We start from the raw sequence: 57,179 nt of genomic DNA on the forward strand, positions 1-57,179 counted from the left end.
CTGGATGGCCGGCCGGATCCGCATGGTGGACCGGACCGACGGGGACATCGACGCGCTTTCGAAGCGGCTCGCGTTCATCCGCACCTGGACCTATGTGGCGCAGCGGCGCGACTGGGTGGAGGCGCCGGAGGAATGGCGGGCCAACGCGCGCGAAGTCGAGGACCGGCTGTCCGATGCGCTGCACGCGGCGCTGACCAAACGATTCGTCGACCGCCGCACATCCGTGCTGATGCGGCGGTTGAAGCAGAAGGAGAGGCTGGTGGCCGAGGTGAACGAACAGGGTGAGGTGACGGCGGAGGGCCATGTGCTGGGCCGTCTCGACGGCTTCCGGTTCACGCCCGACCCCTCGGCGGAGGGGGATGAGCTCAAGACCCTGCGCGCCGCCTCGACCCAGGCGCTGCAGACCGAGTTCTCGCGCCGGGCGGACCGCTTCTACAACGCGCCCGACACCGAGATCGACGTGACCGAGCAGGGCGGCCTGATGTGGGGCGAGCTTGCGGTGGGCCGCCTGAGCAAGGGCGCCGACCACCTGAGCCCCTCGGTCGTGCCCTTCGTGGACGAGATCGCGGGCGAGGACGCGCGCCAGAAGGTCGAGCGTCGGCTGACCCACTGGATCAACCGCCGCACCGCCGCGCTGTTCGAGCCGCTGGTGAAGATGCGCGACGACGAGACCATGCAGGGGCTGGCGCGCGGCGTCGCCTACCAGCTGGTCGAGTCGCTGGGGGTGATTCCGCGCTCGCAGATCGCCAAGGACGTGAAGGAGCTGGACCAGGACGGCCGCTCCCTGCTGCGCAAGCACGGGGTGCGCTTCGGCCAGCACACGATCTTCATGCCCGCGCTGCTCAAGCCCGCGCCGACGCGGCTGCGGCTGGTTCTGTGGGGGCTGTGGGACGAGCTCGAGGACATTCCCTCGCCGCCGCCTCCGGGGCTGGTGACGATCCCGGTGCAGAACGCGCCCGCCGGCTTCTGGCCGCGGGCGGGCTATCGCCTGGCCGGCGAGCGGGCGATCCGCATCGACATGCTCGAGCGGCTGGCGGACATGATCCGCAACCAGGACCAGCGCGGCGGCTTCGAGGCGACGGCGGACATGCTGTCGATCACCGGCTGCACGCTGGAGCAGTTCGCCGACCTGATGCAGGGCCTGGGCTACAAGGCCGACAAGGGCGAGCGTCCCAAGCCCGCCGCGGTCCCCGACGCCAAGCCCGCGACCGCTTCGGAGGCGGCCGCGACGACGGACGCGCCGGTCGCCGACGCGGCGCCCGCGGCCGAATCCGGCGATGCGCCGGTGGCGGACGCCGCCTCGCCCGAGGCCGCGCCCGAAGCGACGGCCGAGGCGCCGGAGACGCCCGTGGAGGCGCCCGCGACCGAGACGCCGTCCGAGGACGCGCCGGCCGCAGAGGCGCCCTCGGTCGAGGCGCAGGACGAGGAGGCCCCGGCCGCCGAAGCGCCCTCGGCGGAGACGCCTGCCGCGGAAGCGCCGGCCGAGGAGGCCCCCGCGGCCGAGACGGCGCCCGAGACGGCGGAGGCCCCCGCGGACGCCGCAGAGGCGCCTGCCGAGACCGCGGAAGCTGCGGCCGACACGCCCGAGACGGACGCCGAGCCCGCGGAGGCCTCGGCCGATGCGCCGGCCGACGGCGAGGCCGAGCTGCAGACCTACTACGTCTTCACCTGGGCGCCGCGTCCGCGCGGCGGCGGCGGTCCGCGTGGGCCGCGACGCCAGGGCGGCGGCGACCGGCAGGGGCAAGGCCAGGGTCCGGGCCAGAGCCAGGGCGGCGGTCCCCGCCAGGCCCGCGGCGACGGCGAGGCCAAGGGCGGCGGCCGCGGCAAGGGCGGCGGCGGCAAAGGCGGCGGCGGACGTGGCCGCGACGGCGACGACAAGCCCCGCGGCAAGGGTCCCAAGGGCAAGGGCGCCCCGCGCGAGGAACGCCCGCGGGAGTTCCAGGCCGGCCCGCCGCGCGATCGCCGCCGCAACGAGGTCGATCCCGACAACCCGTTTGCGGCGCTGATGGCGCTGAAGAACCGGGACGGATGACGGCGGCGCCGGCGGATCTCTCCGACAGCGACGGGGGCGGCGCGCCGCCCCCGCAGTCGGCGGGCTCGGCCGGACTGCGGCTCGACAAATGGCTGTGGCACGCGCGATTCGCGAAGTCGCGCGGGCTGGCCGCCAAGCTGATCACCGAGAAGGGCGTGCGGGTGAACGGAACCCGCGCCGCCAAACCCTCGGCGGCCGTGCGGCCCGGCGATGTGCTGACCTTCGTGCTGGGCGTGCACGTGCGCGTGATCCGGGTGCAGGCGCTGGGAACCCGCCGCGGCCCCGCCCCCGAGGCGCAGACGCTCTATGACGATCTCGATCCGCCGGCGGCCCGCGCCGCCGCGCCGGACCCCGAAACGCCCGCCCCCGCCGCCGCGCGCGAACGTGGCGCCGGGCGACCGACCAAGGCGCAGCGACGCGCCCTCGATCGCCTGCGCGATCCCGAGGGCTGAGCGCCGCGCGCGCCGCCGAGCTTTCCCAGCGCTGCCTGCTGCAATGCGGCGCCCGGCTATTTGGCGCCCGCGAAATGTTCAATCCGGCATTTCACCGGGGCGCCTTGCACCTTCGGGAATCGCGGTCTAACAGGGTCGCGAACCGGACCGGAGAGAGACCGCCGATGACCTACGTCGTGACCGACAACTGCATCCGCTGCAAATACACGGATTGCGTGGAGGTCTGCCCCGTGGATTGCTTCTACGAGGGCGAGAACATGCTCGTCATCCATCCGGACGAGTGCATCGACTGCGGCGTCTGCGAACCCGAGTGTCCGGCCGAGGCCATCAAGCCGGACACCGAGCCGGAGATGGAGACCTGGGTCGAGTTCAACCGGAAGTTCTCGGAAGCCTGGCCGAACATCACCACCCGGCGCGACCCGCCCGAAGACGCCGAGAAGTTCGACGGCGAGGGCGACAAGCTGGAGAAGTACTTCTCCGAGGCCCCCGGCGAGGGCGACTGATCCGGCTCCCCGAGCCGCCGCCAAGGCCCTCGGGGCAGGCATGACTGCGCGATTTCCAGGCGCCCATGACGCGAGCATGGGCGGCGCCTCTGGGAATCGGGCCGTTTCCATGCTATATAACGTTCACAAACGACACGGGATCGCCCGCGCGTGCCGGCCCGACGACGGGCCGCGAGCACTCTAGGCTTCAGCGTGACGACAGGCCCGAAGCGCCGCTCCATCCGGGACGGCGCCCCGGGTCGTCGTTTCCGCGGGAGCTCTGCGCGTCGCCCAAGAACAAGGATGGCCAAGGCTGATGACCAAGACCGGCGCGAAGAAATCGGAGTTCCGGCCCAACGATTACGTGGTCTACCCTGCGCACGGCGTCGGGCGGATCCTGCGGATCGAGGAGCAGGAGGTCGCCGGCATGAGGCTCGAGCTGTTCGTGATCTCGTTCGACAAGGACAAGATGACGCTGCGGGTGCCCACCGCCAAGGCGACCTCGGTCGGCATGCGCTCGCTGTCCTCGCCCGACATCATCGAGCAGGCGCTCAAGACCCTCAAGGGCCGCGCCCGCGTGAAGCGCGCCATGTGGTCCCGTCGCGCCCAGGAGTACGAGCAGAAGATCAACTCCGGCGATCTGATCTCGATCGCCGAGGTGGTCCGCGACCTGCACCGCGCCGACGACCAGCCCGAGCAGTCCTACTCCGAGCGTCAGCTCTACGAGGCCGCGCTCGAGCGTCTGACCCGTGAGCTCGCCGCCGTGGAGCGGATCGACGAGGATGCCGCCGCGGTGCGCATCGACCAGATGCTGGTGGCCCGCGCCGCCTGACCCGCCGGGGCCCCGGCCCCGCGACCGCGCGCCCAGACCCCACGCCCCGCCCTTCCCGGCGGGGCGTGTCGCGTTCCGGGCTGTGCGGATGGCCAGGTTCCGACACCTGGCAGCGCCTGAAACGAGAGGACAAGGATGAAACGCGACAAGGATTTCCGGCAGGACCGCGGCGCCTGGTTCGCCCGCGTGGACGGGTTCGAGGCCAAGCTCGGCGTGCACACCACCGACCGCTTCGACCCCAGGCGCAAGGCGGTGCGCCTGTTCTCGGACGACCCCGAGGACGACGCCGCGCTGCGCGAGCGCCAGATCGAGAGCGCCCGCGCCGAGGGCGCCATCGCCCTGCGCGACTACGACGCCCGCGCCAACTCAGTCGGCCGCAAGGTCGGCGTCTTCACGGGCGAGGTGCGCGAGGTCGAGGGCCACCCCTGGTTCTTCCTCCAGCGCCGGCTGACGGCCTGAGCGCCCCCGCGCCGGCTCAGCGGTCGTGCATTCCCTTGCCGGCGAGGATCCGCGGGGCGGCCTCTTCGATCCGCTTCAGCCGGGTCTCGGGGCGCTTCGCCCGCCCGACCTGAAGGATCCAGCCGCGCCGTCGTCCGGGCGTCAGGGCGGCGAAGGCCTCCGACAGGGCCGGGTCGATGTCGAGCCGGGCCTGCAGTTCCTCCGGGAGGTCAAGGTCGTCGGGCGGCAGGTCGACCTTCCGGCCGGCGCGCTCGTTCGCGGCCGCGGCCGCCACATGGTCGGCCAGCGCGGAGGCATGCGACTCGATCTCGGCGAGACTGCGGAACCGGGCCACGCGGCCCGAGCGTGTGGCCGGCCCCGGCGGCGCCAGCAGCCCCTGCGGGTCGCTCAGCAGCGCGCCCTTGAAGAACGAGAGGACGCAGGCGTCCTTCAGGCCCCAGACCGTCGCGACGTTGCCGCCATCGGCGACATAGACCGGGGCGCTCCACTTGAAGGTTTCCTCCAGCGGACCGGCGCGCAGGATCGCGCGAAGCGCCCGCAGCTCCGGCCGCCAGGGGCCGTCCGAGGCGAAGAAGGCTTCGATCCTGGGGTCAGGGTCCGGCATCGCGTCGATCCTTCGGCCCGCGCGGAAGCTCAGCCTTCCAGCGCCTTTCGTTTCACCTCTCGGCGCATGATCTTGCCGGTGGCCGTCATCGGCAGTTCGTCCACCACGTGCACCGCGCGGGGGGCGACATGGGGGCTGATCCGGGCGCGCACCCGGGCGGTGAGCTCGGCCGCGAGGTCCTCGCCAGCAGGTTCGCCGGGTTTCAGAACCACATAGGCGGTCACCGCCTCGGTGCGAACCGGGTCGGGCAGGCCGACCACTGCGGCCATGGCGACCTGCGGGTGACCGGTCAGGCAGTCCTCGATCTCGGAGGGGCCGATGCGGTAGCCCGAGGATGTGATCACATCGTCGGTGCGCGAGGCGAAAAAGAAGAAGCCGTCGGGCTCGCGCCGACCCTCGTCGCCGGTGCGCAGCCAGCGGGTCCCGTCAGGGCCGGTGACGAATTTCTCGGCCGTCTTCTCGGGGCGGTTCCAGTAGCCTAGGAACATCACCGGGTTGGGCGCGCGCACGGCGATCTCGCCGACCTCGCCGTCGGGCAGGACCGCGCCCTGCGCGTCGATCACCGCCACCTCGTAGCCCGGGGTCGCCTGGCCGGTGGAGCCGGGGCGCGGAGCGAAGACGGAAGCGCAGTTGCCCAGCACCAGGTTGCACTCGGTCTGGCCGTAGAACTCGTTGATCGTCAGCCCGAGGTTCTCGCGCCCCCATTCCAGCAGGCTCTCGCCGAGCGCCTCGCCGCCCGAGCCGACGGAGCGCAGCGAGAAGTCCCAACGCGCGCGAGGGCGGTCCACCTGGCGCATCAGCTTCAGGGCGGTGGGCGGGAAGAAGGCGTTGCGGACCTTGTGGCGGGCCAGCAGGTCGAAGGCGCGCTCGGGGTCGAACTTGGGCATGCGGTGGGCCAGCACCGGGATGCCGTGGAACAGCGAGGGCAGCATCGCGTCGCACAGCCCCCCCATCCACGCCCAGTCGGCGGGCGTCCAGAAGGCGTCGCCGGCCTGGGGGAGGAAGTCGTGATGCGTCTCGAACCCCGGCAGGTGGCCCAGCAGCACCCGATGGGCGTGCAGCGCGCCCTTTGGCGGGCCGGTGGTGCCGGAGGTGTAGCTGAGGAAGGCCGGATCCTCGGTGGTGGTCTCGGCATCGGCGAAGCTGTCGCGGCCCTTGGCGAGCTCCTGCCAAAAGCCCCAGGCGCCATGGGCGGGGCGGTCGACGCTCCACACCGTCTGCAACTCGCCCAGATCGTCGCGAATGGCGAGGATCTTGGGCAGGTTGGCCGCGTCCGTCACCACATGGGTGGCGCCCGAGTCGGCGAGTCTGAAGCGCAGGCCGTCCTCGCCGAACAGGGTGAACAGCGGCACCACCACCGCGCCGATCCGGTAGCAGGCGAGGTGGGTGAGCATCGCCTCCTGCGTCTGCGGCAGCAGCAGGCCGCAGCGATCGCCGCGCCTCAGCCCGCGGGCCGTGAAGGCGTTGGCGAGGCGGGCCGAGGCGCGGTCGAGCTCGGCATAGGTCCACTCCCGCCAGTCGCCGTCGTCGCGCAGGATCCGCAGGCCCACGCGGTCGGGGGCCCGCTTCGCCCACTTGCCGACGGTGGCGGCGTGGATGTTGAAGCGGGCCTCCGGGCGGACCGCCGCGTCGGGCCATTGGAAGGCCGCGCGGATCGCGCGCCAGTCGGCGCCGCGGGCCACGAGGCCGACGCCGGGCTCCGGCAGGGCGGTCACCGCGCGCGCCCTCAGGCGGCCGGCGCGGTGGCCGTGAAGGCCTCCACGTCCGCCGCCATGGCCGACATCGCCGCGAGCCGGGGGAACTTCCCTTCGACCAGGTAGGCGTTGGTCGCCTTGATGAAGTCATGGGCGATGACGAAGGCCACATCGGCCGCGTTGGGGCGGTCGCCGCCCAGCCAGCCCTCGGTCGGGGCCTTCGATTCCAGCACGCCGAGGGCGGCGGTGATCTGGCCCTCGAGCCGCTCGATCCACTCGGACCAGTGCAGTTCGGGCGGGCGGCGGTTCTTGTCGTAGACGAGGCTCACGCCCTTCTCGACGGTCGAGTTGGCGTAGGCCACGCCTTGGAGCACCTCGCGCCGGGCGGCGCCGGTGGCGGGGACGAGGCGCAGCGCCTCGGGAGCGGTGTCGTCGAGCCAGTCGGTGATCGCCGCGGTCTCGATCAGGGTGTCGCCGTCCTCGGTCACCAGGATGGGGACGCGGCCCAGCGGATTGATCTTCTTCAGTTCCTCGAAGTCCGGGCCGTTCACCATCAGGGGGCGGCTCTCATACGCGCGGTTCTGAAGCTGGCACCAGATCGCCACCCGGCGCGCGAAGGGCGAGAGCATCCGCCCGTAGAGAATCAGCGACATTGAAGCCTCCCATTTTCGGTCGCCGGACCATTGCGCCGCATCCGTGCGGCTGCAAGGGCCGGATTCCGCTGGCGCGAACAGGCGGCGCATCCGCGCGGCTGCACGCCTGTTCCGATACGGCGCGCTCGCCTTGAGGGGCGACGCGGGGACTCGCGCCGCGCGGGCTGCCATGCTTCCCTGCCGGGAAACCGGGAGGAGGACCAGATGAGCATTGCCCCGCGCACCCATCTCGCCACCCACGAGGTCTTCAACCAGCCGCTCCCGCGCGAGCGGCTCGACCTCTGGACCGCCGACGCCCCGCTGCAGGCCGCGATCGCGGCGGCGGCGCCAGGGGATGCGGCGCGGCTGGCCGCGTTCGCGGGCGACATCGGCTCTGCGCAGGCGCTGGAGGACGCCGAGCGCGCCCAGCGCTCGAAGCCCGAGCTGGTGGTCTTCGACCGCGGCGGCCGGCGGCTGGACGAGGTGCGCTTCCACCCCGGCTATCACGCGATGATGACGCGCGGGGCCGAGGCGGGATACTTCGCCCGCCCCTGGGCCGAGGGCGCCGCGCCGGGGGGCCACGCCGCCCACGCCGCCATGGTCTACCTGCTGAGCCAGGTCGAGCCCGGCGTCTGCTGCCCTCTGACCATGACCTACGCCGCCGTGCCCGCGCTGGCCGCGGGCTCGCCCGAACTGGCGGCGAGCTGGGGCGCCCGCGCCCGGGTTGCGGCCTATGACGGCGACTCGCGGCCGGGGCTGGAGAAGCCCGCGGTCACCATCGGCATGGCGATGACCGAGAAGCAGGGCGGCTCGGACGTGCGGGCCAACACCACGCGGGCCGAGCCGGACGGCGGCGACTTCCGCCTGTGGGGGCACAAGTGGTTCTGCTCGGCCCCGATGTCGGACGCCTTCCTGACGCTGGCCTGCCTGCCCGAGGCGCAGGGCGGCGGGCTGACCTGCTTCCTGGTCCCGCGCTGGACCAACGACGGCCAGCGCAACCCGATCCAGCTTCAGCGCCTGAAGGACAAGCTCGGCAACCACGCCAACGCCTCCTCGGAGATCGAGTACCACGGCGCCTGGGCGCAGATCGTGGGAGAGCCCGGCCGCGGCGTGAACGCCATCATCGAGATGGTCCACCACACCCGCCTGGACGCGGCCACCGCCCCGGTGGGCTTCATGCGCCGCGCGCTGGACGAGGCCGCCTGGTGGACCCGCAACCGCACCGCCTTCCAGCGCCGCCTCGCCGATCAGCCGCTGATGGAGGCGGTGCTGGGCGACCTGGCGCTGGACTGGATCGGCTCGCTGGCCCTCGTGATGCGGGTCTCGCGCGCCTTCGACGGGACCGGCCCGCAGGACCGCGCCTTCGCCCGGCTGGCCGTCGCCATCGCCAAGTACTGGACCAACAAGCGCTGCGTGGGCGTGGTCTACGAGGCGATGGAGTGCCTGGGCGGCGTCGGCTACGTCGAGGAGGCGCCCCTGGCGATGCTGTATCGCGAGGCGCCGCTGAACTCGATCTGGGAGGGGTCGGGCAACGTCATCTGCCTCGACGTCCTGCGCACCCTGGGCCGGGCCCCGGAGGCGGCCGAGGCGCTGAAGGCCGAGCTGACCGCCCGCCGGGGCGAGGACTCCCGCTACGACGCCGCGCTGACGGAGGTGGCGGCGGCGCTGGAGCGCCCCTCGGAGGCGAAGGCCCGCTGGCTGGTCGAGCGGCTGGCCCTGCTGATCCAGGCCTCCGAGCTGATGGCCATGGGCGACCCTGCGGCCGAGGCGTTCCTGGCCACCCGGCTCGCCGGCAACTGGGGGCGGACCGCCGGAACCTTGCCCGAGGGGATCGACGCCGGCGCCCTGGCCGCCCGGATCTGAGCGGCCCCCGCCGTCGCGGGCGGCGCCTTGTTTCGGACCGTCTTCGCCGCGGATCCCGGTCGAGCCTCGCCCGGCCGACCGGACGCCGCCCTTTGGCGCTGGTTTGAGGCCCCTGCAGGCCGCCTGTCGCCATGAAACCGAATATGTAGTTTAAAATCAGTCAATTGGCGCCTTCCGCAGGGCGCCGACGGTTTCCATCCGGCGAAACGATCAAGGCAGGCCCTGCGCGGTTTCCGCGCAGGCTCCGCCGCGGAAGGCCACGATCTGTAAGGCTGAATCCGCTCTCGGCGCCCTCGCCCGCAAATTGCCTTACACGCGGCGAAAGCGGAGTCATTTCAGGGACTCCATGGACGGCGGCCCGGGTCGCTCCAACCTCTCCCTCACGATACGACGACGGCCGCCGCGCTGCCCTGCGAGAGGGCGCGGACCGGAGATGAGCCGTCGGTTGGCAACGGAGGAGAAGCGATATGATGCGGCTCGTCACCACCACCGCCCTGGCCCTGGCTCTGGCCGCCCCCGGCTATGCCGTGCTGGCCCAGGAGACCAAGACCGACGCGACCCCTGACGCGACCGCCGGCTCCGCCGCCGCGGGCGGGGTCTACATGGCCAAGGCCGAGAAGACCGACGTGTTCGGCTCGGACTTCATCGGCAAGGAAGTCTACGTGAAGCAGTCCGCCGGCGCCGAGGCGCAGGGCGAGGCCGCCGAGGAGATGTCCGAGGCCCGCACCGAGGCGAACGCCGAGATGGCCGACGCCAAGGAAGAGGCCACCGACGAGATGGCCGACGCCAAGGACGAGGGCGCGGAAGAGCAGGCCGAAGCCCGGCAGGAAGCCTCCCAGGAGATGGCCGACGCGAAGGCTGACGCCCAGGAGGATCTCGCCGAGGGCAAGGAAGAGGCCTCCGACGAGATGGCCGACGCTGACGACGGCCCCGAGTGGGACTCGATCGGCGAGGTGTCCGACGTCGTGATGACCCGCGACGGCGACGTCAAGGCCGTGCTGGTCGATGTGGGCGGCTTCCTCGGGATGGGCGCCAAGACCGTGGCGATCACCATGGAGGAGCTGGCCTGGGAGACCGAGGAGGGCGACGACGAGCCGTTCCTCGTGCTGAAGTCCGACCGCGCCGCGCTGGAGAACGCGCCCGAGTTCGAGCGCAATCCTGACGCCGGCATGGACCGGGCCGCCGCGACCTCGACGCAGGCCGCCTCCGGGACGATGGCCACGGGCGCCGCGACCGGCGCCGGCGCCACGGGGGCTCTGCCCTCCGCCGAGCAGGCGACTCCGTCGACCGATCGGGCGATGACCGAGGCCGACGACGCGGCCGACGAGACCGAGCAGGCGATCGACGAGGCCGCGAGCGACACCGCCGAGGTGGCCGAGAACGCCGCCGAGGAGGTCGAGGAGACGACCGAGCAGGCCGGCGAGGCGATCGACGAGGCCGCCACCGACACGGCCCAGGCGACCGACCAAGCGACCGACAAGATGGCCGCCGGGACCGACGCGCAGACCAACCAGGCTGCGGCCCCCGAGGGCGCTGCCGGGAAGCTGACCAAGATGGACGCGGCCGGTTACCGCGAGGTTGAGGCCGCCGGCCTGACCGCCGAGACCGTCTCCGGCGCCACGGTCTACGACATGGGCAACGAGGACATCGGCGAGGTTGTCGACCTGGTGCTCAGCGACGATGGCGCGATGGACGAGGCGATCATCGACGTGGGCGGCTTCCTGGGGCTCGGCGAGCACCGCGTGGCGGTCCGGATGAGCGACCTGAAGATCATGCAGGCCGACGACGATCCCGACGACGTCCGTGTCTACGTCGCCAGCACCAAGGAAGAGCTGGAAGAGATGCCCGAGGTCGAGATCGACGGGTAACTGTCCCTCCAGACCCGCAGAACTCGAGGAAGGGGCCGCCGAAAGGCGGCCCCTTCTGCGTGTGCGGGGCGCCTGGCTGGCTCGAGGCTGGCCGCCACGTCCGGCCGCAAGGACAAAGCGCCCCTGTCCCGCTCCCGCGCGGCGCCTGACCCCCAGCGACCGCTGTCGCGGCCTCGTCCGCCGCGGCGAAGCGGACCGGCGCCGGGCCCGCCGGCGAGATGGGCGCCGTCTCCTGGGCCCCTGCGCCCGGCGCTTCTGACCGACTTCTCTGACAGGCTTCGGTCGGGTTTGCGTCGACGGCGGCGCGGGCCGGCCCTATCGTGGGGGCGGGCGAGGCGTGGGGAGACACCGGAGGACGGCGCATGCGCCAGGCTCTCCCGCTTGTCGCGGCCGCCGCTGCGGTCCTGACCGCGCTCGCCGGCTGCGCGGCGAATTTCGGCGAGGATGCGCTGGAGGCGGGCAGCGTCGAGCATCGCGTCTCGCGCCTGCCGCCCGGCCTCGCGCTGGCCTGCCTGCGCGAGGATCTCGACCGCGGCCCGGTCCCGCCCTCCCGCGAAAGCCGAGGCGAGGGCGAGCGGGTTCTGGTCGGCGTGCTGGCGATGGATCCCCGGGTCTGGCTCTATCGCGTGACCGTCTCTCCGGCGCCCGGCGGCGGCGCCCGCATCGAGGCCGAGGCCGCCGACCCCGGCTACCCCATGAGCGACTGGTGGCAGGGCGAACTGCACCTGTTCACCCAGGAGCGCATCGCCGCTCGCCTCGCCCGGGCCGCCGCCGCCTGCGCCGGCTGAAAGCAGGAGGCGCCCGCCGACGTCCTGGCGGCGGACAGCCGCCGCAAACGCGCCCGCAGCGGGGGCGGATGCCGCAACGCGGGCCCGGGCGCGCCCCGTCCGCAGACCAGCGCCGCCGGGGAGGCAGCGCCCCCGACACCCCCGAAACGCGCGTCGCCTAGGTCCCGCATGACCGCGTGTCCGGGCGATCCCTGCACCGCCGGGATCCGTGCGCGGCAAGCATCCCGGGCGCTCTGCGCCTGCCACCGGGCGCGACCGGTAGGCGGCGCGCCGTGGCCGGCAAGGGCGCGGGCCGGGCGCAGGCCCTGGCAATGCGCCGCGGGCCGGACGGTCGGGCCGGGCGCTTCAGTCGACGCGGCGCTTCCGGTCGCGATGCGGCGGGCCCTGCGGAGGGGGCGCGCGCATGACAAAGGGGCCGCGGCTTGCGCCGCGGCCCCCGGTCTGTCCCTCGCGATCTGTGTCGCGTGCCCGGGGAGGCGAACCTCCCCGGAAGGGGATCACATCATGCCGCCCATGCCGCCCATGTCGGGCATGCCGCCGCCCTGGCCCTTCGGCTCGGGCTTGTCGGCGACCATCGCCTCGGTGGTGATCAGCAGGGCCGCGACCGACGCCGCATCCTCGAGCGCGGTGCGGACGACCTTCGCAGGGTCGATCACGCCGAACTTGAACATGTCGCCGTACTCTTCGGTCTGGGCGTTGAAGCCGAAGTTCCGGTCCTCGGACTCCAGCACCTTGCCCGCGACCACGGCGCCGTCGATGCCGGCGTTGGTGGCGATCTGACGGATCGGGGCCTGCAGCGCGCGACGCACGATGGCGATGCCCGCGGTCTGGTCGGCGTTGTCGCCGGTCAGACCCTCGAGCGCCTTGGACGCCCACAGCAGCGACACGCCGCCGCCGGGAACCACGCCCTCCTGAACCGCGGCGCGGGTCGCGTTGAGCGCGTCGTCGACGCGGTCCTTGCGCTCCTTCACCTCGATCTCGGTGGCGCCGCCGACGCGGATCACCGCGACGCCGCCGGCCAGCTTCGCGAGACGCTCCTGGAGCTTCTCACGGTCGTAGTCGGAGGTGGTCTCCTCGACCTGCGTGCGGATCTGGGCGACGCGCGCCTCGATCTCGGACTTGTCGCCCGCGCCGTCGACGATGGTGGTCTCGTCCTTGGTGATGCGGATCTTCTTGGCGGTGCCGAGCATGTCGATGCCGACATTCTCGAGCTTCATGCCCAGATCCTCGGAGATCACCTGGCCGCCGGTCAGGATCGCGATGTCCTGCAGCATGGCCTTGCGGCGGTCGCCGAAGCCCGGCGCCTTCACCGCGGCGATCTTCAGGCCGCCGCGCAGCTTGTTGACCACCAGGGTCGCCAGGGCCTCGCCCTCGACGTCCTCGGCGATGATCAGCAGGGGCTTGCCCGACTGGATCACGGTCTCGAGCAGGGGGACCATCGGTTGCAGCGACGACAGCTTCTTCTCGTGCAGGAGGATGTAGCAGTCCTCCAGCTCGGCGATCATCTTGTCGGGGTTGGTGATGAAGTAGGGCGAGAGGTAGCCGCGGTCGAACTGCATGCCCTCCACGACTTCGGTCTCCGTCTCGAGGCCCTTGTTCTCCTCGACGGTGATCACGCCCTCGTTGCCGACCTTCTGCATCGCGTCGGCGATCTGCCGGCCGATCTCGGTCTCGCCGTTGGCGGAGATCGAGCCGACCTGCGCCACCTCGGCGGTGTCGTTGACGGGACGCGACGCCGACTTGATCGACTCGACGGCCGTCGCGACGGCCTTGTCGATGCCGCGCTTCAGATCCATCGGGTTCATGCCGGCGGCAACCGACTTCAGGCCTTCCTTGATGATGGCCTGGGCGAGAACGGTCGCGGTGGTGGTGCCGTCGCCGGCCTCATCGTTGGTGCGGGAGGCGACCTCCTTCACCATCTGCGCGCCCATGTTCTCGAACTTGTCCTCGAGCTCGATCTCCTTGGCGACGGTGACGCCGTCCTTGGTGATGCGCGGCGCGCCGAACGACTTGTCGAGAACGACGTTGCGGCCTTTGGGGCCGAGGGTCACCTTCACCGCGTCGGCGAGGATGTTGACGCCGCGCAGCATGCGGTCGCGGGCGTCGGTGTTGAAGCGGACGTCTTTGGCCATCTGTCGTTGGCTCCTGTCAGAACTTCAGCGTGTAGGGTTCAGGCCGGGCGCGAAAGCGCTCAGGCGGCCTTCGCGGCGGCGTCGTCGCCGAGGATGCCGAGGATGTCGGATTCCTTCATGATCAGAAGGTCCTTGCCGTCGAGCTTGACCTCGGTGCCCGACCACTTGCCGAACAGGACGCGGTCGCCGGCTTTCACGGCGGGGGCGATCAGCTCGCCATTGTCTTTGCGCGCGCCCTCGCCCACGGCGATGATCTCGCCTTCCTGGGGCTTCTCCTTGGCGGCGTCGGGAATGATCAGACCGCCGGCGGTCTTCTCATCGCCTTCGATACGACGAACCAGCACGCGATCGTGCAGCGGGGTGAAGTTCATGACGTGGCTCCCTTGCAATGTGGCTTCCACGATGCTCCGAACGGTGGGCCTGGACCCGTCTCACCGAGACCGGGACCGGCTGTTAGCACTCGGAGCGGGGGAGTGCTAACGAGCGCGGAGTTAGGAGATCGGCGCCATGCTGTCAAGATTCGCGAAACGCATTGCCGCGGCCTTCGAGGTCGGGACCGCGCCGATGGAGCGCTCCGCGAGGGGCGCCGCCCGGCTCGCGTTCCCGGGGGAGGTGGCCGTCGGGTCCTCGGGGCGCAAGGCGAAGGCGGCCGGGCGTCTCGCCGCAGGGACCGTGTCGCTGCTCCTGGGGGCGTCGGGCGCGCTTCTGGGGGCCGGGGCTGCGGCGGCCGACTGCGGGGGCGGGCGCGACCTGCTGGCCGAGCTCGCCCGGGCCGATCCGCAGGCGCATGACGGGATCATGGCGGCCGCGGCGGCCGAGCCCAACGCCGAGGGGGTGTTCTGGACCGTGCGGCGGCCGGGGGGCGCGACCTCCTGGCTGATGGGCAGCTACCACGTCCCGCATCCGATGATCGACCCGGCCCCGCCCGGCGCGGTGGCCGCACTGGGCGCGGCGCGGGTGATGCTGATGGAGATGTCGCCCGAGGAGATGGGCCGCATGGGCCGGCTGATGGCCGAGGATCCCACGCTCGTCGCCAATCTCGAGCGCCCGCCGCTGGACCAGGCCCTGGGCGCCGAGGACTTCCAGGCGGTGGCCGGGGCCATGCAGGCGCTCGGCGTCCCGCCCGAGCGCACCGCCGTCATGCGCCCCTGGATCGTGCACCTGTCGCTGGCCACCCCGCCCTGCGCGATGTCCGCGCTGGCCGACGGCGCGGGCACGATGGACGCGGGCCTGGCCGCCCGCGCCGCCGCGCTGGGCCTCGAGGTGAAGGGCATGGAAACCTGGGAGACGCTGCTCCCGGTGCTGCAGAAGGACGAGTGGAGCGCCGAGTCCCTCGACTCCCTGGTCCTCTCGGCGCGCGAGGCGGACGCCGGGCGCGACATGCAGTCGACCTCCGCCCGGCTTTACCGCGAGGAGCGGGTCTGGCCGATCTGGACCTACGGCCTGTGGCGGGCCGAGCAGTCAGGCCGCGACGCCGGCGCCGCGGAGCTGCGGGCCGAGCTGTTCGACGCCCGCAACCGCCGCTTTGTCGAGGCGGCCCTGCCGGAGCTGGAGCGCGGCGGCGCCTTCGTGCTCGCCGGCGCCCTGCACCTGGGCGGCGAGCAGGGGATGGTCCGCCTGCTGCGCGAGCGCGGCTTCACGGTGGAGCGCGCGCCTCTGCGCTGAGCCCTCCCCCCTGCGCCGAGCCCTCCCGCGGCGCCGCCATCGGTCGACCGCGCCGGGGCGCAGCGGGGGCGCAGCGGGGGCGGGCCCCGATCCGCGCCCGCCCAGCGTCAGGCTTTCAGGTCATCGCGCCGATCATCGTGCAGGCGGTGCAGATCGCCAGGAGCGGCAGGATCAGGCCCGGCCACCAGTCGGGCGTGCCGCCCGCGCGGGCCAGCGAGACGTCGGCCGCGAAGACCGCCACGAAGGCCGGCGCCTCGATCCACAGCATCGCGCGTCCGCCGATCCCCAGCGCCAGGAAGCCCACCAGCGCGGGCACCACGCCGACGCCGAGCGTCCACCAGGTCGCGCCCTCGCCCAGGCCCGCGCCGGCGAAGCCCCAGCGGCAGCCGCCGTGGAAGGCCAGCAGCATCGCCCCCCAGGCGCCCATCAGGTAGCGGGCGCGGTCGGCCGTTCCGATCTCGGTGGTCAGGGCGATCAGCAGCAGGGCCACGAAGGGCGCCACCGCGACCACGCCCACGGTCAGCGCGGGAAGGGGGGCCTGGAGCGGCCGGAAGGACAGCTCGGAACTCGGCATCTGGGACGCTCTCTCGAAGGGGGCACGCAGCGACCGGGCCAAGCAAACCAGCCTTGCGCTCCGCTGACAAGCGCCGCGCCCGCCCGCCCGGGGCCCGTCCCGCCCGCTCCCGGCGCCCGTTCCGCCTTCCGCCCGGCGCCCGTTCCGGCGCTGGCGCCCGCCCCCGCGGCGCCTTGCCGGTTGCCACGGCGGGCGTCGCGGGGCAGGGGTCGGGGCGACCCCCGACGCGCCCGCGGGCGCAGGCTGCCGGAGCCCTCGCCATGACCCCGATCCTCGGCTCGCTGTCCGATCTCGACGGCCGCTACGACGTCCTTTTCTGCGACCTGTGGGGCTGCCTGCACGACGGACGCCGCGTCTATCCCGCCGCCGTCGAGGCGCTGCGCCGGTTCCGCGCCGGCGGCGGCCTGGTGATCCTGATGACCAACGCGCCGCGGCCCGCCGTCTCGGTCGAGCGGCATCTCGAGCGGCTGGGCTGTCCGCCCGACGTGCGCGACGGGGTGGTCAGTTCGGGCGACGCGGCGGTGGCCTCGGTCAACGCCGGCGACTGGGGACGGCGGGTGTTCCACATCGGCGCCGCAAAGGACGAGGCCTTCTTCGAGGCCGCGCAGGTCGAGCGGGTGGGCCTCGACGAGGCCGAGTCGGTGCTGGTCACCGGCCTGGTCGACGACCTGACCGAGACCCCAGACGACTACGCCGAGATTCTGGCCGCCGCCCGCGCCCGCGGCCTGCGGATGCTCTCGGCCAACCCCGACGTGCATGTCGACGTGGGCGAGCGCCGGATCTGGTGCGCCGGCGGCATCGCGGCCGCCTACGAGGCCCTGGGCGGCGAGACCGCCAGCTACGGCAAGCCCCACCCGCCGATCTACGCGCTGGGGCGGGCGATGGTCGAAGCGCGGCTCGGGCGGCCGGTATCCGATGATCGGGTGCTGTGCGTGGGCGACGGCATTCACACCGATGTCGCCGGCGGCGTGGCGCAGGGCCTGGACACGTTGTTCGTCACCGGCGGGCTCGCCGCCCCGCAAATGGGCGCAGACGTTGAACATCCTGAGGCCGAGCGGCTGGAGTCCTACCTTGCCGCGCACGCGCTGACCCCGACCGCGGCCATCGGCCGCCTGCGTTGAAGTCGGCGAAGCTGTTCATATTCAAGGTGATTTTGGAGCGGCGCTTCTCTGCTGCAATGCGGCATGCTAGATCTTCAGTCGACGAGGGGCCCACACCGCCACACCGGAGTTCGACATGAATATCGCCAGGACCGCCCTTGCCGCCGTCGCCGCCGCGGCGTTCGCGACGACGTTCGGCCTCTCCCCGGCTCTCGCCGGCCCCGAGGTCTCCGCGCCGAGCGACCTGCAGGATCCGCGCGCCGTGCAGTCCGCGGGCGTCGCGCAGCAGACCGCGGCGGGCCAGGCGCCGATCTTCGGCCTGCCGTCGGTCGTGCCGGCGGTTGCGGCCGTTGCGGCCACGTTCGGCCTCGCCATCGCGGCCAGCAATAGCGGCGGCGACAACGCGACGAGCACGCCGTCGACCCCCAACTGATCGACGCCGGTCGGGCCGGGGATCTTCGGGTCTCCGGCGAGGCGTAAGGGATTTGTTCACGCTCTGCCGGTATTCGGCGGGGGTGGGAGGCATCTTCGGGGCGGGGGACGACTTCTGACAGGAGCGTTCCATGCGAACCATGCTCATCGCCCTTTGCATCCAGGGGCTGGCCCTCGGTCCGGCCCTTGCGGATGCCGCGTCCCCTGCGCCCTCGCCTCAGGCGGCCTCCCTTCCGGCGGCGCTGGATCAGACGCCTGAGCCCAAGGGCGTGTCCCGACAGCTCGCGCAGGCCCCGGTGGTCGGCGTCCCGCTCCTCGTGGTGGGCGGCGCGGTGGCCGCGGTGACCGTCGTCGCGGTGACCGTGGCGGCGAGCAAGGACGACAACAAGTCGACGAACTCGACGACCTCGACCAAGTAGGCCGCAGCGGCGAAGTCGATCCGCTGCGAAGCGGCAGAGGCGGCGCAAGCCGCCTCACCCTGGCTGGCGGCGCAAGCCGCCTCACCTTGGCCGAGGGGGCCGCGGGGGCGATTCGGGCCTGCCCCGAGGCGCCCCGCCGCCTCTCGACTCAAGGTGAGGGCCCAGTGTGTGGCAGGTCGGTCACGGCCCTCGCCGCGGTCGCGCGTCGCCGGCGCGCATCTTCCGGGGCGCGCGGAGATGTTCGGGCGCGCGGAGGTGTTCGACCTTCTCGCTGCGAACCTAACCTTCTCGCCGCGAACCGTCGCGCGCGAGAGAGCGGTTGGTTGAAGCGTGTGCGGAAACCGTTTCCGCCAAGTCCGAGGCATTGATTTCAAGGCGCCGACGACCGCGGGACGCGGCGCCTGCCGCAAGGGCGCCGCAAGAGCGTTGCGAGGGACCGGCCACGGGGGCCGAGCCCGGGTTCGCCGGTCCGGCTGGGAGCGATCTGGGCGAGGGCGGGCGGTGTCCGTCGACAGAGCGAAAGCTCAACCTGTTCAAGCCGTTCCATTATTGGGAACGGGACCGCGACGGAAGGTCGGGGCGCGAACTGCGCCGCGGCTTGACGTCGTTGTTGCTTTGCGGCGCCGAGTCGGGTAACGCTTCTTCAAGTGGATGTATTGGAGGGTGTAATGAAACTCATCGCCACCGCTATCGCTGCGTTCGGCCTGATGGCCGCGCCGCTTGCCGCCCAGGATGCCTCTTCCCAGGTTCCTGAGGTTCAGACCGCCGGTGTTGCGCAGCAGGCGCAGATCGGTCAGGCCCCGCTGCTGGGCATTCCCCCGCTCGTGCTCGGCGTCGTCGGCGCCGCTGTCATCATCGGCGGTGCGGTTGCCCTGTCGAACACGGGCGACGACAACAACTCGACGCCCAACACCCGCTGACTTTCCGCCTTTCCCTTTGGGGGAAGGGAGACGGACAAGCCAACAGGTCGTCGAGCGATCGACCGAAATTCAACGCGACGCCGGAGACGGCGTCGCGTTATTTGTTTGCCGGTCGCAGGTCGCGGCGCCGGCGCGGGCCGCCCGGGCCGATCTCTGCCGGAAAAGACGCGCTCGCTCGCGCGAGCGGGAGAGCATCGAATTGCGGGAAGAGGCGCGCGACGCGTCGCGCGGCGGACGCGAATGAGCGCTCATGGAAGGGCGCAAGGCGCCGACCCTTCGGCTCCGGACAAGGGGGAACGCGCGAGACGCCGCCTGTCGGCGGCCGCCGTCAGCCAACCCGGACCGCGACCAACCTGAGGGCGGCCGTCCGAGAACGCCGCGTCAGGGCGCGAAGGGGGTCAGGATCGAGATCTCGAGCGAGCCGCGCTCGGGGCCGTACCACTGCAGGGAGCGCCACACGAACCCCGTCTCCTCGTCCGCCCAGTAGCGGTTGACGATGGTGCGGTAGGGGCTGCGGCAGGTCTCCTCGACCTCGATGACGTCGAAGGTCACCTCGGCGACGAGGATCCGAGTGGGGCCAATCGCGCGCGGGGCGCACAGGAAGGTGCGCGCGAACGGACGCCCCTCGGCGTCGATGAAGCGCATCACCCGCGTCACCTGACCCGGCCACTCGCGCACCGGGCGCTGCGCCACCAGGAAGTCCTCGGCGGGGTCGGAACGATAGCCGATCCGCTCGTCGCCCAGCCCGTGACCCGACAGCAGCGCGCCGCCCTGCATCGTCAGGCTCTGCTTGGTGGGGTTGTAGTAGGTGACTTTCCCGTCGGGCTTGGCGGCGAAGGCGATGAAGTAGGCCATCGGCGAGTCGCTGATCGAGGCGCCGATCAGCGCGCCGTCGATCTGGTTGATCTCGGCGCGGGTCAGCTGGCGGGGCGGCTCGGCCGGCTCGGACTCGAGGCCGACGGCGCCGGCCAGCGAGTCGAGCGCAAGCCCGCCCAGCTCGCGCACAAGTTCGGTCGAGCTGCCCTGCGGCCCGCAGCCGGCCAGCAGCGCGGCCCCCGCCAGCAGCGCCGCGCCCAGGGACGGCGCCCTTCCCCTCGATCCGCTCGCCCGCGTGCTCATCGCCAGAAATGTCCCCAGTCGGCGCGCAGGTCGCCGCGATCGACCTCCTGCACGATGGGATAGAGCCGGTTGGCCACGTTCAGCCGCGCGCCGCCGTCGCGGGTCAGCGGCCGGATGTTCATGTCGAGGCGCGAACGCGTCTCGTAGGGCAGGCCCCAGGCGAACGGGATGGTCAGGCGGATGCCCTTGTCGAAGCTGCCCTCGCCATACTCGTCGAAGGGCACGTCGGTCAGGGTGAAATAGCCGCCGATCTCCCAGCCGTTGGCGAAGCGCCGGCTCAGCCCGAAGGTGGCGCCCCAGTCGCCGGCCAGATAGCGGCCCGCGTCGACCTGGATCTCCATCCCGTGCCAGCCGGTGTCCCAGTAGACCGAGGCGTGGCCGGTGGCGACGTCGTAGTCCTGGAAGCCGAACAGCATGTCGAAGTCGCGCTGGGCGACGTAGTTCAGCTCGAGCCCCAGGCCCCAGCTCTGCTCGGAGGGCTTCCACAGCACCTCGCCCGAGACGCCGCCGAACATCCGCTCGAGGTAGCCGGCCGAGAGGCGGCCGTAGGTCTCGGGGGTGATCTTGAACAGGTAGTCGCCGGTCAGCCGGTCGATGCCCGGATCGCCCTGCTGGAGATACTTGGCGAAGTTCGAGCGGACCCTGGGAAGCTGCGAGTCGGACTGGCGGGTGATGTCGTCGAAGCCGTTGAGCAGCGACTTGGTGACCGAGCCGCTCAGCGACAGGCCGCGGGCGACGGTCAGCTCGCCCCCCGCGACGATCTGCAGGTCGGCGCGCAGGGGGTTGTCGGGGTCGAACAGGTTCAGCGGCAGAGCCGGCGCCAGGAACCAGCTGAAGGTCGGGTGACGGTCCGCCTCGTACTGGGGCAGGAACGAATTCTCGACCGGCATCGCGCTCAGCACCTCGGCGTCGGCCCAGGAGGTGCGCGCGGCGTCGGGCTCCTCGACCGCGGCCTCGAGGCGGGCGCGGCGCAGCAGCACGGTGGTGGTGGGCAGGTCGTTCTCGACCAGCGTGATCTCGAAGTCCTCGACCGAGGGGGGCAGGGTGTTGGCCATCGCCCGGGCCGTGCGCCCGATCGCCTGCGGGGCGGCGTTGAAATAGGGGTTCTCGACCTCGACCCGGGCGCGGGTCGCCTCGATGTCGGCCGAGCGCAGGTTCACCCGCTCGCCGTCCATCGCCTGGCCCAGCGCCTCGGCCAGCGCCACGCGGTTGGCCGGCTGGTCGGCCCAGGTGGTGTCGTAGCGCCCGACCAGCATGCGCTTGCCGTCCAGATAGCGCCGCCCCGTCTCGCGCAGCAGCACCGAGCACAGCGGCGCGCCGGAGCGGTCGAGGAAGGTCACCCCGTCGACCACGCCCAGTTCGGCGTCGACGTCGAGCGAGTCCTCGACCGGGCAGGTCGCGCCGGGGGGGAGGTCGGTGGGCGCCTGCGCCCAGCGCGCGCCCTCGGTGGCGCCCGAAAGCAGGCTCGCCTCTAGCCCCGCGTCCGAGCCGAGCGCCGGGCCGGGGCCGACGCGCTCGACCACCGGGCCGAGCTCGGCCGAGACGGCGCCGTCGATCGGGGGACGCACGCTCATCGGCACGGGGCCGGGGTCGAGGTCGCGCGGGCCGTTGATCCGCGTGGGGTTCACGCCGATCGAGGCGCGGATGCCGAACTCGGACCCGTACATGGCGTAGGCGCCCAGCGTGAACCAGTCGTTGACGCGATACTCGGCGCCGAAGTTGAAAGGGATCTTTGGATCGAAGTCGCCGTTCACCTGCTCCTGGAAGTAGGCGTCAGTCGAGTATTCGGCCTTCAGGCTGAGTCCGTCGACGAAATCGGGCCGCCATTCGACGCCGGCGAAGGCGCCCATGTCGGGGCCGCGGAAGAACTGGCCGACGTTGACGTTGCCGGTGCCCAGGTCGCGGGTGTCGCGGGTCTTGAAGCGGTCCGAGACGTAGCCGAACGGGTTGTCGAAGTTGCCGGTGCCCGACAGACGGCCCCACCCCAGGCCGCCGGTGACCTGCAGGCCGGGCGCGATCTCCTTGGTGCCGACGAGATATTCGGAGGAGTAGACGCCGGTGCCGAGAAAGTCGCGCAGGCCGATCGCCACCGCGGGGAAGTAGCGGCTTTCGTCCGAGAGCAGGATCTTGATGTCGAAGCTGCGGTCGAACAGGTCGTCGGCGACGAAGAAGTCCTCGATGATCGAGTAGCGGAACGAGGCTTCGACCCGCGGCAGCACCTGGAAGCTCAGGGTGTTGCGCATGAAGCCGCCGAAATAGCTTGTGGTCACGCCCAGTTCGGCGTCGGGCTGCATCCGCGCGCTGGGCATGTCGATCAGGCCGGTCATGCCGTAGAGGTTGCGGGACTCGAGACGCGGGGGCGGAGGCTCCTGCGACAGGGCGAGCCCCGCGGGCGCAACGGCCGCGGCGATCACCACGCAGAACGAGATACGTCTGCGGCATGCAGCCGACGCTGAGATCATCCTGTCGCCCGTTCCAGAGGCCTGGTTGGAAGGCTTCGTCGCCCTTTTTCCAACACCTTGTTGGCACGGGCCCGCCCCGCTGTCGACCGTCCCGCGCAGGGGGACGGTCGGCGTAGGCGCGGCCTGTTGTGCGCGCGCTACGGCGCAGGCCCCCGCAGGGCGAGATCCGGCGCTCCGGTCTGAACGGAGGTTCAGCGGAGCGCGTTCAGCGCCCGCGACGCGAGGCCGCGCCAGGCCTCGCGCGCGCGGCCCCGCGGGGTCTTCACGAAATCCCGCTCGGCGTGCAGCCACTCGAGCACCTTCTCGGGCGGCGCGGGCAGGCGGGAGACGGGGTCCACATAGCGCGGATAGAGGATCAGGGCGCAGGCGGCGAGCGCGTCGATGCTCAGCGTGCGGCCGCGCGACCAGGCGGGATCGAGCGGCGTCTCGGTCAGGCCCCAGCCGGCGTAGAAGGGGCGGCCGAAGGTGGTGACGGGCAGGTCGCGCAGCAGCGCCTCGAACCCCATCAGGGAGGTCATGCACTCGAGCCGGTCGGCCCACTCGAGGCAGGCCTCGGCGGCGCTGTCGACGGCGACCGCGTCGGCGCAGGCGGCAAGCGTCGCCGCGTCCACCGCGCCGGGGCGCAGGCCGGTCAGCACGTCGGGATGGGGCTTGTAGAGGATGAAGGCCTCGGGATGCCGGGCGCGGACCCGGCGCAGCAGCTCGGCGTTTTCCTGCACCTGCGGGGAGCCGAAGCGCAGAGACTGGTCGCCCTCGACCTGGCCGGGCACGAGGATGCGCTGGCGCGGCGTCTCCGGCAGGGGCGCTGAGCGGGCGAGGTTGTACTTGGTGATCCCCAGCTCGATCAGCCGCCGGCGCAGGGCCGAGGCGCGGGCGAGCAGGGCGTCGGGGATCTCGGCCTCACGGGCCAGGGCCTCGAGGTCGGTGGGTCGGGTGGCGTCAAAATACAGGCCCTGGCGGTCGACGGCCAGCGAGCAGGGCGGCGCGTGGCGCAGGCCGAGGCCGACCGAGCGGACGAAGCCGTCCTCGAGGCGGATGACCTCGAGGCCCGCGGCCTCGGCCTCGGTCGCCTCGCGCATCCCCCAGACGGCGAGGCGGGCGCGGGTGGCCGCGGCGACCTGCACGGCGTTGCGCAGGCCGGCGACATGGGCAGGGGGGCCCTCGGGGCCGGTCAGGAACGGGTCGGCGTTGCGGCGTTTCCAGCGCGAGAAGCCCAGCGTGACGGTGCGCCGGTCGTTGCGCTGGGCGGCCGCGCGCAGCAGCGCCAGCGCGTCGAGCGCCTCGACCGCCGGCGCCGACTGGCCGCGCCAGGGGTCGACGAAGCGGACGCGCGACAGCCACGGGTCGGGGTCGGCGGCGCCGGCCAGCGTCAGCCCCAGGCGTCCGCCCAGCGCCGCGCGATGGGCGAGCGCGCCGTGGGAGGCGATGACGCGGTCCAGACGCTCGGGGCAGATCTCGGCGACGCGGCGGACCACGGGCAGGCCGCGGCGGCGGGCGGCGGCCTCGCCCTCGCCGCCGTGGGCGAGGACCACCGCGGCGGCGCCGGGGGCCTCGGAGTCGGCGAGCGAAAGCAGGGTCTCGGCCTGCGCGGCGGAGGCGTCGCGCAGGTCGACCAGCGTCTCGGGGCGCGCGGCGGCGGCGACGGTGGCGGGCCACCAGGTCAGGTCGGCGGCGATGCGCGCGGCAAGCTCGGCGGTCGCAGCGGGCGAGCGGGGGGGCGCCTCGCCCAGTCCCAGCGCCACGGGGGGGTGGCCGGGCAGGGCCGCGGGCAGCAGCCAGGGCAGCGCGGCGCCGGAGACGGGCGCGTCGGACCAGTGCACGAGGCGCGGCGCGCCGCGGCCGCCGGTCAGCGTGCGCAGCGCCCGTCGCAGGCGCACGCGCCCGGAGGCCGAGCCGCGGCCGCCGCCGGCGTGGTCGTCATGCCCCGAAGGGGCGCCGCCGGCGCGGCGGGGACCGGGAGGAGAGGTCCTGGCCATGGCAGGGGCGCCGGTCGCGCTCAGGCGCCGGCCCCGAAGGGCAGCTTGCGGGCGCGAACCCGGGCGAGCGCCTCGGCGCAGATCTCCACGGCGCGGTCGATCTGGGGCTCAGTATGCTCCGAGGTCAGGAAGAAGCGCAGGCGGGCCTGCTTCTCGGGCACTGCGGGGAAGGTGATCGGCAGGGCGTTGAGCCCGGCCCGGAAACAGGCGTCCGACAGCATCGCCGCCCGCGCGCTGTCGCCCACGATCACCGGCATCACCGCCGAGCCCTTGGCCTCTCCGGTGTCGAGGCCGGCGGCCTTGGCCCGCTCCAGCAGGCGGCGGCCGTTGGCCTGCAGGCGGGCCACGCGCTCCGGCTCGGCCTGCAGCACCTCCAGCGAGGCGAGCGCGGCCGCGGCCAGGGGCGCGGCGAGCCCGACCGAGAACACGAAGCCCGCGGCGTTGGCCTTGAGGAACTCGATCAGCGCCGCCGAGCCGCAGATGTAGCCGCCGCAGGAGGAGAAGGTCTTCGAGAGCGTCCCCATCCAGATCTCGACCGAGGCCGGGTCCACCCCCTGCATCTCGGCGATGCCGCGGCCAGTCTCGCCCAGCACGCCGACGGCATGGGCCTCGTCGACCATCAGCCAGGCCTCGTGGCGGTGCTTGAGCTCGACCAGCCGGGGCAGGTCGGGCCAGTCGCCGTCCATGGAATACAGCCCCTCGACCACGATCAGCGCGCGCTCGTAGCGGCCGCGGTTGCGCGAGAGGAAATCGTCGAGCCAGTCGAGGTCATTGTGGGGGAATGTCACCCGGGCGGCGCCGGACAGGCGGGCGCCCTCGGTGATCGAATTGTGGATCCAGGTGTCGGTCAGGATCACGTCCTTGGGCCCCATCAGCGCGCCGATGGTGGTCATGTTGGTGGCGTGGCCCGAGACCATCGTCACGCAATCCTCGGTCCCGTAGAAGGCCGCGAGCCCCTTCTCGAGCTTGGCGTGCAGGTCCCGCTCCCCCGCCACCACGCGGCTGGCCGAGACCGAGACGCCGTAGCGGTCGATCGCGTCCTTGGCCGCGGCGTGGACCCTGGGGTGCCCGTTCAGACCGAGGTAATTGTAGGAGGAGAAGTTCAGCACCTCCCGCCCCTCGATCATGCAGGTGGGGCCGGCGTAGCCTTCCTGTTCGCGGAAGTAGGGCACGCCGATGTCGAGCATCTCGGCCGCCGACTTCTGCAGGCGGATCTGCTTGTGGCCGGGCAGGGCGCCGAAGTCGAAGGCCTTGGGCTGCGGCTTGGGGCCCGGCCGTGCGGCCGGTCGGTCGGAGGGGGTGCGGCGCGAACGGGTCTGGCGCAGCTCCTCGAGCAATGCGGAGCGCCGTGCGGCGCCGAACCGGCCTTCGCCTTCGGACCCGGACATGGATGTCGTTCCTTTCATGGGCCGCCCCGCGCCGCGGCGCAGGGGGGCGGCCGGCGCCTCAGTTCAGGGCGCCGGCCGGGCCGCCTGCGCGGCGCTTCAGCTCTGCGATCGCTTCGGGATCGAGCTCGTCGCCCGTGCCCACATGCCGCTCCAGCAGGCCGTCGAGCACCGCGTCCTCGGGGGCGCCGGCGGCGGCGGCCTCCGCCGGATCGAGGCGCTTGAGCACGCGGGCGGCGATGTCGATCAAGGTGGCGCCGCCGGCGAGGCTCATCAAGGGGATGTCGATGCCCAGTTTCTCCTCGGCGGCCATGCGCAGGTCGACGGCCATCAGGCTGTCGAAGCCCAGCTCGGTCAGCGGCTGGCGGGGATCGATCTCCTCGGCCGGCAGGCGGAGGATGCGCGAGGTCTCGCCGGCCAGCAGCTCGGCGATCTTCTTGAGCGCCTCGGCCTCGGTCATCCCGGCGACCAGGGCGGCGAGGTCGAGGGCGGCCTCGCCCGCCGCGGAGGCGTCGGGCATCTCCATGCGCGCGAACAGCGGCGTGCGGGTGATCGCGAGCTCCCGGGACGCGGAGGCCCAGTCGATCTGGGCGTAGCTCACCGCCGAGGCGTCCTGCGGGTCGGCGGCGGCGAGCGCCATCTCCAGCCCCTGGAACGCCTCGCGCGCGGTGATCGCCGAGGCGCCGAGGCGGTCGGAGAGGATCGCGCCGGTCTTGGCGTCGCGGGTCAGATACCCCGCGTCGGAGATCGCGCCCCAGGCCACCGCAAGGCCGGGGTGGCCCGCGCGCCGACGCTCGGCCATCAGCGCCTCGAGGTAGCAGTTGGCGGCGACATAGGCGGTCTGGCCCGGGTTGCCGACCAGCGTGGTCGCCGAGGAATAGACCACGAAGAGGTCGAGCTTGAGGTCCCGCGTCAGGCGGTCCAGCGTCTCGGCCCCCGCGATCTTGGGGCGCAGGACGGTGCGGATCCGCTCGCCGTCGAGATTGGCGAACAGCGCGTCGTCGAGGGTCATGGCGGTGTGCAGCACGCCGCGCAGGCGGGCGGGGCCGGCCTCGATCTCGTCGATCAGCTCTTTCTGGGCGGTCTCGTCGGCGGCGTCGCAGGCGCGGGTCACGACCTTGGCGCCCATCGCCTCCATCCGGCGGATGGCGGTCTTGGCGGCCTCGGTCACACGGCCGGAGCGGGAGGTGAGCCAGATGTGGCGGGCGCCCCGCTCTACCAGCCAGGCGGCGGTTTCGGCGCCGAAACCGCCCAGCCCGCCAACCACCAGATAGGCGCCCTTGCCGGTGATCCTGGGCGCGCGGGTGCGCGGCGCCTCGACCTTCGGGGGGGCCTTCACCAGGATCTTGCCGATATGGCCGGACTTCTGCATCAGGCGGAAGGCGTCGACCACCTCGGCGCTGTCGAAGACGATGTGCGGCAGCGGGATCAGGTCGCCCCGCTCGAACCCTTCGCCGAGTTGCTCGAACACGCGCACGGCGAGCTCGGGACGGTAGACCAGCAGCTGGTCCGCATCCACGCCGAAGTAGGTCAGATTGCGCCGGAACGGGCGCAGGCCGATCTGGGAGTTGGCGTAGTAGTCGCGCTTGCCCAGTTCGACGAAGCGGCCGAAGGGCTTCAGGCACTCGATCGAGCGCTCCATCGCCTCGCCGAACAGCGAGTTCAGGACCACGTCGACGCCCTCGCCGTCGGTCACGCGCATCACGTCGTCGGCGAAGGTCAGGGAGCGGCTGTCGAAGACATGCGCGGCGCCGAGCTGGCGCAGCAGCTCGCGCTTGGCCGGAGAGCCGGCGGTGGCGATGACCTGCGCGCCGCGGGCGGCGGCGATCTGCAGGGCCGCGAGGCCGACGCCGCCGGCGCCGCCGTGGATCAGCACGGTCTCGCCGCTCGACAGGTTCGACAGTTCCACCAGCCCGTACCAGGCGGTCAGGAAGGTGGTGGGGATGGTCGCGGCCGCCGTCAGGTCGACGCCCTCGGGCAGCGGGGCGACGGCGTTCTCGTGCACGCAGACATGGGTGGCGAAGCAGCTGGGCGCGAAGGCGATCACGCGATCGCCCTCCCGGAAGCGGGCGCAGGCGGGGCCGGTGCGCACCACCACGCCCGAGCATTCCATGCCCAGCGTGGGGCCGGCGAAACCGTCCTCGAGCGCCTCTTCGGGCAGCAGGCCCTGGGCCCACATGATGTCGCGGAAGTTCAGGCCGGCGGCGACCACCTCGATCTCGATCTCGCCCTCGGCGGGGGCGCCGCGGTCCTCGACCCGCCACTCGAGGCTGTCGATCGAGCCCTGCTGGCCCAGCGCCAGGCGGCGCACGCCCATCGCGGGGTTCGCCAGGGTGGCGGCGCGGGCGCGGTCGGCGAGGTCGGAGACGCGCTCGGCCCGCACGCCGGCGCGGCCGGCGAGGTCGTGGACCGTTTCGCGGTCCTCGGCCGGCGAGAGGATCTCGGCGGCGAGGCGGGCGGGCAGGTCGGCGGCCAGGATCTCGGGCGCGAAGTCGCACAGGCGCACGTCGATGTCGGGAAACTCGTTGGCCAGCACGCGGCCGAGGCCCCAGGCGGCGGCCTCGGTCGGGTTCAGCGGACGCAGCGGGCCGGCGGCGACGCCGCCGCGGGTGACCGTCCACAGGCGGGCGACGCGGCCGGGCAGGGCCAGCGCGGTCTTGGCCGACAGCATCCGGGCGTGGGCGGCGGCCAGCGCAGGACCCTCGGCCGCGAGATGGGCGAGCAGCACGATCTCGGCCGCCTCGGACGCCTCCAGCGCGGCCGAGAGCTTGGCCTCGGTCACGGCGGCGGTCTCGCGGCCGGCCTCGGCGAGGCGGGCGACGAGGGCTTCGGCCAGGGCCTTCTCGGCGGCGGCGTGGACCACCAGGATCGGGCCGTCGGCGGTCTCGGCCTCGGCCGGAAGGCGGGCGGGGGCGGTGGCCAGCACCAGGGCCGCCTGCGCCTCCGCGCTCGCCAGGGGGCGGGCGGAGACGTCGAGGAAGCCGGCCTGGGCCAGGGTCTCGGACCACTCGGGCGCCTCGCGCAGGCGTCCGACGGGCAGGGTGGGATCGAGCGTGTCGGACCACCAGGCGGTCTCGTCGCCCTCGATCAGGTCGGCGATCAGGCTGGGCGCCTCCTCGACGGCGACGAGGGCGGCGCCCTCGGCCATCAGGGCCTTGAGATCGGCGAGCGCGGGCGCGCCCAGGCGGCACAGCGCGTCGCCGGCCAGCACCAGGTCGAAGCTGCGGCCGGGCAGGATCTCGTCGAGGGGCAGGTAGTCGATCTTGGCCCGGTCCGGGTCGCCCACCTTGAGCGAGCGGACGTGGCGCGGATCGGGGTCGGTCACCACGCAGGCCGAGACCACGGCGGCGGCCTGCAGCCGGTCGAGCAGGGCCGCGGGCGCCGCGCCGACCACCAGCACGTCGAGGCGACGGTCGGGGCGGGCGTTGGCGACCGTGATCGCGGCCGCCTCCGACAGGGCCGACCAGCGCGCCTCGCCGGCGGGGCCGGAGGCGGCCATGCGCAGCTGGGCCGCGGTGACGGGTCCGTCGGCGCCCTCGGAGGGACCGGCGGCCAGCAGCCGGGGCAGCGCGTCGGGCAGGGCCATCAGGCGCGCGATCTCGACGATGCGGCGGGGCGCCTCGGCGAACAGCGCCTCGACCAGGGCCGAGAGGGGCGGATAGGGCGGGTTGGGATCGAGCAGCGCGCGCCCGTCCTCGGTCCGGCCGACGGCCTCGTCCTCCTCCAGCGCCATCAGCAGACGCTCGAACAGGGGGCGGGCGGTTTCGGCAAGGCGGCCCTCGGCGATCAGCGCCTCGGCGTCGAGCACGGTGGATTCGGTCGCGAGATGGGCCAGCGCGTCGCGGGCGACCCGGCGCGCGGTGGTGTCCAGCAGCAGCGCGCCGGCCGAGAGCTCGGGCGCCTCGTCCACCGCGATCTCGCGCAGCAGGCCGGGGGCGAGCGCGCCCAGGTCCGACTTCGCGCCGCCGGCCGGGGCGATGCGGGCCAGCGCATTGCGATAGGTCAGCTCGGCCGCCGGCTTCACGCGCGAGATCCGCACGCCCTTGAACCGGGCGCCGGTCAGCGTGGCGATGGGCGCGCCGGTGGCGTCGCAGAGCCGGAAGGTGGCCTCGAGCGAGCGCTCCGAGGCGCGGTCGATCTCCACCCAGGCGCCGACGGGGGCGGCGTGGGGCGCGTGCAGGATCAACGAGCCCAGGCGCACCGGCAGGTAGGACATCGAGCCGTCGGCGGACTTCGCCCGCTCTGCGATCAGGGCGAACAGGCCGTGGAAGGCGGCGTCCAGCAGCGCGGGGTGCAGCGCGTGGCGCGTGCAGTCGAGCGCGGGGTGCGCCGCGTCCAGCGTCACGAAGGCGGAGCGGTCGTCCACGATCCGCGCCGAGACGGCGCGGCGGAACACCTCGCCATAGCCGAGCCCGAAGCGGCGGGTCAGCTCATAGAGGCGCTCGGCCCCCACGGTGCGCTCGGCGTCGGGCGCGGGCGGGGCCTTGGGGGCGGGCACGGGGCCGGCGGGCCGGCGTAGGCGGCCGCGGGCGTGCAGGCCGAACTCCTCGCCAGACAGGCGGCGGCGGCTTTCCACGTCCACCACCATGCGGTCGCCCTGGACGGTGGTGCGGAGCTCGTAGCCGGTCCCCTCCTCCATCGCCAGCGGGCGCAGGATGTCGAGGTCGACAAGCTCGATCGGGCCGTCGTCGCGGCCGTCGCCGGCCAGCGCCTCGATCCCGGCGGCGAGCGCCATGTCCACGTAGCCGGCCGCGGGGAACACCACCGCGTCCTCGACCCGGTGATCGCCGAGCCAGGCGGGGGAGCCGGGATCGACCGTGGCGCGCCAGTCGCGGCCGCCGGCGCGCAGGGCCGTGCCCAGCAGCGGATCGCCGCCCACGGCGTCGAGCTGGCGGACCGCCTCGTCGGAGGGGGGCAGGAAGTAGGTCTGCAGCCGCCAGGGATACAGCGGCAGGTCCTGGTCGGGACGGGCGTCGCGGCCGAAGAAGCGGTTCTCGACCAGTTGCGCGCCCTGGGCCACGGCCAGCGCCACCACGCGGCGCATGTCGGCGCGCGGGTCCTTCTCCTCGAGCGTGGTCAGCACGGCGGAGGGGCGCGAGCGGTCGGCGGCGGTGTCGCGGACATAGGTCGACAGGACCGGGCGGGGCCCGATCTCGACGAAGGTCACGCAGTCGGCCTCGAGCAGGGCTTCGAGGCCCTGTCGGAACAGGACCGGCTGGCGGATGTTGGACCACCAGTAGTGCGGGCCCAGCGCCTCGCCGTCGGCGGGGGCGCCGAAGGTGGCCGAGACGAAGTCGCAGCGGGTCTCGGCCGGGCGCAGCCAGTCGAGGTCGCCCAGCAGATCGTCCTTCAGCGCCTCGGCGATGGGGGAGTGGAACGGATACTCCAGCCCCAGCGCCTTGCAGGCGATCTTCTTGCGGCGCGCGAACTTCGCGAAGGCGGCGATCTGGTCCGAGGGGCCCGAGATGGTCACCGAGCGGGGGGAGTTGTCGGCCGCCACCGCGATCTGGTCGAAGCCGCCTTCCTCGATCGCGGCGCGCGTGGCGTCCTCGCCCGCCAGCACGGCGGCCATGGTGCCGCGGTCGCGGATCTTCTCCTGGTTGCGGGAGCGCACGTGGATCAGGCGCACCGCGTCGGGCAGGTCGAAGGCGCCGGCGGCCCAGGCCGCGGCGACCTCGCCGACCGAATGGCCGAGCACGGCGTCGGGCTTCAGGCCCTTCTCGGCCAGGCTCTCGACCGTGGCCACCTGGGTGGCGAAGATCAGCGGCTGGGCGAGGGAGGTGTAGGGCAGACGCTCCTCGAGGTCGTCGGCATGCATCGCCTCGACCAGCGACACGTCGGCGAGCTTCTCGAAGATGGTCGAGACCGCGTCGAAGGTGGCGCGGAAGATCGGGTCGTTGGCATAGGCCGCCCGGCCCATGCCGACATGCTGGGCGCCGTTGCCCGAGAAGACGAAGGCCGTGCGGCCCTCCTTCGACTGGGCGCGGCCGGTGGCGAGCATCGGGGACTTCTCGCCCGCCAGATGCGCGTCGAGCGCGGCGATCTGCTCGTTCCGGTCGCCAGACAGGGCGATCAGGCGATGGGGCAGCCGCTCGCGCTGGTAGGCGGCGGCGTTGGACACGCGCGCGGCCTCGGCCGCCGAGGCGCCGTCGAGGCGGGCGCGGTAGGCGCGGGCGAGCGCGGTCAGCGATTCCTCGGAGCGGGCCGAGAGGATCAGGGGCGCGGGCTCGATCTTGCCGGGCTCGGGGCGGCGCTCCTCGGCCTTGGGCTGGCGCAGGACCACGTGGGCGTTGGCGCCGCCGAAGCCGAAGGAGTTGACGCCGGCGTAAAGCGGCGCGCCCTGCGTCACCAGCGGCATGGCCGAGGCCGCGACCGACAGGTTCCAGTCTTCGAACTTGATGTCGGGGTTGGGCTCGTTGAAGTGCAGCGAGGCGGGGAGCATCCCGTGCTCGAGCGCCAGCTGCGCCTTGAGCAGGCCGACGAGGCCGGAGCCCGCTTCGAGATGGCCGACGTTGGTCTTGGCCGAGCCGATGGGCAACGGATCGGCGCGGCGCTGGCCCAGCGCCTGGCCCAGCGCCCAGGTCTCGATCGGGTCGCCGGCGCGTGTGCCGGTGCCATGCGCCTCGATGAAGGCGAGCTTGGCGGGATTGATGTTGAAGCGCTGGTAGACGTCGTCGAGCAGCGCGCGCTGCTGATCGCCCGAGGGCAGCGACACGCCGGTCGTTCGCCCGTCGGAGTTGATCCCCGCGCCCGAGATCACGCCCAGAACGCGGTCGTTGTTGGCGATCGCGGACTCCAGCGTGCGCAGCACGAAGACCACCGCCCCCTCGGAGCGGACGTAGCCGTCGCCGTTGGCGTCGAACGCCTGGCAGAGGCCGACCTTCGAGAGCATCGTCGCGGCCGAGAAGCCCACGAAGGGGAACGGCGACAGCAGCATGTTCACCGCACCGACGATGGCGGTGTCCACGAGCCCCGCCTGCATGGCGACGAACGCCTCGTGCAGCGCGTAGAGGCCCGAGGAGCAGGCGGTGTCGACGGTGTAGCTGGGCCCGTTGAGGTCGAGGATGTAGCTGACCCGGTTCGAGATCAGCGACAGGGTGTTCCCGGTCATGAACTGGGAATCGATCCCCGCCGGATCGTAGTAGAAGCGGTTGGCGTAGTCGGACGAGGACGCGCCGACGAACACGCCGGTCGTCGCCTTGGGCAGGTCCGAGGCGCGCAGGCCGGATTTCTCCAACGCCTCCCACGTCACCTGAAGCATCAGGCGCTGCTGGGGGTCCATCTGCTCGGCTTCGCGCGGCGAAATGCCGAAGAAGCCCGCATCGAAGTCGAAGGGGGCGTCGAGCTGGCCAGCGGCAAAGGTGTAGCTGCGGCCCGGGCCGCCCGCCGGATTGCGCCAGCGGTCGGTCGCCCAACGGGACGGATCGACCTGTCCGACGGAACAGCGTCCGTCCTTGAGGAGCGACCAGAACCCGTCTGCGTCCGAAGCGCCGGGGAGCCGGCAGCCGTACCCGACGATGGCGATCTCGCCCGGCTTGGTTGATTTAAGCACAGCCTGCCCTCTGCGACCTTAGCGGCGCGCCGGGTGCCTTTTGCCCGGCGTTCTCGATTTTCGGTCCCACTCCCCCCACGTCGTTGCGTGTCGGGACCGTGCCTCGTATCTCGCCGTAGCGGAATTCTCGTTCCGCGGCAACTTGGCCCAACCGCCGCACCGTCCCGTAACGGCTCGGCGATCCTCGGCTTCGATTAACAACCGGTTAAGCATAACTTCCCGAACGTGTCGAAACAACGCTTTGCAACGGAATGTTGCAGGGCTCGGTTAACGCAGCGGCGCGATCCGGCGCAGAACCCAGCCCGCCAGATAGAGCGATCCGCAGATCAGCACCCGCGGCGGAGCGGCCTGGCCCCCCGCCTGCGCATCCGCGCGTGAGGCGGCGCGGGACAGGGCGGCGTCAAAGCCCTCGGCCGGCGCTGCGTCAAGTCCGGCGGCGCGGCCGGCCTGGGCCAGCACCTCGGCCGGCAGGCTGGCGCCCGCGTCGGGAATCGCCAGCGTCTCGACCGAGGCGGCGAGCCCCCGGAAATGCGCCAGGAAGCCGGTGGGATCCTTGGTCTCGAGCATCCCCACGACCAGGCGCAGCGGCGCGGGGCGACGCTCGTTCAGGGCGGCCATGTGCGCGGCCAGCGCCTCGCCGGCCGCGACGTTGTGGCCGCCGTCCAGCCAGATCTCCGAGTCGGGGGGAAGGCCCGGAAGCTGCGCCGGGTCTAGGCGTTGCAGCCGCGCGGGCCACTGCACCCGCTCCAGCGCCGCGGCGCAGGCGGCGTCGGCGACGCCCAGCCGGCGCAGGGCGGCCAGCGCGGCGCCGGCGTTCTCGATCTGGTGGGCGCCGGGCAGCGCGGGCAGGTCGAGGTCGAGCAGCCCGTCCCCGTCCTGATAGACCAGCCGCCCGCGCTCGGACCACGCCTGCCAGTCGCGGTTGGCCACGATCAGGGGGGCGCCGATGGCCTCGGCCCGCGCCTCGATGACCGAGAGCGCGGCGTCGGGCTGGGGGCCGACCACGCAGGGCGCGCCGGGCTTGAGGATGCCGGCCTTCTCGCCTGCGATCTCGGCGATGGTCTCGCCGAGGTATTGCTGGTGGTCGATCGAGATCGGGGTGATCACGGTCAGCGCCGGCCGATCGACCACGTTGGTGGCGTCCAGACGCCCGCCGAGCCCGGTTTCCAGCAGCGTGTGGTCGGCCGGGCGCCGCGCGAAGGCCAGCAGCGCCGCGCAGGTGGTGATCTCGAAGAAGGTGATCGAGGTCCCGCCATTCACCCGCTCGCATTCGTCCAGCAGCGCGGCGAAGTCGGGCTCGGCGATCAGCTCGCCATGCAGGCGGATCCGCTCATGGAAGCGGGCGAGGTGGGGGGAGGTGTAGACGTTGGTGGTCTTCCCCGCCGCCTCCAGCCCCGCGCGGATCATCGCCAGCGTCGAGCCCTTGCCGTTGGTTCCGGCGATGTGCACCACGCCGGGCAGCGACCGCTCGGGGTGGCCGAGCTCATCCAGCAGGCGGTGCATGCGGTCGAGCGTCAGGTCGATGATCTTGGGATGCAGCGTCATCAGACGCTCGAGGATCATGTCCGAGGGCGCGCTTCCGGCCTGGCCGCGGATCGAATCCGCGGTGACGCCGCCCACGCCCGGGGCGACCGGCGCGCCCGGTGGGACGGGACCGTCGATCTCGGCGGGCTGGCGGCTCAAGCTTCGGGGGACCCTGACTTCGCGGCTTCGACGACCTCGGCCGCTTCCTGGGCGGCGGGGGAGGGGGCGGGCAGGTCGCCGTGGACCCGCGGCGTCTCGTTCATCAGCAGGCGGAGCAGGCGGGCGAGCTCGTCGCGCATCTCCCGGCGGTGGATGACGCGGTCGAGCATGCCGTGGTCGAGGAGGTATTCCGCGCGCTGGAAGCCCTCGGGCAGGGTCTCGCGGATGGTCTGCTCGATGACCCGGGGGCCGGCGAAGCAGATCAGGGCGTTGGGCTCGGCGATCTGGATGTCGCCCAGCATGGCGTAGGAGGCGGTGACGCCCCCGGTGGTGGGGTTGGTCAGGACGACGACGTAGGGAAGCCCGGCCTCCTTGACCATCTGCACGGCGACGGTGGTGCGCGGCATCTGCATCAGGGACAGGATCCCCTCCTGCATGCGCGCGCCGCCGGCGGCCGAGAACACCACGAAGGGCGCGCGGCGCTTCACCGCGCGCTCGGCCCCGGCGATCATGGCGTTGCCCACGGCCATGCCCATCGAGCCGCCCATGAACGAGAAGTCCTGCGCCAGCGCCACCACCGGAAGACGGCCGAGGTCGCCCTCGGCCAGCAGCACGGCCTCATGCTCGCCGGTCTTGCGGCGGGCGTCGCGCATCCGGTCGGGATAGCGTTTCTCGTCGCGGAACTGGAGCGGGTCGGCCAGCGGCTCGGGGATGGCGATCTCGTGATAGGTCCCGCCGTCGAACAGCGCCGTGAAGCGGTCGCGCGGGCTGATCAGCATGTGATGCTGGCAGGAGGGACAGACGTAGAGCGCCTCGGCCAGCTCGCGGTGGAACAGCATCGTCCCGCACTCGTCGCACTTGCGCCAGAGGTTGTCCGGCATCTCGCGCTTCGAGGTGAAGAGCGTGTTCAGCGAGTTGATCCGCGGGCGGACGTAGTCGTTGATCCAGTTCATGGCCCGATCCCGTTCTGCATCCGCCCGCCATGCGCGCAGGGGCTGAGCGCATGGGCGGCCGGTCTGGCGGCGAGGTAGCGGCGCAGGGCCCGGATTGCAAGCGGCGCCGGGGCGGGAAGGGCAATCCGGTTGCGCGGGGAAACCGCGCGGGAGCTGGTCGGGGGAGCTGGTTGGGGGGGCTGGTCGGGCGCCTGCGCGAGGGACGACGCGAGCGCGCGATCGGGGAATCGGGGCATCTCACCCGATCGTGGGCGGAATGCGACGCGCGATGTCGTATTCCGCGATGCGGCGGGTTGAATGCTGCGCTGCGGCGGCTCATGCTGACGGGGTTCGGAACAATCGGAGGGCCGGCGGATGCCGATGGGCGCGGGCGAGATCTGGACCTGGAGCGATGGGTCCTGGCACCAGGGCGACGTGCGGGTGGCGGGCGCCGCCGATCACGGCCTGTGGCAGGGCGTGTCGGTGTTCGACGGCGCCCGGGGCTTCGAGGGCGTGGCCCCCGACCTCGACCTGCACTGCGCGCGGGTGAACGCCTCGGCCGAGGCGATGGGGCTGGAGGCCACGATCCCCGCCGGCCAGATGATCGAGCTCGCCACCGAGGGTCTGGAGAGGTTCATCTCCGACATCCCGGTCTATGTGCGGCCGATGTACTGGTCGCGCTCGGGCGACGCCTCGCTGATCTGCGCCGATCCCGACAGCACCGCCTTCGCGCTGTGCCTCGAGGCGCTGCCGATGGCCGATCCCGACGCGATGCCCAACGGCGGCATGTCGGTGACCACGACGCAGTTTCGCCGGCCGATCCAGTCGGTGGCGGTGATGGACGCCAAGGCCGGGTGTCTCTATCCCAACAACGCCCGGATGATGCGCGAGGCCAAGTCGAAGGGGTTCGACAACGCCCTGGTGCAGGACCTGGCGGGGAATGTCGCCGAGCTCTCGACCTCGAACGTGTTCATGGTTCGCGACGGGGTCGTGGCCACCCCGATCCCCAACGGCACCTTCCTCAACGGCATCACCCGCCAGCGGGTCATCAAGCTGCTGCGCGAGGCGGGAACGGAGGTGGTCGAGACCACCCTGACGCTGGACGATTTCCGCGAGGCCGACGAGGTGTTTTCCACCGGCAACGCCTCGAAGGTGGTGCCGGTCTGGAAGTTCGACGAGGTCGAGTACGGCCCCGGGCCGGTCGCGAAGCGTGCGCGCGAGCTCTACTGGCAGTTCGCCCACGCCTGAGGGCGGCCGGCGCCGCGCCTCCTGCCGCGCCGGGCGCCCGGGACCGGGCGTTGCGCGGGAGGCCCCGGGTCAGGCCCGGGGCGCCCGTCTGGCGGGCGGATCCCCCGGAAATTCGAGGGCGGGAGAGGGGACGCGCGGGGGCCGGTTGCGGCGCCTTCCGTCTCCCGAGCCGGGTGCGGGGCGTCCGGGCGCGCAATCCGGCCCTGCGCGGCGCCTCAGATCCGGCGCAGGAAGCGGCGCAGGCGGCTGGGGTTTAGGCTGCCGAGCGCCAGGTGGCCCAGCGCTTCGCGCGAGGTCAGCGTGTCCCAGAACTCCCGCCGGCGGTCGGCCTCGCGCCAGCGCTCGGCCCGGGCGGGGTCGGCGAGGGCGGCGAGGACCTCCTCGGCCCAGGCGGCGTGGCGGGCCTCCCATGCCGGGGGGACCGGCGTCTCCCAGATCCGCGACATCAGCACGGCGAAGCTCTGGAAGGCCTTGCGGGGGCGACCGGAGGAGAACCGCTCGGCCGCGGCCTCGATGTCGGCGGGGCCGCCGGGGGCGGGGGTCTCGGTCCGGGTCAGCAGCCGCCAGTCGAGCGCGTCGCGCAGGCGCAGCGAGCGGCGCTGGCGGCGGCGGTCGGCGATCTGGGCGTGCTGGACCAGGTGCACGAGGCGATCCTCGGCCGTGGGGATGCGCAGGCCGGGCAGGGCGCCGGGCAGGGCGCGGGCGCCGATCTCGCGCAGGGGGCCGCGGCGGGCCCAGCCGGTGCGGGTGTGCAGCTCGACCGTCGCCACGCCGGCGCCGGGCGGGGGGTAGAGCGCGGGGAAATGGTAGTCGGTCGCCACATAGGCCTCGGCGTCGCCGGTGTAGCCGGCGCCGCGCAGGGCGTCGACGGCGCGGGGCAGGTCGGCGGGGGCCACCAGCAGGTCTAGGTCCACCATCTCCCGCCAGGGCGCGGGCTCTCCGCCCGCGGCGGCGATGGCGGCGGCGCCTTTCAGGGCCGCGGCCTCGAGCCCCGCGGCGTGGAGCAGGGCCGCCAGATCGCGAAGCTGGGCGGCGAGGCGATCGGCATGCGCCTCGCGCCCCTCAATCGCCGGGCGCAACAGCAGGGCGGCGACAGGGGCGGGCAGCGCGCGCGACAGGGCCTGGCAGACCGGCCAGGCGACCCCCTGGGCGGCGGCGAATCCCACCAGGTCGAGCGTCCGCGCGCTCGGCGCGGCCGGCGTCGCGCCCGATTCCCAGGCGCGCAGCAGGGCCAGCGTCTGCGCCACCACCGCGGGAGCGGCCCTGGCTTGCGGGGGGCGGGGGGCAGGCTCGGGGGCGCTCATCGGAGGCGCGGCCCGGCCAGGGGGGGCGTCGGCGCGCGCGTCCGGGGGCGCCCCGGCGCGCATGTCCGGGGGCCCATCGCCGGGCGCGTCGCCGGGCGCGTCCGGGGCCTCGGCGCCGGGCAACGGGGGGGCCGGGGATCGCGGGGAGGGGTCAAGATCGTCGTCGGCTCCTTGCTCTCCGGCCCGGTTTGGCCCATCCCCGCCCCCTCGTCCAGCGCCTCGGGGACGCGGGGGCGGGGCGGTGCGGGCTCACGCGCCGGGGTTGGCGCCGCGCCCCCGCGCCGTCAAGGTGGCGCCGGCGGGCGCGCAGCGCTACACGCCCCGAGACATGCCGACCGGGAGACAGCATGACCCTCGCCCTGATCCAGCACGAATCGAGCCTCGGCCACGTCGAGCCGCCGGGCCACCCCGAGCGCGTCGACCGCATCAAGGCCGTCGCCGCGGCGCTGGAGGACGAGCGGTTCGCCCACCTGACGCGGATCGAGGCGCGCCCGGCAGAGGACGCCCTGCTGCGGCTGGCCCATCCCCAGAGCCACATCGACCGGATCCGCGCGGCGATCCCGGCCGAGGGCGGGGCGATGCTGGATTCCGACACCTACCTCTCGGCGGGCTCGCTGGACGCGGCCCTGCACGGCGCGGGCGCCGCCGCCCAGGGCGTGGACATGGTGCTGGACGGCGAGGCGCGGGGCGCATTCGTGGCCATGCGCCCCCCCGGCCACCATGCCGAGCCCGACCGCGCGATGGGCTTCTGCCTGTTCTCGAACGCCGCCATCGCCGCGCGCCACGCGCTCGAGGTTCGCGGCCTGAGCCGGGTCGCGGTGGTCGATTTCGACGTGCACCACGGCAACGGCACCCAGGCGGTGCTGTGGGACGAGGGGCGGGCGACCTTCTGCTCGTCGCACCAGTGGCCGCTCTATCCCGGCACCGGGGCGGAATCGGAGACCGGCGGCTCGGGCAACGTGCACAACGCCGGCCTGCGCCCGGGCTCGGGCGGCCCGCAGTTCCGCGCGGTGTGGGAGAACCGGCTGCTGCCCGCGGTCGCGGCCGCGGCGCCCGAGCTGATCATCGTCTCGGCCGGGTTCGACGCCCACCACCGCGACCCGCTGGCCGAGCTGAACCTGGTGGAGGCGGATTTCGCCTGGATCACCCACCGCATCTGCGACCTGGCCGAGACCTGCGCGGAAGGCCGCGTCGTCTCGGTCCTGGAAGGCGGCTACGACCTGGTGGGGCTGGCGGTGTCGACCGCGGCCCATGTGCAGGCGCTGATGGAGCGGAGCCTATGAGCGAGACCCGACCCGACCCCAAGCCCGACCCCAAACCCGTGGACGCCCTCTCGTTCGAGGACGCCATGCGCGAGCTGGAGCAGGTGGTCGACCGGCTGGAGAGCGGGGACGCCCCGCTCGACGCCTCGATCGCGCTTTACGAGCGGGGGGCGAAGCTGAAGGCCCATTGCGAGGCCAAGCTCAAGGCCGCCGAGCTGAAGGTGGCCCAGATCGCCGAGGCGCCCGACGGGACGGTCTCGGCCAGGGCGACGCAGGTCGAGTGACCGTGACTCTCGCGCAAGCGCCCGACTGGACGCCGGAATTCGCCGAGCGTCTGGCCACCGACGTCGCCCTCGTCGAGGGCGCGCTCGAGGCGCTGCTGCCCCCCGCCCTGCTGCTGGGCGAGCGGCCGGGCCTTGCGCCGGCGATGCGCTACGCCTCGCTTGGCGGCGGCAAGCGCCTGCGCGCCTATCTGACGCTGGAGACGGCCGAGCTGTTCGGCGCCCCCTCCGAGGGGGCCGAGCGGGTCGCCGCGGCGGTCGAGTGCCTGCACGCCTACTCCCTGGTCCACGACGACATGCCCTGCATGGACGACGACGACCTGCGCCGGGGCCGCCCGACGGTGCATCGCCGCTGGGACGAGGCCACCGCCGTGCTGGCCGGCGACGCGCTGCAGACGCTGGCCTTCGAGATTCTGGCCGACCCGCTCACCCACCCCGAGGGCGCGGTGCGCGCCGAGCTGTGCCTGGGCCTCGCCCGGGCCGCCGGAGCCGCGGGGATGGTCGGAGGTCAGGCCCTCGACATCGCCGCCGAGACCGCCGAGGCCCCCCTGAAGCTCGCCGAGATCGAGCGTCTGCAGGCCCTCAAGACCGGCGCGCTGATCGTCTTCGCCGCCGAGGCGGGCGCCATGCTGGGCCGCGCCGACCCCGCCGCGCGCGTCGCGATCCGCGGCTATGCCGAGGCGCTGGGCCGGGCCTTCCAGATCCAGGACGACGTGCTCGACGTCTCGGGCGACGTCGTGGCGGCGGGCAAGGCCCTGCGCAAGGACGCGGCGGCCGGCAAGGCCACCTTCGTCTCGCTGCTGGGCCTCGAGGGCGCCCGCGCCCGCGCCGCCGAACTCGCCGCCGAGGCCGAGGCCAGGCTCGCCCCCTTCGGCCCCCGCGCCCGTCCGCTGGCGCTCGCCGCCCGCTTCACGGTGGCGCGGGAGAGCTGAGCACGGTCCTGACCCGGGGCGCCCGCTGCTGCGGGGCCCAGTTCACCGAGCGACCGGATGTCCCCCCGCCCGATCCCGCGCCCGACCTGTCGTCGAGCGCCCGGTCTCGCCGCGGCCGGGGCGGGCGGGTGGGGCTCGCGGCGGGTCCGGGCGCCGGGCGGCGGGCCTGCTGTCGCCGGGCCTCTGCGACCCGTCCCGCATTGCCCCGTGGCCTGGGTTCCCCTAAGTGTCCCCGATCGCCGAGCCCGCCGCCGAGCCAGGGACAAGCATGACCGAGCAGACCCAGCCCCAGGACCGCCCGCGCACCCCGCTGCTGGACCGGGTGACCAGTCCCGCGGACATGCGCGGCTTCTCGGACGCGGAGCTCGAGCGGCTCGCCCATGAGTTGCGGGCCGAGACGATCTCGGCGGTGTCCGAGACCGGCGGGCATCTCGGCGCGGGTCTGGGGGTGGTCGAGCTGACCGTGGGCATCCACGCCGTCTTCGACACGCCGCGCGACAAGCTGATCTGGGACGTCGGCCACCAGGCCTATCCCCACAAGATTCTCACCGGCCGGCGCGAGCGGATCCGCACGCTGCGCCAGGGGGGCGGGCTCTCGGGCTTCACCAAGCGCTCGGAAAGCCCCTACGACCCGTTCGGAGCGGCGCATTCCTCGACCTCGATCTCGGCGGCGCTGGGCTTTGCGGCGGCCCGCGACCTGGGTTTCGGCGAGGGCGGCCACGCCATCGCGGTGATCGGCGACGGGGCGATGTCGGCGGGCATGGCCTATGAGGCGATGAACAACGCCGGCGCGCTGGGCTCGAAGCTGGTGGTGATCCTCAACGACAACGAGATGTCGATCGCCCCGCCCGTGGGCGCGATGTCGCGCTACCTGACCAGCCTCTGGGCCGGCGAGCCCTTCCAGGACTTTGCAGCCGTGGCCAAGGGCGCGGCCAACTTCCTGCCGGGACCGTTCCGCGAAGGCGCGCGGCGCGCCAAGCACCTGCTCAAGGAGCTCGCGGTCGGGGGCACGCTGTTCGAGGCGCTGGGCTTCTCCTATGTCGGGCCGATCGACGGGCACGACCTGAGCCAGATCCTGCCGGTGCTGCGCACCGTCAAGGCGCGGGCCGACGGGCCGGTGCTGATCCACGCGATCACCCAGAAGGGCAAGGGCTACAAGCCCGCCGAGACCAGCGCCGACCGCTATCACGGCGTCTCCAAGTTCGACGTGGCGACGGGGGCGCAGAAGAAGGCGCCTTCGAACGCGCCGGCCTACACCAAGGTCTTCGCCAACGCCCTGGTGGCCGAGGCCGAGCGGGACGACCGCATCGTGGGGATCACCGCCGCAATGCCCGACGGCACCGGCATGGACATCTTCGGCAAGCGCTTCCCCAACCGCATGTTCGACGTCGGCATCGCCGAGCAGCACGCGGTGACCTTCGCCGCCGGACTGGCGGCCTCGGGGATGAAGCCGTTCTGCGCGATCTACTCGACCTTCCTGCAGCGGGCCTACGATCAGGTGGTCCACGACGTCGCCCTGCAGGGGCTGCCGGTGCGCTTCGCCATCGACCGGGCGGGGCTGGTGGGCGCGGACGGCGCCACCCACGCCGGGGCCTTTGACGTGGGCTACCTCGCCAGTCTGCCGGGGTTCACGGTGATGGCCGCGGCCGACGAGGCCGAGCTCGCCCGCATGGTCGCCACCGCCGTCGCCCACGACTCCGGCCCCATCGCCTTCCGCTATCCCCGCGGCGAGGGCGTCGGCGTCGAGATCCCCGAGCGGCCCGAGCCGCTGGAGATCGGCCGCGGCCGGGTGCTGCGCGAGGGGAGCTCGGTCGCGATCCTGTCCTTCGGGGCGCGGCTCGCCGAGGCGATGAAGGCGGCCGAGGACCTGGAGGCGAAGGGCGTCTCTGCCACGGTTGCGGACGCGCGCTTCGCCAAGCCCCTGGACCGCGAGCTGATCCTGCGCCTGGCGCGCGAGCATGCGGCGCTGATCACGGTCGAGGAGGGCGCCTCGGGCGGCTTCGGCTCCCAGGTGCTGCACATGCTGGCCTGCGAGGGCGCGCTGGACCGGGGGCTGGCGGTGCGGCCGATGACGCTGCCCGACCTGTTCCAGGACCATGACTCGCCCACGGCGATGTACACCCAGGCCGGGCTGGACGCGGAGCACATCGTGGCGACCGCGCTTTCGGCGCTGGGCGTGACGCAGATCGGCAAGGCCGGCCGGGGCTGAGGCGCGCGCGCGGCCAGGACCCAGGGGGCTCGGTCGCGCGCCGGGGGCGGGGCGCGGCCCGCCCGGGCATGGATCCAGGGCCCGGCGCGACTGCCCGGCGAGACCGGCGTCGGGCCTGCCCTGCGTGAGTCGGCGGCGCGGATCCGCGGCTCGCGGGCTTGACCTTCAGGGGCGTGCGCGCCGAAATCGCCGGGCCGTCCTCCCACCGACCGGAGCGCCCATGCCCGACGCCTCTTCCGACCTCTCCGCCCTGCCTCAAGCCGCGCCCGGCGTGCCGATCCGGGTGGACCGCTCGGATCCGGCGGTGGCGCGGGTGATCCTCGACCGGGCCGGGCGGAAGAACGCGCTGACGCTGGCGATGTGGACCGCGCTCGGCGACGTGTTCGAGGCCCTGGCCGAGGCCCCGGAGGTGCGCGCCGTGATCCTTTCGGGCGCGGGCGGGGTGTTCTGCGCGGGCGCCGATATCTCGGAGTTCGGGCAGGCGCGTTCGGACGCGGCCTCGGGCAAGGTCTATTCGGCCGCGGTCGAGCGGGCGAACCTCGCGATCCGCGACTGTCCCAAGGCGACCTATGCCGCGATCTCCGGTCCGGCGATGGGCGGGGGCTGCGGGCTGGCGCTGTGCTGCGACTTCCGGTTCGCCGATGCGACGGCGGTGTTCTCGATCCCGGCGGCGCGGCTGGGCGTGGTTTATGCCGCGACCGAGACCGCGGCGCTGGTGGCGACCGTGGGGGCGGAGGCGGCCAAGGACATCCTGTTCACCGGTCGCCGGCTGGACGCGGACGAGGCGCAGGCCCGCGGGCTGGTGACCGCCCTGGCGCAGGACGCGATGGCCGCGGCGCTCGCCCATGCCGCCCTGCTCCGCGAGAACGCGCCGATGACGATCGCCGGCGCCAAGGCGACGCTGCGCGCGCTCGCCGGCGCGCCGGAGCCCGGCGCGATGGCCGAGGCGCTGGACTGGCAGCGCCGCGCCCTGCTCTCGGAGGACTACCGCAACGCGGTCGAGGCCTTCGCCGGCAAGCGCCGCCCGGAGTTCCACGGCCGATGAGCGCCGCGGGGAACCGCGCGGAGATCGTCCGCGCCCATTTCCGACGCCAGGCCGCAAGCTGCGCCCAGCTCGGCTCTCCCTTCACCGCCGCGCTGCTGGAGGGGCTGGCCGAGCGGATGCGCCCGCTGGGGCGGATCGAGACCCGTCTGTTGTCCTGGCCCGGCGATCCCGGCGACGACGCGCTGGCCCTGCGCGCGGCCGGCGCCTTGCATGCGCTGGCGCGCGAGGGGCGCGACGCCGGGGTCTCGGCCGCCTGGCCGCCGGGGGCCGAGGGCGATCCGGTCGCCGCGGCGCTGGCCGCCTTCGAGCGCCATGCCGACTGGCTGGACCCGTGGCTGGACGGGCCCCCGCAGACCAACGAGACCGGGCGCTCGGGCGCGCTGCTGGGCGGGCTGCTGGCGCTGGCCGAGCGCACCGGGGGGATGCCGGTGGACCTGCTCGAGATCGGCGCCTCGGCCGGGCTGAACCAGAACCTCGACGGCTTCCGCTACGACTTCGGCGAGGAGCGGGGCTGGGGCGAGGCGGACTCGCCCGTGCGGGTGAGGCATGCGTGGCGCGGGGCGGCTTCGGTGCTCGACGCGCGGCTCGGCGCGCGGCTCGAGATCGCGGCGCGGGCCGGCTGCGACCAGAGCCCGCTGGACCCCGCCGACCCGGCGGCGCGGGCGCGGCTCGCCGCCTATGTCTGGCCCGACCAGGCCGAGCGTCTGGCCCGGGCCGAGGCCGCCATGGCGCTGGCCGTGGCGCGTCCGCGGCCGGTCGAGAAGGCGGATGCGGCCGGCTGGATCGAGGCGCGGCTGGCCGCTCCGCAGGCCGAGGGCGTGGCGCGCGTCGTGATGCACTCGATCATGTGGCAGTACATGCCGGGCGCGACGCAGGACCGGATCGCGACGGCGCTGGCGGGGGCCGCCTCGCGCGCCTCCGAGCGGCGGCCGCTGGCCTGGCTGCGGATGGAGCCAGACGGGCGCGAGGGCTCGGCTGCGCTGACCCTGACCCTGGCGCCCGCGGGCGGGGAGCAGACGCTGGCGCGCACCGACTACCACGGGCGCTGGACCGACTGGGCGCGGTAGGGCGCGCGGTCAGGGACGCGGGGGGGCTGCGCCGGCAACACTTAGAAATGAAGGCGATATCGGCCGTCGCGCCGGGGCAGACGCCTTGCGCCAGGGGGGCCGCGTCGCGATATTGCCGCCTCCGCCCGCTCTCTTGCCCGAGGTGCGAATGCTGCGTTTCCTGGTCTGGCTGCTGATCCTGGGGAGTCTCGCGGCGCCGGTGGCGCTGGCGATCGAGCGGACGCCGCGGCTGGCGGCGGCGCCCGCGCCCGACTCCGCGACCTCGCGCGCCTCGACCGACCTCGCGATGCGGATCTACGGCGCCGCAAGCGGCGACGAGGCGGTCGAGGTCGAGATGACGGCCGCCCAGATCGACGGCCTGTTCGCCACCGCCGCGCGGGCCTTTCCCGGGCTGCGCGGACGCGCCGAGATCGAGGCGGAGGCGATGCGCCTGACGGTCTCGCTCAGCCCTCCGGCGCTGGAGGGGATCGCCTGGCTGAACCTTGTGGCAGACGTGGCGCCCTCGAGCGACGGGCTCGATGTGCGGCGGCTGCGCCTCGGCCGGCTGCCGCTGCCGCCGGCGCTGACGCTGGGCCTGGCGCGGCGGCTGGCGGACATGAGCGCGAGCGAGCCGGTGGGCAGCCTGCTTCTGGGAATGGTCCGCGGCGTCGAAACCGCGCCGGGGCGGGTGCATGTGACGTTGGACCCGCGGCTGGGCGTCGACGGCCAGGAGGGCGATCCGCGGGTGGCGGACTCGCTGCGCCGGCTGGCCGGGACCGGCGATGTCGAGCGGATCGGCGCCCACTACGAGGCGCTGGACGCGGCCTCGCGCCGGGGCGACCTCGCGACTGACGGGTCGACGGCGGCCTGGTTCGGCTATGCGCTGAAAAGCGCCGCGGCCGCGGTGGCCGAGGGGCGCGATCCGCAGGCGGAGACCAGCGCCGCGATCCTGGCGATGGCGGCGCATTGCGGCCGGCGCTGGGCGGTGGAGGCCGCGGTGGGCGAGATCCCGGCGACGAAGCGGGACTCGCTGTGTCGTCGCACCCGGCTCGCAGGGCGCGGCGACCTGCGGATGCATTTCGCGCTGTCGGCGGCGTTCGAGGCGGCGGGGAACGCGACCATCTCGTTCGGCATGGGCGAGGTGAAGGAACTGGTCGACGCCTCGGGCGACGGCTCGGGCTTCAGTTTCGACGATATGGCGGCCGACCGGGCGGGCATCCGCTGGGCGGAGGCCGCGCGCGAGGCCGCGGCGGCCGGCCCCGAGGCGCTGGCCCTTGTGGCCCGGCTGTCGGCGGAGGAAGCGGCGGTGATGCCCGCGATCGCGGACCTGCCGTCGTTCATGCAGGAGGCCGCGTTCCGCGACCGGTTCGGCAAGGTCGACAGCCCGGCATACGTGGCCCAGATCGAGGCCATCGACCGGCGCATCGACGGCCTGCCGCTGCACGCCCGCTGAACGGGCGCCGCGCGACGCGAGCGCCCGGACCCGCCGCTCCGCGCGCGGCGCGCTTGAGCCGGGCGCGCCGCGCGCGACGTCGCCTCCCCGCGCCCGGGGCGAGCGGGGCGGCCGTGACGCCCGCGCATCCCCACCGGCCGAAAGACCTCGGCGAGCGGCGCCGCGCCCGCCCCGCGCCGCGGGCCGAACGCCCCCACAGACGCGCCCCCCGACGCGGCGCTTCGCCGCCGAAGCCGCCCGCGAGACCGTCTCCGATCCGCCTCACCTTTACGCAAAGGGCGCCCCCTGCGCCGCATCGCGGTCTTGCCGCGCCGCGTCATTTCGGTCATGGAGCCCGCGACCGATGGCGCCCGCGCAGTCTTAGCGGGGGGGCGCCCGCCCCCCGATTCCGACCGACGGACCCAACACGATGCAGCTTCGCAACATCGCCATCATCGCCCATGTCGACCATGGCAAGACCACGCTGGTCGACGCGCTCCTGCGCCAGTCCGGCGCCTTCCGCGAGAACCAGGCCGTCGCCGAGCGCGCCATGGACTCCAACGATCTCGAGCGCGAGCGCGGCATCACCATCCTCGCCAAGGCCACCTCGGTCGAGTTCGAGGGCGCGCGCATCAACATCGTCGACACCCCCGGCCACGCCGACTTCGGCGGCGAGGTCGAGCGGATCCTGTCGATGGTCGACGGCGCCATCCTGCTGGTCGACGCGGCCGAGGGCCCGATGCCCCAGACCAAGTTCGTCACCCAGAAGGCCCTGCGCCTGGGCCTGCGCCCGATCGTGGTGCTGAACAAGGTCGACAAGCCCGACGCCGATCCCGACCGCGCGCTGGACGAGGTCTTCGACATGTTCGCGGCGCTTGACGCCGACGAGCATCAGCTGGACTTCCCCGTGCTCTACGCCTCCGGCCGCGCCGGCTGGGCGGACGATGAGCTCGAGGGGCCGCGCGAGAACCTTTCGGCCCTGTTCCACAAGGTGATGGAGCATGTGCCCGAGCCCAAGCAGGTCGCCAACGTCGACCAGCCCTTCACCATGCTGGCCACCACGCTGGAGGCCGATCCCTTCATCGGCCGCCTGCTGACCGGCCGGGTCGAGACCGGCAAGATCGTCTCCGGCGCCACGATCAAGGCCCTGCGCCCCGGCACCGGCGAGATCGAGCGGTTCCGCGTCTCCAAGATCCTGGCCTTCCGCGGCCTCGGCCGTCAGCCGGTCGAGAGCGCCGAGGCCGGCGACATCGTGGCGCTGGCCGGGCTGACCAAGTCGACGGTCGCCGACACCCTGTGCGACCCCTCGATCTCCGAGCCGCTGAACGCCCAGCCGATCGATCCGCCGACCATCGCGGTGACCTTCTCGATCAACGACAGCCCGCTGGCCGGCCGCGACGGCGAAAAGGTGCAGAGCCGGGTGATCCGCGACCGGTTGATGCGCGAGGCCGAAGGCAACGTCGCCATCCGCATCACCGACACCGCCGAGAAGGACGCTTTCGAGGTCGCCGGCCGCGGCGAGCTGCAGATCGGCGTGCTGATCGAGAACATGCGCCGCGAGGGCTTCGAGCTGAGCGTCTCGCGCCCGCGCGTGATGATGCGCGACGAGGGCGGCAAGCGCCTCGAGCCGATCGAGGAAGTCACCGTCGACGTCGACGAGGAGTTCTCGGGCGCGGTGGTCGACAAGCTCAGCCAGCGCAAGGCGGAAATGACCGAGATGCGCCCCTCGGGCGGCGGCAAGAATCGCATCGTGTTCCTGGCCCCGGCCCGCGGGTTGATCGGCTATCATGGCGAGTTCCTGACCGACACCCGCGGCACCGGCATCATGAACCGCGTGTTCCACAGCTGGGCCGAGTGGAAGGGCCCGATCCCCGGCCGACGCCACGGGGTGCTGATCTCGATGGAGCAGGGGGACTCTGTCGCCTATGCGCTTTTCAACCTGGAGGAGAGGGGGCGTCTGATCATCGGGTCGGGCGAGCCGGTCTACCAGGGCATGATCATCGGCGAGAACGCGCGTCCCGGCGACCTGGACGTGAACCCGCTGAAGGGCAAGAAGCTGACCAACGTCCGCGCCTCGGGCAAGGACGACGCGGTGACGCTGACCACGCCGCGCCGCTTCGGTCTGGAGGAGGCGATCGCCTTTATCGAGCCGGACGAACTGGTTGAGGTCACGCCGAAGGCGATTCGTCTGCGTAAGCGCTTCCTGGACCCGCATGAGCGCAAGCGCGACGCGCGGGCCTCGCAGGCCGGGGCCGCTTGACGCTGCTTCCGATTGTCCCGATTCCATACGAATTCACGGTTTCTCCTGTCATCGGACTGGAACCCTGAGTTGTGTGCGCGCCCTAGTTGTGCGTAGAATTCCACGTGGCGTGACCGTGTCCGGGCGGGCCGCGTGATTTTCTGGCTTGTGCAGCCGCGAGTTGGTGCGGCCGCCTGAGATGCTCGGACCCGACAAGTGAGTTCGAGTGAAGTCAGGAGCACGAAGAACATGAAGCATCCCGTAGACGCGCACGTCGGGAAACGTGTGCGCCACCGTCGCTGGATGATGGGCATGACCCAGCAACAGCTCGGCGACATGGTGGGAATCAAGTTTCAGCAGATCCAGAAATATGAGACCGGCATGAACCGCATCAGCGCCTCGCGCCTGTGGGACATCGCCAAGGCGCTGGAAGTGCCGATCAATTATTTCTTCGAAGGGCTGGAGTCTGAATCGCTGACCGACGCCGCCGAGACCGAGTCCGCCTCGGCTTCGCGGGGCGACCTGCTGGCGGACAAGGAGGCGCTGGAACTGGTGCGCTCCTACTACGCCATACCCGAGAACCAGCGCCGTCGGTTGTTCGACCTGGCGCGGGTTTTGTCAGAAGCGGCCTGAGGCCGCGGGCCGCAGCCGGAAAGCAGACGGCAGACGCGACGCGACGCCGGGGCGAGGGACCCGGTGCAGCGCGGAGACGCGGCGCCTGGGGAGCCATCCGGCAGGCCATGAGGAACAGGGGACCGGAAGCGTAGGGGTACGCTTCCGGTCCTTTCGTTTGAGAGAGCGCGGACCGTTTCAGGGCGCAAGCCCCCGCTCCTCGACCCTCCACCGTTCCGCGCAACCTGTCGTTTCGCTCCCGAATTTTCGACGGTCGCGCATGGCCCGAACGGCCTGATCCGCCGGATCCGGCTCAACGGATCCCGATCGTCCGCCCCCTTCGCCCGACCTCGTCCTGCCGAGCCCGGCTGTGCGATCCCGTCCGCGGCGCCTGAGCGGCCGGGAGCGGGGCGCGGGGGCGGGACGTGTCCGGCGATCCGTGCTATGCGGCGAGCCTCGCCCCCCGGCCTTGCCGCCGCCTATTCTCCTCGTCCGGACGACCTTCGCCGATGACCGACGCCGCCGCTTCCTCGCCCTCTCCCGCGCTTCGCCCCCAGGTCGCCGCGGCGCTGGCCGCCGCCCTGCGCGCGGCCGACGCCGCCCGCCCGGCGGCGCTGGCGCATTTCCGGACCGAGGGGCTCTCGGCCGAGAACAAGGACGTCGGCGGAGGGTTCGACCCCGTCACCGCCGCCGACCGCGGGGTCGAGGCGGCGATCCGCGAGGTGCTGGCGCGCGAGCGCCCCGGCGACGGCGTGCTGGGCGAGGAACAGGCGGCGACGCCCTCGACCTCGGGTCTGACCTGGGTCGTGGATCCGATCGACGGGACCCGCGCCTACCTGATCGGGGCGCCCACCTGGGGCGTGCTGATCGGCCTGAACGACGGGACCCGCCCGGTGCTGGGCCTGATGGACCAGCCCCATGTCGGCGAGCGCTTCTGGGGCGACGGCGACAGCGCCTGGTGGGCCAGGGACGGCCAGCCGCCCCGCCGGATGCGCGCCCGCCGCGGCGTGCCGCTGGCCGAGGCGCGTCTGTGCTCGACCTTCCCCGAAGTCGGGACGCAGGCCGAGCGCCTGGCCTTCGAGCGGGTCCGCGACCGGGCGCGCCTGACCCGCTACGGGCTCGACTGCACCGGCTACGCGCTGCTGGCGGCCGGGGGCGTGGACCTGGTGGTGGAGGCGGGGCTCTACGCCTACGACGTGCAGGCGCTGATCCCGATCGTCGAGGGCGCGGGCGGAGTGATCACCACGTGGGAGGGGGGCGACCCCCAGGACGGCGGCCGGGTGCTGGCCGCAGGTTCCCCCGAGTTGCACGCCGAGGCGATGGCGCTGCTGGCAGGGGCCTGAGCCGGGGCCATCCTTCGCCGGATGGCCGAATGGAGGGGCGCCGGCCTAGCGCCGGCGGCGCGGCCTCGCGCGTCCACGGGACGCGCGCGCAGGCTGGGCCTGCGCGCCCGCGCTGCCGCGCGGGCGAGGCCGCTGGCGCCCGGTTGCGGGCGGCGCGCGCGGGTCCCGGCCCCGGCCCCCGGGCTCGACGGGCGCCAGGGCGCGGACCGGCGGGGGCGGTTCGGCCGGGGCATGCCCCTGGCGCGCCGGGGCGCGGCGGCCCTGCGGCGCCCGCCGTGGCGGAGGTCGGCGCCCTCGGCGCGGATTGACCGATGCGGCGCGCCGCGTCAGAGAGCGCGCATGTCCGCACCCGATCCCACTGCGCGCGCGCCCCGGCAGCGACTCGACCAGGCCCTGGTCGCGCGGGGCCTTGTCGAAAGCCGCGCCCGCGCCCAGGCGCTGATCGCGGCAGGCGCGGTGACGCTCGACGGCGCGCCGGCGACGCGGGCGTCGGCGAAGGTGGCCCCGGGCGTCGCCATCGAACTGGTTGCCGATCCGCTGCCCTGGGTCTCGCGCGCCGCGCTGAAGCTCGCCCATGCGCTGGACGCGTTCGGCCTGGCGCCGGAGGGCGAGGCGCTGGACCTCGGCGCCTCGACCGGCGGTTTCACCGAGGTGCTGCTGGCCCGCGGCGCGGCGCGGGTTCATGCCGTCGACGCGGGCCGCGGCCAGCTTCACGCGAAGCTGCGCGAGAACCCGCGGGTGGTCAGCCTCGAGGGGCTGAACGCCCGCGATCTCGTCCCCGGCGCGGTTCCCGCGCCCGACTGGATCGTCGCGGACCTGTCCTTCATCGGCCTCGCCAAGGCGCTGCCCCCCGCGCTGGCGATGGCCAGACCCGGCGCCTGTCTGGTGGCCCTGGTCAAGCCGCAGTTCGAGGCCGGCCCCGCTGACGTCGGCCGCGGCGGCCTGGTGCGTGACCCGGCCGTGCACGCGCGCGTCCGGGCCGAGGTGCGCGCCTTCCTCGAAACCTCCGGCTGGACCGTGACCCACGAGGGCGTCAGCCCGATCGAGGGCGGCGACGGCAACCGGGAATTCCTCATTTCAGCGGAGAAGCCACGATGACCGAAGCCGTCTCCGAACTCGAGATCGCCCGCCTGGGTCGCCATGGCGACGGGGTCGACGCGACCGGCGAGATCTTTGCCGCGCTGACCCTGCCCGGAGAGCGCGTCCGCGGCGCGATCGAAGCCGGGCGGATGGAGGCGCCCGAGATCCTGGCCGCCTCGCCCGACCGCGCCGCGCCGCCCTGCCGCCACTTCGGGACCTGCGGGGGCTGCGCGCTGCAGCATGCCTCGGACGGGTTCGTGGCCGACTGGAAACGCGAGCGGGTGATCGAGGCGCTGGCCTCCCGCGGGCTGGAGGCGGAGGTGCGCGCCACCGCCACCTCGCCCGCCGGGACGCGGCGGCGGGCGACGTTCTCGGCCCGGCGCACGCGCAACTCGGCCATCGTGGGCTTCCATGAGCGGCGCGAGGCCCGGCTGGCCGAGGTTCCCGACTGCCAGGTTCTGGACCCCGCCATCCTCGCCGGGATCGAAGGTCTGCGGGCCATCGTCGTGGCCGGCGCCGGGCGGCGGGGCGAGATGAAGCTGGCCGTCACCGCCGCCGAGGCGGGGCTGGACGTGGACGCCCGCGGGGGGCGCGCGCTCGACGCGGGCCTGCGGGTGGAACTGGCGCGGCTGGCGGGCGAGGCCGGGCTGGCGCGCCTGTCGTGGGAGGGCGAGCCGGTGGCCGCCCCCCATCCCCCGGTCGTCGCGATGGGCATCGCGCGCCCGGTGCTGCCGCCCGCCTCGTTCCTGCAGGCGACGCCGGAGGGCGAGGCGGCGCTGGCCGCGGCGGTGGACGAGGCCGTGGGGCCCAGGACGGCCCGGGCCGCCGACCTGTTCTGCGGCGTCGGCGCCTTCGCCCTGCGGCTGGCCGAGCGGATGGAGGTCCGCGCCTGGGACAGCGACCGGGCGATGGTGGCGGCGCTGGCCGGCGCCTGGCGCGGCTCCGGCGGGCGCCTGCGCCGGATCGAGGCCGAGGCGCGCGACCTGTTCAAGCGCCCCCTTCTGGGACCGGAGCTGAAGGGCCTCGGCGCGGTGGTCATCGACCCGCCGCGCGCCGGCGCCAGAGCGCAGTCCGAGGCGCTGGCGACCTCGGCGATCCCTCGCATCGCCGCCGTCTCCTGCAACCCCGAGACCTTCGCCCGCGACGCCCGCATCCTCGTCGACGGCGGCTATCGGCTGGACTGGGTGCTGCCGGTGGACCAGTTCCGCTGGTCGGCCCACGTGGAGCTGGCGGCGGCCTTCTCGAAGCGCTGAGCCCGCGGGGCCCCGCGGCGCCCCCGCTCCCGCTCCCGCCGCCCCGGGCTTGCCCCGAGGCTTGCCGCCGCCGACTGGGGGGGCTGGGGCGCGGGCTCCGGGCCCCGGTCAGTCCACCAGCCGGTCGGCGAGCTCTCCGAAATCGTCCACGATCAGGTCCCATTGCTGGCTGATCGCCTCGGGCTGGCCGGTTCCGTACTCGTCGGGTCGGGGCACGAAGGCGGTCTGCAGGCCGGCGGCCCGCGCGGCGGTCAGGTCGCCGTCGTGGGCCGCGACCATCATCACCTCTCCCGGCGCCAGCCTCAGCGCGGCGGCCGAAGCCAGATAGACCCCCGCCTTGGGTTTGTAGTCCCGCGCCACGTCCGCCCCCAGGATGCAGTCCCAGCCGAGCCCCGCAAACCGCGCCAGCCGCACCATCAGCGCGGTCGAGCCGTTGGAGCAGGGCGCCAGCAGGACCCGCTCGCGCAGCCGCGCCAGGCCGGGAAGCACATCCGGCCAGGTCGGCAGCGCCTCCCACGCAGGGTTGAGCGCGTCGCGGGCGGGGGCGTCGAAGGCCTCGGCGAGGCCGAGCGCCGCCAGCGCATGGTCGAGGTTCTCCCGGTGCAGGTCGTCGAGGGGGACATAGCCCCGCCCGCCCTCGCGGATGCGCTGCATGGCGGGCTGGTACTCGGCCCGCCAGGCGTCGGCGAGCGCCTCGGGCGGCGTCTCCAGCCCTCGCGCCGCCAGCGCCGGCGCGACAAAGGCCGCGACGCCCGAGCGCCAGTCGACCACCGTTCCGAACACGTCGAAGATCAAGGCCTTCGGCGGCATCCGCGTCTCCTCCTGCCATTGGTTTTCTTGCCGAGAAGATCGCAGCGCCCCGGGGCGGTGTCGAGCGTCCTCGCCGCCCGGAGGCGCCAGAGCGCGAGGCCATCCCGAAGCGCCAGGCGTCCGCGGCGCGACCCTCTCGACCGTGGAAGACGAAACCAGCCGCGACCCAAGGCTCGCGGGGAAGCCCCGGTCGGGTTCTGGCCCGGTGGGGCGCCCGCCCTCTCGCAGGCGCGCGCCGGAGGCCGGCCCCGCCGGCCGGTTCGGCCGGGCGCCGACGCCGGCCGCCGGGCGCTGCGCCCGGGGCGCCTTGCGCGCTCGCCCCCGGAGACGGCGCCTCCGGGCGCAGCGTCCGCCCCGCGCCGCGCGCGCAACCGGCCGGCCGGGCGCCCCGCCTGCCGCGGCGCCTCCTCCGGCTTGACCCGATGCGCGGCCGGGGCTACGCCGCTCCGCGGCCCGATCGGCCCACGATCCAGAGGAGCGCCCGCGACATGCCCGACAAACTCCTGATCCTCCCCGGCGACGGCATCGGCCCGGAAGTGATGACCGAGGTCCGCAAGGTCATCGACTGGTTCGCCGAGAACAAGGGCCTCGCCTTCGAGGTCGAGGAGGACCTGGTCGGCGGCGCCGCCTACGACGTCCACGGAAAGCCGCTGGCCGACGAGACCATGGAGAAGGCGCAGAACGCCGACGCCGTGCTGCTCGGCGCCGTGGGCGGGCCGAAATACGACGTCCTCGATTTCTCGGTGAAGCCCGAGCGCGGCCTGCTGCGCCTGCGCAAGGAGATGGACCTTTTCGCCAACCTGCGCCCCGCGGTCTGCTTCGACGCGCTGGCCGATTTCTCGTCCCTGAAGAAGGACGTGATCGGCGGGCTCGACATCATGATCGTGCGCGAGCTGACGAGCGGCGTCTATTTCGGCGAGCCCCGCGGCGTCTTCAAGGAAGGCAACGAGCGGGTGGGGATCAACACCCAGCGCTACACCGAGGGCGAGATCGCCCGCGTCGCCCGCTCGGCCTTCGAGCTGGCGCGCGCCCGCAGCAACAAGGTCTGCTCGATGGAGAAGGCCAACGTGATGGAGTCCGGCATCCTGTGGCGCGACGTCGTCCAGGAGGTCCATGACGCCGAATACCCCGACGTCGAGCTGAGCCACATGTACGCCGACGCCGGCGGCATGCAGCTGGTGCGCTGGCCCAAGCAGTTCGACGTGATCGTCACCGACAACCTGTTCGGCGACATGCTCTCGGACGTCGCCGCCATGCTGACCGGCTCGCTGGGGATGCTGCCCTCGGCCAGCCTCGGCCTGCCGATGGCCAACGGGCGGCCCAAGGCGCTCTACGAGCCGGTGCACGGCTCCGCGCCCGACATCATGGGCACCGGCAAGGCCAACCCGATCGCCTGTGTGCTGAGCTTCGGGATGGCGCTGCGCTACTCCTTCGGCAAGCTGGACGAGGCGGCGCTGCTTGAGCGCGCGATCGACGCGGTGCTGGCCGATGGGCTGCGCACCGCCGACCTGATGCAGGCGGGCGACAAGCAGCCGGTGACCACCGCGCAGATGGGCGACGCCATCGTCGGCAAGCTGGGCGAGATGGGCTGAGGGCGCCTCGCCACGGCGAGAGGGGAAAGGGCGGCCTTCGAGGGCCGCCCTTTGCGTTGAGGAGGCGCCCTGCGGGCGGGCTTGGCATGCGCGCCTGCGGCGCGGGCGGGCCGGGGGCCCGCGCAAGGCCGCTTCCGAACTCACCAGAGAACAGGGCCCCGCGCCTGTCCTCCGGACCCGCCCGTCGCTGAAGATGCCTGAGCGACTCGCCCGGAGCGGTCAAGGACAAGCCCCCTGCGGGGGTCGCTTCGCGATCCTGGACCGCTCCGGGCGAGTCGCTCTGATCGGCATCAGCGACGGACGGCTCCGGAGAACAGGCGCTCGCGCGGGGCTGTGGGCCGCGCGGGGCGCGCCGCTCCGCCGTCTGGACCCAGGGCGCGGGTTTCCGTATGAGGCGCGCGGCGACGGCGGCATGGCGGGAGAGCGCGCATGAACATCCTGATCCTCGGCGGCGGCGGGCGGGAGCACGCGCTCGCCTGGAAGATCGCGCAGAGCCCGCTGTGCGAGCGGCTGTTCTGCGCCCCCGGCAACGCCGGCATCGCCGAGCTGGCCGAGTGCGTGGCCCTGACCCCCGAGAACGGGCGCGAGGTCGCCGCCTGGGCCGAAGCGAACGGCATCGGCCTGGTGGTGGTGGGCCCCGAGGCGCCGCTCGCCGCCGGCACGGCCGACGCGGTGCGCGCCGCCGGCATCCCCTGCTTTGGCCCCTCGGCCGAGGCGGCGCGGCTGGAAGCCTCGAAAGCCTTCACCAAGGAGATCGCGGACGCGGTGGGCGCGCCGACCGCCGCCTGGGGCCGCTTCACCGACGCCGAGGCCGCCAAGGCCTATGTGCGCGCCCAGGGCGCGCCGATCGTGATCAAGGCCGACGGGCTGGCCGCCGGCAAGGGCGTGGTCGTGGCGATGCGCCTCGACGAGGCGCTGGACGCGCTCGACGAGATGTTCGGCGGCGCCTTCGGCGAGGCCGGCGCCGAGGTGGTCGTCGAGGAGTTCATGGAGGGGGAGGAGGCGAGCCTCTTCGTCCTCTCGGACGGCGAGGCCTCGGTGGCGCTGGCCCCCGCGCAGGACCACAAGCGGGCCCATGACGGCGATGAGGGACCCAACACCGGGGGCATGGGCGCCTACTCGCCCGCGCCGGTGCTGACAGAGGCGCTGCAGGAACAGGCGATGGCCGAGATCTGCCGCCCCGTCATCGCCGAGATGGCGCGGCGGGGGATGCCGTTTCGCGGCGTGCTCTACGCCGGGCTGATGCTGACCGCCACCGGCCCGCGGCTGGTCGAGTTCAACGTCCGTTTCGGCGATCCCGAGTGCCAGGTGGTGATGCTGCGCATGGACAGCGACCTGGTCCCGGCGCTGCTGGCCTGCGCCCGCGGCGAGGGGCTGGCCGAGGTTCCGGTGACCTGGCACGACGACGCCGCGGCGACCGTGGTGATGGCCGCG

General features: G+C 73.3%; 43 protein-coding genes (2 of these 43 only partly in view). 28 read left to right on the forward strand and 15 right to left on the reverse strand.

The window, feature by feature from the left end:
- The 5 genes from AAC134_RS02095 to AAC134_RS02115 all read left to right on the forward strand — a co-directional run.
- Positions 1-2,032, forward strand: partial view of a helicase-related protein gene (locus tag AAC134_RS02095; RefSeq protein ID WP_339947378.1) — the 3' portion only. Its footprint begins 1,232 nt before the window's first position; only the last 2,032 of its 3,264 coding nucleotides appear in the window; the start codon falls outside the window, past its left edge; the stop codon is at positions 2,030-2,032.
- Positions 2,029-2,484: an RNA-binding S4 domain-containing protein gene (locus AAC134_RS02100; protein ID WP_339947379.1), complete on the forward strand. Its 456-nt coding sequence runs from the start codon at positions 2,029-2,031 to the stop codon at positions 2,482-2,484. The genes AAC134_RS02095 and AAC134_RS02100 overlap by 4 nt, the downstream gene beginning before the upstream one ends.
- 164 nt (positions 2,485-2,648) lie before the next feature.
- Complete coding sequence (gene fdxA, locus AAC134_RS02105; protein WP_339947380.1) at positions 2,649-2,987, forward strand: ferredoxin FdxA; 339 nt, start codon at positions 2,649-2,651, stop codon at positions 2,985-2,987.
- A 295-nt stretch (positions 2,988-3,282) separates the two neighbouring features.
- Entirely contained in the window at positions 3,283-3,798 is a 516-nt protein-coding gene (locus AAC134_RS02110; protein ID WP_339947381.1) for a CarD family transcriptional regulator, read from the forward strand.
- Positions 3,799-3,933: 135 nt separating this feature from the next.
- Positions 3,934-4,257 carry a hypothetical protein gene (locus AAC134_RS02115; protein WP_339947382.1) on the forward strand — a complete coding sequence of 108 codons (324 nt, stop codon included), beginning with the start codon at positions 3,934-3,936 and terminating at the stop codon, positions 4,255-4,257.
- Positions 4,258-4,273: 16 nt separating this feature from the next.
- Here the strand turns inward: AAC134_RS02115 and AAC134_RS02120 are convergent, their stop codons facing one another.
- From AAC134_RS02120 to AAC134_RS02130, 3 genes are read right to left on the reverse strand one after another with little or no spacing between them, the layout of a single operon-like run.
- Positions 4,274-4,861 (reverse strand): YdeI/OmpD-associated family protein, encoded by a 588-nt coding sequence (locus AAC134_RS02120; protein ID WP_339947383.1) that lies wholly within the window; start codon positions 4,859-4,861, stop codon positions 4,274-4,276.
- Between the two features lie 29 nt (positions 4,862-4,890).
- Positions 4,891-6,576: an AMP-binding protein gene (locus tag AAC134_RS02125; RefSeq protein WP_339947384.1), complete on the reverse strand. Its 1,686-nt coding sequence runs from the start codon at positions 6,574-6,576 to the stop codon at positions 4,891-4,893.
- Positions 6,577-6,587: 11 nt separating this feature from the next.
- Positions 6,588-7,208 carry a glutathione S-transferase family protein gene (locus AAC134_RS02130; RefSeq protein WP_339947385.1) on the reverse strand — a complete coding sequence of 207 codons (621 nt, stop codon included), beginning with the start codon at positions 7,206-7,208 and terminating at the stop codon, positions 6,588-6,590.
- Positions 7,209-7,412: 204 nt separating this feature from the next.
- On the opposite strand from AAC134_RS02130, the gene AAC134_RS02135 reads away from it, so the two are divergent.
- The 3 genes from AAC134_RS02135 to AAC134_RS02145 all read left to right on the forward strand — a co-directional run bounded on the left by AAC134_RS02135 (position 7,413) and on the right by AAC134_RS02145 (position 11,706).
- Positions 7,413-9,050: an acyl-CoA dehydrogenase family protein gene (locus AAC134_RS02135; RefSeq protein ID WP_339947386.1), complete on the forward strand. Its 1,638-nt coding sequence runs from the start codon at positions 7,413-7,415 to the stop codon at positions 9,048-9,050.
- Positions 9,051-9,517: 467 nt separating this feature from the next.
- The gene (locus AAC134_RS02140) at positions 9,518-10,918 is read left to right on the forward strand and encodes a PRC-barrel domain-containing protein (RefSeq protein ID WP_339947387.1); all 1,401 of its coding nucleotides are present in this window, start codon (positions 9,518-9,520) and stop codon (positions 10,916-10,918) included.
- Positions 10,919-11,280: 362 nt separating this feature from the next.
- Positions 11,281-11,706 carry a hypothetical protein gene (locus tag AAC134_RS02145; protein WP_339947388.1) on the forward strand — a complete coding sequence of 142 codons (426 nt, stop codon included), beginning with the start codon at positions 11,281-11,283 and terminating at the stop codon, positions 11,704-11,706.
- Between the two features lie 497 nt (positions 11,707-12,203).
- Here the strand turns inward: AAC134_RS02145 and groL are convergent, their stop codons facing one another.
- Positions 12,204-13,838: a chaperonin GroEL gene (gene groL, locus AAC134_RS02150; RefSeq protein WP_339947389.1), complete on the reverse strand. Its 1,635-nt coding sequence runs from the start codon at positions 13,836-13,838 to the stop codon at positions 12,204-12,206.
- A 59-nt stretch (positions 13,839-13,897) separates the two neighbouring features.
- The gene (gene groES / locus AAC134_RS02155) at positions 13,898-14,209 is read right to left on the reverse strand and encodes a co-chaperone GroES (RefSeq protein WP_339947390.1); all 312 of its coding nucleotides are present in this window, start codon (positions 14,207-14,209) and stop codon (positions 13,898-13,900) included.
- 136 nt (positions 14,210-14,345) lie between these two features.
- Between groES and AAC134_RS02160 the strand changes: the two genes are divergently transcribed.
- Complete coding sequence (locus AAC134_RS02160) at positions 14,346-15,503, forward strand: TraB/GumN family protein (protein ID WP_339947391.1); 1,158 nt, start codon at positions 14,346-14,348, stop codon at positions 15,501-15,503.
- 115 nt (positions 15,504-15,618) lie between these two features.
- On the opposite strand, the gene AAC134_RS02165 is transcribed toward AAC134_RS02160, so the two are convergent.
- The gene (locus AAC134_RS02165; RefSeq protein WP_339947392.1) at positions 15,619-16,077 is read right to left on the reverse strand and encodes a DUF3429 domain-containing protein; all 459 of its coding nucleotides are present in this window, start codon (positions 16,075-16,077) and stop codon (positions 15,619-15,621) included.
- A 260-nt stretch (positions 16,078-16,337) separates the two neighbouring features.
- Here AAC134_RS02165 and AAC134_RS02170 point away from each other — a divergent pair, with 260 nt between their 5' ends.
- The 4 genes from AAC134_RS02170 (at position 16,338) to AAC134_RS02185 (ending at position 18,948) form a co-directional block, all read left to right on the forward strand.
- Positions 16,338-17,198 carry a TIGR01459 family HAD-type hydrolase gene (locus tag AAC134_RS02170; RefSeq protein ID WP_339947393.1) on the forward strand — a complete coding sequence of 287 codons (861 nt, stop codon included), beginning with the start codon at positions 16,338-16,340 and terminating at the stop codon, positions 17,196-17,198.
- Between the two features lie 115 nt (positions 17,199-17,313).
- Positions 17,314-17,610: a hypothetical protein gene (locus AAC134_RS02175; RefSeq protein WP_339947394.1), complete on the forward strand. Its 297-nt coding sequence runs from the start codon at positions 17,314-17,316 to the stop codon at positions 17,608-17,610.
- 130 nt (positions 17,611-17,740) lie between these two features.
- Positions 17,741-18,028 carry a hypothetical protein gene (locus tag AAC134_RS02180; protein WP_339947395.1) on the forward strand — a complete coding sequence of 96 codons (288 nt, stop codon included), beginning with the start codon at positions 17,741-17,743 and terminating at the stop codon, positions 18,026-18,028.
- A 668-nt stretch (positions 18,029-18,696) separates the two neighbouring features.
- The gene (locus tag AAC134_RS02185; protein ID WP_339947396.1) at positions 18,697-18,948 is read left to right on the forward strand and encodes a hypothetical protein; all 252 of its coding nucleotides are present in this window, start codon (positions 18,697-18,699) and stop codon (positions 18,946-18,948) included.
- A gap of 381 nt (positions 18,949-19,329) precedes the next feature.
- On the opposite strand, the gene AAC134_RS02190 is transcribed toward AAC134_RS02185, so the two are convergent.
- The 7 genes from AAC134_RS02190 to accD all read right to left on the reverse strand — a co-directional run bounded on the left by AAC134_RS02190 (position 19,330) and on the right by accD (position 36,078).
- Complete coding sequence (locus AAC134_RS02190) at positions 19,330-20,067, reverse strand: YjbF family lipoprotein (RefSeq protein WP_339947397.1); 738 nt, start codon at positions 20,065-20,067, stop codon at positions 19,330-19,332.
- Entirely contained in the window at positions 20,064-22,529 is a 2,466-nt protein-coding gene (locus AAC134_RS02195) for a YjbH domain-containing protein (protein WP_339947398.1), read from the reverse strand. The genes AAC134_RS02190 and AAC134_RS02195 overlap by 4 nt, the downstream gene beginning before the upstream one ends.
- Positions 22,530-22,720: 191 nt before the next feature.
- Positions 22,721-24,505 (reverse strand): hypothetical protein, encoded by a 1,785-nt coding sequence (locus tag AAC134_RS02200; protein ID WP_339947399.1) that lies wholly within the window; start codon positions 24,503-24,505, stop codon positions 22,721-22,723.
- 20 nt (positions 24,506-24,525) lie between these two features.
- A complete protein-coding gene (locus AAC134_RS02205) occupies positions 24,526-25,893 on the reverse strand; it encodes an aminotransferase class I/II-fold pyridoxal phosphate-dependent enzyme (protein ID WP_339947400.1) in 1,368 nt (455 codons plus the stop codon).
- 58 nt (positions 25,894-25,951) lie between these two features.
- On the reverse strand, positions 25,952-33,442 hold the full coding sequence (locus AAC134_RS02210) for an SDR family NAD(P)-dependent oxidoreductase (RefSeq protein ID WP_339947401.1): 7,491 nt from the start codon (positions 33,440-33,442) through the stop codon (positions 25,952-25,954).
- A 267-nt stretch (positions 33,443-33,709) separates the two neighbouring features.
- The gene (locus tag AAC134_RS02215; protein WP_339947441.1) at positions 33,710-35,005 is read right to left on the reverse strand and encodes a folylpolyglutamate synthase/dihydrofolate synthase family protein; all 1,296 of its coding nucleotides are present in this window, start codon (positions 35,003-35,005) and stop codon (positions 33,710-33,712) included.
- A gap of 116 nt (positions 35,006-35,121) precedes the next feature.
- Positions 35,122-36,078, reverse strand: a complete 957-nt coding sequence (accD, locus tag AAC134_RS02220) for an acetyl-CoA carboxylase, carboxyltransferase subunit beta (protein WP_339947402.1) — start codon at positions 36,076-36,078, stop codon at positions 35,122-35,124.
- Between the two features lie 354 nt (positions 36,079-36,432).
- Here accD and AAC134_RS02225 point away from each other — a divergent pair, with 354 nt between their 5' ends.
- Entirely contained in the window at positions 36,433-37,305 is an 873-nt protein-coding gene (locus tag AAC134_RS02225) for a branched-chain amino acid aminotransferase (RefSeq protein ID WP_339947403.1), read from the forward strand.
- Positions 37,306-37,520: 215 nt separating this feature from the next.
- Here the strand turns inward: AAC134_RS02225 and AAC134_RS02230 are convergent, their stop codons facing one another.
- Positions 37,521-38,609 (reverse strand): nucleotidyltransferase family protein, encoded by a 1,089-nt coding sequence (locus tag AAC134_RS02230; protein WP_339947404.1) that lies wholly within the window; start codon positions 38,607-38,609, stop codon positions 37,521-37,523.
- 347 nt (positions 38,610-38,956) lie between these two features.
- Here AAC134_RS02230 and AAC134_RS02235 point away from each other — a divergent pair, with 347 nt between their 5' ends.
- The 12 genes from AAC134_RS02235 to AAC134_RS02290 all read left to right on the forward strand — a co-directional run bounded on the left by AAC134_RS02235 (position 38,957) and on the right by AAC134_RS02290 (position 53,343).
- Positions 38,957-39,892, forward strand: a complete 936-nt coding sequence (locus tag AAC134_RS02235) for a histone deacetylase family protein (protein WP_339947405.1) — start codon at positions 38,957-38,959, stop codon at positions 39,890-39,892.
- Positions 39,889-40,155 carry an exodeoxyribonuclease VII small subunit gene (locus AAC134_RS02240; RefSeq protein ID WP_339947406.1) on the forward strand — a complete coding sequence of 89 codons (267 nt, stop codon included), beginning with the start codon at positions 39,889-39,891 and terminating at the stop codon, positions 40,153-40,155. Before AAC134_RS02235 ends, AAC134_RS02240 begins: the two co-directional genes overlap by 4 nt.
- Positions 40,156-40,247: 92 nt before the next feature.
- Positions 40,248-41,084, forward strand: a complete 837-nt coding sequence (locus AAC134_RS02245) for a polyprenyl synthetase family protein (RefSeq protein WP_339947442.1) — start codon at positions 40,248-40,250, stop codon at positions 41,082-41,084.
- Positions 41,085-41,352: 268 nt separating this feature from the next.
- The gene (gene dxs, locus AAC134_RS02250; protein WP_339947407.1) at positions 41,353-43,293 is read left to right on the forward strand and encodes a 1-deoxy-D-xylulose-5-phosphate synthase; all 1,941 of its coding nucleotides are present in this window, start codon (positions 41,353-41,355) and stop codon (positions 43,291-43,293) included.
- 220 nt (positions 43,294-43,513) lie between these two features.
- Entirely contained in the window at positions 43,514-44,338 is an 825-nt protein-coding gene (locus AAC134_RS02255; protein ID WP_339947408.1) for an enoyl-CoA hydratase-related protein, read from the forward strand.
- Positions 44,335-45,405: a DUF2332 family protein gene (locus AAC134_RS02260; protein WP_339947409.1), complete on the forward strand. Its 1,071-nt coding sequence runs from the start codon at positions 44,335-44,337 to the stop codon at positions 45,403-45,405. Before AAC134_RS02255 ends, AAC134_RS02260 begins: the two co-directional genes overlap by 4 nt.
- 148 nt (positions 45,406-45,553) lie before the next feature.
- Complete coding sequence (locus AAC134_RS02265) at positions 45,554-46,837, forward strand: hypothetical protein (protein WP_339947410.1); 1,284 nt, start codon at positions 45,554-45,556, stop codon at positions 46,835-46,837.
- Between the two features lie 409 nt (positions 46,838-47,246).
- Complete coding sequence (gene typA / locus AAC134_RS02270) at positions 47,247-49,076, forward strand: translational GTPase TypA (protein ID WP_339947411.1); 1,830 nt, start codon at positions 47,247-47,249, stop codon at positions 49,074-49,076.
- A gap of 228 nt (positions 49,077-49,304) precedes the next feature.
- Positions 49,305-49,688, forward strand: a complete 384-nt coding sequence (locus tag AAC134_RS02275; RefSeq protein WP_339947412.1) for a helix-turn-helix transcriptional regulator — start codon at positions 49,305-49,307, stop codon at positions 49,686-49,688.
- Positions 49,689-50,176: 488 nt separating this feature from the next.
- Positions 50,177-51,010, forward strand: a complete 834-nt coding sequence (locus AAC134_RS02280; RefSeq protein WP_339947413.1) for an inositol monophosphatase family protein — start codon at positions 50,177-50,179, stop codon at positions 51,008-51,010.
- A gap of 339 nt (positions 51,011-51,349) precedes the next feature.
- Positions 51,350-52,108 (forward strand): TlyA family RNA methyltransferase, encoded by a 759-nt coding sequence (locus tag AAC134_RS02285; protein ID WP_339947414.1) that lies wholly within the window; start codon positions 51,350-51,352, stop codon positions 52,106-52,108.
- Positions 52,105-53,343, forward strand: a complete 1,239-nt coding sequence (locus tag AAC134_RS02290) for a class I SAM-dependent RNA methyltransferase (protein WP_339947415.1) — start codon at positions 52,105-52,107, stop codon at positions 53,341-53,343. The genes AAC134_RS02285 and AAC134_RS02290 overlap by 4 nt, the downstream gene beginning before the upstream one ends.
- Before the next feature lie 108 nt (positions 53,344-53,451).
- Here AAC134_RS02290 and AAC134_RS02295 read toward each other — a convergent pair whose 3' ends face one another.
- Positions 53,452-54,153 (reverse strand): haloacid dehalogenase type II, encoded by a 702-nt coding sequence (locus AAC134_RS02295; RefSeq protein WP_339947416.1) that lies wholly within the window; start codon positions 54,151-54,153, stop codon positions 53,452-53,454.
- Positions 54,154-54,641: 488 nt separating this feature from the next.
- Here AAC134_RS02295 and leuB point away from each other — a divergent pair, with 488 nt between their 5' ends.
- Together leuB and purD are read left to right on the forward strand one after the other, a co-directional pair.
- Positions 54,642-55,745 carry a 3-isopropylmalate dehydrogenase gene (leuB, locus tag AAC134_RS02300; RefSeq protein WP_339947417.1) on the forward strand — a complete coding sequence of 368 codons (1,104 nt, stop codon included), beginning with the start codon at positions 54,642-54,644 and terminating at the stop codon, positions 55,743-55,745.
- Positions 55,746-56,174: 429 nt separating this feature from the next.
- Positions 56,175-57,179 carry the 5' portion of a phosphoribosylamine--glycine ligase gene (purD, locus tag AAC134_RS02305; protein ID WP_339947418.1) on the forward strand. 273 nt of this gene lie beyond the right edge of the window, so 1,005 of the gene's 1,278 nt are visible here — the first part of the coding sequence; the start codon lies at positions 56,175-56,177; its stop codon lies beyond the right edge, outside the window.

This window comes from uncultured Albimonas sp., from assembly GCF_963977235.1.
GTDB lineage: Bacteria > Pseudomonadota > Alphaproteobacteria > Rhodobacterales > Rhodobacteraceae > Albimonas.

Coding starts and splice junctions, on each gene's coding strand:
- AAC134_RS02160 (WP_339947391.1), top strand. CDS start 14,346: ATGCTGTCAAGATTCGCGAAACGCATTGCCGCGGCCTTCGAGGTCGGG.
- AAC134_RS02190 (WP_339947397.1), bottom strand. CDS start 20,067: ATGAGCACGCGGGCGAGCGGATCGAGGGGAAGGGCGCCGTCCCTGGGC.
- AAC134_RS02235 (WP_339947405.1), top strand. CDS start 38,957: ATGACCCTCGCCCTGATCCAGCACGAATCGAGCCTCGGCCACGTCGAG.
- AAC134_RS02225 (WP_339947403.1), top strand. CDS start 36,433: ATGCCGATGGGCGCGGGCGAGATCTGGACCTGGAGCGATGGGTCCTGG.
- AAC134_RS02115 (WP_339947382.1), top strand. CDS start 3,934: ATGAAACGCGACAAGGATTTCCGGCAGGACCGCGGCGCCTGGTTCGCC.
- AAC134_RS02290 (WP_339947415.1), top strand. CDS start 52,105: ATGACCGAAGCCGTCTCCGAACTCGAGATCGCCCGCCTGGGTCGCCAT.
- AAC134_RS02185 (WP_339947396.1), top strand. CDS start 18,697: ATGAAACTCATCGCCACCGCTATCGCTGCGTTCGGCCTGATGGCCGCG.
- AAC134_RS02180 (WP_339947395.1), top strand. CDS start 17,741: ATGCGAACCATGCTCATCGCCCTTTGCATCCAGGGGCTGGCCCTCGGT.
- groES (WP_339947390.1), bottom strand. CDS start 14,209: ATGAACTTCACCCCGCTGCACGATCGCGTGCTGGTTCGTCGTATCGAA.
- AAC134_RS02170 (WP_339947393.1), top strand. CDS start 16,338: ATGACCCCGATCCTCGGCTCGCTGTCCGATCTCGACGGCCGCTACGAC.
- AAC134_RS02120 (WP_339947383.1), bottom strand. CDS start 4,861: ATGCCGGACCCTGACCCCAGGATCGAAGCCTTCTTCGCCTCGGACGGC.
- AAC134_RS02230 (WP_339947404.1), bottom strand. CDS start 38,609: ATGAGCGCCCCCGAGCCTGCCCCCCGCCCCCCGCAAGCCAGGGCCGCT.
- AAC134_RS02130 (WP_339947385.1), bottom strand. CDS start 7,208: ATGTCGCTGATTCTCTACGGGCGGATGCTCTCGCCCTTCGCGCGCCGG.
- AAC134_RS02280 (WP_339947413.1), top strand. CDS start 50,177: ATGACCGACGCCGCCGCTTCCTCGCCCTCTCCCGCGCTTCGCCCCCAG.
- AAC134_RS02140 (WP_339947387.1), top strand. CDS start 9,518: ATGATGCGGCTCGTCACCACCACCGCCCTGGCCCTGGCTCTGGCCGCC.
- AAC134_RS02195 (WP_339947398.1), bottom strand. CDS start 22,529: ATGATCTCAGCGTCGGCTGCATGCCGCAGACGTATCTCGTTCTGCGTG.
- AAC134_RS02260 (WP_339947409.1), top strand. CDS start 44,335: ATGAGCGCCGCGGGGAACCGCGCGGAGATCGTCCGCGCCCATTTCCGA.
- dxs (WP_339947407.1), top strand. CDS start 41,353: ATGACCGAGCAGACCCAGCCCCAGGACCGCCCGCGCACCCCGCTGCTG.
- groL (WP_339947389.1), bottom strand. CDS start 13,838: ATGGCCAAAGACGTCCGCTTCAACACCGACGCCCGCGACCGCATGCTG.
- AAC134_RS02295 (WP_339947416.1), bottom strand. CDS start 54,153: ATGCCGCCGAAGGCCTTGATCTTCGACGTGTTCGGAACGGTGGTCGAC.
- AAC134_RS02175 (WP_339947394.1), top strand. CDS start 17,314: ATGAATATCGCCAGGACCGCCCTTGCCGCCGTCGCCGCCGCGGCGTTC.
- AAC134_RS02135 (WP_339947386.1), top strand. CDS start 7,413: ATGAGCATTGCCCCGCGCACCCATCTCGCCACCCACGAGGTCTTCAAC.
- AAC134_RS02255 (WP_339947408.1), top strand. CDS start 43,514: ATGCCCGACGCCTCTTCCGACCTCTCCGCCCTGCCTCAAGCCGCGCCC.
- AAC134_RS02145 (WP_339947388.1), top strand. CDS start 11,281: ATGCGCCAGGCTCTCCCGCTTGTCGCGGCCGCCGCTGCGGTCCTGACC.
- AAC134_RS02110 (WP_339947381.1), top strand. CDS start 3,283: ATGACCAAGACCGGCGCGAAGAAATCGGAGTTCCGGCCCAACGATTAC.
- AAC134_RS02285 (WP_339947414.1), top strand. CDS start 51,350: ATGTCCGCACCCGATCCCACTGCGCGCGCGCCCCGGCAGCGACTCGAC.
- AAC134_RS02215 (WP_339947441.1), bottom strand. CDS start 35,005: ATGATCCTCGAGCGTCTGATGACGCTGCATCCCAAGATCATCGACCTG.
- fdxA (WP_339947380.1), top strand. CDS start 2,649: ATGACCTACGTCGTGACCGACAACTGCATCCGCTGCAAATACACGGAT.
- leuB (WP_339947417.1), top strand. CDS start 54,642: ATGCCCGACAAACTCCTGATCCTCCCCGGCGACGGCATCGGCCCGGAA.
- accD (WP_339947402.1), bottom strand. CDS start 36,078: ATGAACTGGATCAACGACTACGTCCGCCCGCGGATCAACTCGCTGAAC.
- AAC134_RS02100 (WP_339947379.1), top strand. CDS start 2,029: ATGACGGCGGCGCCGGCGGATCTCTCCGACAGCGACGGGGGCGGCGCG.
- AAC134_RS02265 (WP_339947410.1), top strand. CDS start 45,554: ATGCTGCGTTTCCTGGTCTGGCTGCTGATCCTGGGGAGTCTCGCGGCG.
- AAC134_RS02165 (WP_339947392.1), bottom strand. CDS start 16,077: ATGCCGAGTTCCGAGCTGTCCTTCCGGCCGCTCCAGGCCCCCCTTCCC.
- typA (WP_339947411.1), top strand. CDS start 47,247: ATGCAGCTTCGCAACATCGCCATCATCGCCCATGTCGACCATGGCAAG.
- AAC134_RS02200 (WP_339947399.1), bottom strand. CDS start 24,505: ATGGCCAGGACCTCTCCTCCCGGTCCCCGCCGCGCCGGCGGCGCCCCT.
- AAC134_RS02240 (WP_339947406.1), top strand. CDS start 39,889: ATGAGCGAGACCCGACCCGACCCCAAGCCCGACCCCAAACCCGTGGAC.
- AAC134_RS02275 (WP_339947412.1), top strand. CDS start 49,305: ATGAAGCATCCCGTAGACGCGCACGTCGGGAAACGTGTGCGCCACCGT.
- AAC134_RS02205 (WP_339947400.1), bottom strand. CDS start 25,893: ATGTCCGGGTCCGAAGGCGAAGGCCGGTTCGGCGCCGCACGGCGCTCC.